At 64.5% G+C, this 57671-nt stretch carries 50 protein-coding genes (1 of these 50 running past the window's edge); 24 read left to right on the forward strand and 26 right to left on the reverse strand.

Annotated features, from left to right (window positions below; translation table 11 throughout):
- Positions 1-168: 168 nt before the first annotated feature.
- The 8 genes from ASG17_RS12625 to ASG17_RS12660 all read right to left on the reverse strand — a co-directional run bounded on the left by ASG17_RS12625 (position 169) and on the right by ASG17_RS12660 (position 7403).
- Complete coding sequence (locus ASG17_RS12625; RefSeq protein WP_056104436.1) at positions 169-930, reverse strand: winged helix-turn-helix domain-containing protein; 762 nt, start codon at positions 928-930, stop codon at positions 169-171.
- Complete coding sequence (locus tag ASG17_RS12630; RefSeq protein WP_056104439.1) at positions 927-2180, reverse strand: sugar MFS transporter; 1254 nt, start codon at positions 2178-2180, stop codon at positions 927-929. The genes ASG17_RS12625 and ASG17_RS12630 overlap by 4 nt, the downstream gene beginning before the upstream one ends.
- A gap of 56 nt (positions 2181-2236) precedes the next feature.
- Entirely contained in the window at positions 2237-3133 is an 897-nt protein-coding gene (locus tag ASG17_RS12635; RefSeq protein ID WP_056104441.1) for an amidohydrolase, read from the reverse strand.
- Positions 3134-3135: 2 nt separating this feature from the next.
- Positions 3136-4125, reverse strand: a complete 990-nt coding sequence (locus ASG17_RS12640; protein WP_082496277.1) for an alpha/beta hydrolase — start codon at positions 4123-4125, stop codon at positions 3136-3138.
- A gap of 3 nt (positions 4126-4128) precedes the next feature.
- Positions 4129-4878, reverse strand: coding sequence for an SDR family NAD(P)-dependent oxidoreductase (locus ASG17_RS12645; RefSeq protein ID WP_056104447.1), 750 nt, complete (start codon positions 4876-4878; stop codon positions 4129-4131).
- The gene (locus tag ASG17_RS12650) at positions 4875-5735 is read right to left on the reverse strand and encodes a fumarylacetoacetate hydrolase family protein (RefSeq protein ID WP_056104451.1); all 861 of its coding nucleotides are present in this window, start codon (positions 5733-5735) and stop codon (positions 4875-4877) included. Before ASG17_RS12650 ends, ASG17_RS12645 begins: the two co-directional genes overlap by 4 nt.
- A 9-nt stretch (positions 5736-5744) precedes the next feature.
- Positions 5745-6923 (reverse strand): L-rhamnonate dehydratase, encoded by a 1179-nt coding sequence (gene rhmD / locus ASG17_RS12655; RefSeq protein WP_056104454.1) that lies wholly within the window; start codon positions 6921-6923, stop codon positions 5745-5747.
- Between the two features lie 159 nt (positions 6924-7082).
- Positions 7083-7403 carry a hypothetical protein gene (locus tag ASG17_RS12660; RefSeq protein WP_056104458.1) on the reverse strand — a complete coding sequence of 107 codons (321 nt, stop codon included), beginning with the start codon at positions 7401-7403 and terminating at the stop codon, positions 7083-7085.
- A 159-nt stretch (positions 7404-7562) separates the two neighbouring features.
- On the opposite strand from ASG17_RS12660, the gene bglX reads away from it, so the two are divergent.
- Positions 7563-9872 (forward strand): beta-glucosidase BglX, encoded by a 2310-nt coding sequence (gene bglX / locus ASG17_RS12665; protein WP_082496278.1) that lies wholly within the window; start codon positions 7563-7565, stop codon positions 9870-9872.
- A gap of 33 nt (positions 9873-9905) precedes the next feature.
- Here the strand turns inward: bglX and ASG17_RS12670 are convergent, their stop codons facing one another.
- Together ASG17_RS12670 and ASG17_RS12675 are read right to left on the reverse strand one after the other, a co-directional pair.
- Positions 9906-12260: an alpha-L-rhamnosidase C-terminal domain-containing protein gene (locus tag ASG17_RS12670; RefSeq protein ID WP_156367862.1), complete on the reverse strand. Its 2355-nt coding sequence runs from the start codon at positions 12258-12260 to the stop codon at positions 9906-9908.
- Between the two features lie 59 nt (positions 12261-12319).
- On the reverse strand, positions 12320-14566 hold the full coding sequence (locus ASG17_RS12675; RefSeq protein ID WP_056104463.1) for a TonB-dependent receptor: 2247 nt from the start codon (positions 14564-14566) through the stop codon (positions 12320-12322).
- A 185-nt stretch (positions 14567-14751) separates the two neighbouring features.
- On the opposite strand from ASG17_RS12675, the gene ASG17_RS12680 reads away from it, so the two are divergent.
- From ASG17_RS12680 to ASG17_RS12700, 5 genes are all read left to right on the forward strand, one after another.
- Positions 14752-17892 (forward strand): alpha-L-rhamnosidase, encoded by a 3141-nt coding sequence (locus ASG17_RS12680; RefSeq protein ID WP_056104466.1) that lies wholly within the window; start codon positions 14752-14754, stop codon positions 17890-17892.
- A 66-nt stretch (positions 17893-17958) separates the two neighbouring features.
- Positions 17959-18792 carry an IclR family transcriptional regulator gene (locus ASG17_RS12685; RefSeq protein ID WP_056104469.1) on the forward strand — a complete coding sequence of 278 codons (834 nt, stop codon included), beginning with the start codon at positions 17959-17961 and terminating at the stop codon, positions 18790-18792.
- Positions 18792-19553 carry an SDR family NAD(P)-dependent oxidoreductase gene (locus ASG17_RS12690; RefSeq protein WP_156367863.1) on the forward strand — a complete coding sequence of 254 codons (762 nt, stop codon included), beginning with the start codon at positions 18792-18794 and terminating at the stop codon, positions 19551-19553. Before ASG17_RS12685 ends, ASG17_RS12690 begins: the two co-directional genes overlap by 1 nt.
- Before the next feature lie 8 nt (positions 19554-19561).
- On the forward strand, positions 19562-20719 hold the full coding sequence (gene lldD, locus ASG17_RS12695) for an FMN-dependent L-lactate dehydrogenase LldD (protein WP_056104473.1): 1158 nt from the start codon (positions 19562-19564) through the stop codon (positions 20717-20719).
- 90 nt (positions 20720-20809) lie between these two features.
- On the forward strand, positions 20810-21502 hold the full coding sequence (locus ASG17_RS12700; RefSeq protein ID WP_056104477.1) for an IS6 family transposase: 693 nt from the start codon (positions 20810-20812) through the stop codon (positions 21500-21502).
- 222 nt (positions 21503-21724) lie between these two features.
- On the opposite strand, the gene ASG17_RS12705 is transcribed toward ASG17_RS12700, so the two are convergent.
- Positions 21725-22651, reverse strand: a complete 927-nt coding sequence (locus ASG17_RS12705; protein ID WP_200935085.1) for an SDR family oxidoreductase — start codon at positions 22649-22651, stop codon at positions 21725-21727.
- Between the two features lie 4 nt (positions 22652-22655).
- On the opposite strand from ASG17_RS12705, the gene ASG17_RS12710 reads away from it, so the two are divergent.
- The 3 genes from ASG17_RS12710 to ASG17_RS12720 are packed head-to-tail and all read left to right on the forward strand — an operon-like array spanning position 22656 to position 25457.
- Positions 22656-23228, forward strand: coding sequence for an SRPBCC family protein (locus ASG17_RS12710; protein ID WP_056104482.1), 573 nt, complete (start codon positions 22656-22658; stop codon positions 23226-23228).
- Between the two features lie 40 nt (positions 23229-23268).
- Positions 23269-24447 carry a zinc-dependent alcohol dehydrogenase gene (locus ASG17_RS12715; RefSeq protein ID WP_056104485.1) on the forward strand — a complete coding sequence of 393 codons (1179 nt, stop codon included), beginning with the start codon at positions 23269-23271 and terminating at the stop codon, positions 24445-24447.
- 11 nt (positions 24448-24458) lie between these two features.
- On the forward strand, positions 24459-25457 hold the full coding sequence (locus ASG17_RS12720; RefSeq protein ID WP_056104489.1) for an ATP-dependent DNA ligase: 999 nt from the start codon (positions 24459-24461) through the stop codon (positions 25455-25457).
- Here ASG17_RS12720 and ASG17_RS12725 read toward each other — a convergent pair.
- From ASG17_RS12725 to ASG17_RS12740, 5 genes are all read right to left on the reverse strand, one after another.
- Positions 25454-26059, reverse strand: a complete 606-nt coding sequence (locus ASG17_RS12725) for a cysteine hydrolase family protein (RefSeq protein ID WP_056104490.1) — start codon at positions 26057-26059, stop codon at positions 25454-25456. The two genes, ASG17_RS12720 and ASG17_RS12725, sit on opposite strands and share 4 nt — an antisense overlap.
- A 6-nt stretch (positions 26060-26065) precedes the next feature.
- Positions 26066-26569, reverse strand: a complete 504-nt coding sequence (locus ASG17_RS12730; protein ID WP_056104493.1) for a ferritin-like domain-containing protein — start codon at positions 26567-26569, stop codon at positions 26066-26068.
- 89 nt (positions 26570-26658) lie between these two features.
- Positions 26659-26829 carry a hypothetical protein gene (locus ASG17_RS15515; protein ID WP_156367864.1) on the reverse strand — a complete coding sequence of 57 codons (171 nt, stop codon included), beginning with the start codon at positions 26827-26829 and terminating at the stop codon, positions 26659-26661.
- 48 nt (positions 26830-26877) lie between these two features.
- Positions 26878-28965 carry a glycoside hydrolase family 65 protein gene (locus ASG17_RS12735; protein WP_235560453.1) on the reverse strand — a complete coding sequence of 696 codons (2088 nt, stop codon included), beginning with the start codon at positions 28963-28965 and terminating at the stop codon, positions 26878-26880.
- 1 nt (position 28966) lies between these two features.
- A complete protein-coding gene (locus ASG17_RS12740; protein ID WP_056104499.1) occupies positions 28967-29368 on the reverse strand; it encodes a DUF6766 family protein in 402 nt (133 codons plus the stop codon).
- A gap of 121 nt (positions 29369-29489) precedes the next feature.
- Between ASG17_RS12740 and ASG17_RS12745 the strand changes: the two genes are divergently transcribed.
- On the forward strand, positions 29490-29672 hold the full coding sequence (locus ASG17_RS12745; protein WP_056104502.1) for a hypothetical protein: 183 nt from the start codon (positions 29490-29492) through the stop codon (positions 29670-29672).
- Positions 29669-29920: a hypothetical protein gene (locus tag ASG17_RS12750; protein ID WP_235560454.1), complete on the forward strand. Its 252-nt coding sequence runs from the start codon at positions 29669-29671 to the stop codon at positions 29918-29920. The genes ASG17_RS12745 and ASG17_RS12750 overlap by 4 nt, the downstream gene beginning before the upstream one ends.
- Positions 29921-31397: 1477 nt before the next feature.
- Here ASG17_RS12750 and ASG17_RS12760 read toward each other — a convergent pair.
- The 7 genes from ASG17_RS12760 to ASG17_RS12790 all read right to left on the reverse strand — a co-directional run bounded on the left by ASG17_RS12760 (position 31398) and on the right by ASG17_RS12790 (position 40435).
- Positions 31398-34010 carry a PAS domain-containing protein gene (locus ASG17_RS12760; RefSeq protein WP_056104507.1) on the reverse strand — a complete coding sequence of 871 codons (2613 nt, stop codon included), beginning with the start codon at positions 34008-34010 and terminating at the stop codon, positions 31398-31400.
- Between the two features lie 813 nt (positions 34011-34823).
- Entirely contained in the window at positions 34824-35627 is an 804-nt protein-coding gene (locus tag ASG17_RS12765; RefSeq protein ID WP_056104510.1) for a glycosyltransferase family 2 protein, read from the reverse strand.
- On the reverse strand, positions 35624-36421 hold the full coding sequence (locus tag ASG17_RS12770) for a hypothetical protein (RefSeq protein ID WP_056104513.1): 798 nt from the start codon (positions 36419-36421) through the stop codon (positions 35624-35626). Before ASG17_RS12770 ends, ASG17_RS12765 begins: the two co-directional genes overlap by 4 nt.
- 3 nt (positions 36422-36424) lie before the next feature.
- Positions 36425-36874, reverse strand: coding sequence for a dTDP-4-dehydrorhamnose 3,5-epimerase family protein (locus ASG17_RS12775; RefSeq protein ID WP_056104516.1), 450 nt, complete (start codon positions 36872-36874; stop codon positions 36425-36427).
- Positions 36871-37584 (reverse strand): class I SAM-dependent methyltransferase, encoded by a 714-nt coding sequence (locus ASG17_RS12780; protein WP_056104519.1) that lies wholly within the window; start codon positions 37582-37584, stop codon positions 36871-36873. The genes ASG17_RS12775 and ASG17_RS12780 overlap by 4 nt, the downstream gene beginning before the upstream one ends.
- A gap of 251 nt (positions 37585-37835) precedes the next feature.
- On the reverse strand, positions 37836-39671 hold the full coding sequence (locus ASG17_RS12785; protein ID WP_056104522.1) for a hypothetical protein: 1836 nt from the start codon (positions 39669-39671) through the stop codon (positions 37836-37838).
- Positions 39672-39937: 266 nt separating this feature from the next.
- Entirely contained in the window at positions 39938-40435 is a 498-nt protein-coding gene (locus ASG17_RS12790) for a MucR family transcriptional regulator (protein WP_056104525.1), read from the reverse strand.
- 102 nt (positions 40436-40537) lie between these two features.
- Between ASG17_RS12790 and ASG17_RS12795 the strand changes: the two genes are divergently transcribed.
- From ASG17_RS12795 to ASG17_RS12825, 8 genes are all read left to right on the forward strand, one after another.
- Positions 40538-41752, forward strand: coding sequence for a restriction endonuclease (locus ASG17_RS12795; protein ID WP_056104528.1), 1215 nt, complete (start codon positions 40538-40540; stop codon positions 41750-41752).
- Positions 41753-41946: 194 nt separating this feature from the next.
- Positions 41947-42291, forward strand: a complete 345-nt coding sequence (locus ASG17_RS12800) for a hypothetical protein (RefSeq protein ID WP_056104530.1) — start codon at positions 41947-41949, stop codon at positions 42289-42291.
- Positions 42292-42798: 507 nt separating this feature from the next.
- The gene (locus tag ASG17_RS12805) at positions 42799-43974 is read left to right on the forward strand and encodes a CHASE2 domain-containing protein (RefSeq protein ID WP_056104532.1); all 1176 of its coding nucleotides are present in this window, start codon (positions 42799-42801) and stop codon (positions 43972-43974) included.
- A complete protein-coding gene (locus tag ASG17_RS15525) occupies positions 43971-44759 on the forward strand; it encodes a hypothetical protein (protein ID WP_156367866.1) in 789 nt (262 codons plus the stop codon). Before ASG17_RS12805 ends, ASG17_RS15525 begins: the two co-directional genes overlap by 4 nt.
- Before the next feature lie 62 nt (positions 44760-44821).
- Positions 44822-47893: a CHAT domain-containing tetratricopeptide repeat protein gene (locus ASG17_RS12815; protein ID WP_162238798.1), complete on the forward strand. Its 3072-nt coding sequence runs from the start codon at positions 44822-44824 to the stop codon at positions 47891-47893.
- A gap of 346 nt (positions 47894-48239) precedes the next feature.
- A complete protein-coding gene (locus tag ASG17_RS12820; protein WP_056104541.1) occupies positions 48240-49211 on the forward strand; it encodes a toll/interleukin-1 receptor domain-containing protein in 972 nt (323 codons plus the stop codon).
- 279 nt (positions 49212-49490) lie between these two features.
- Positions 49491-49691: a hypothetical protein gene (locus ASG17_RS15530; protein ID WP_156367867.1), complete on the forward strand. Its 201-nt coding sequence runs from the start codon at positions 49491-49493 to the stop codon at positions 49689-49691.
- Positions 49692-49973: 282 nt separating this feature from the next.
- Complete coding sequence (locus tag ASG17_RS12825; RefSeq protein WP_056104543.1) at positions 49974-51800, forward strand: hypothetical protein; 1827 nt, start codon at positions 49974-49976, stop codon at positions 51798-51800.
- Positions 51801-51822: 22 nt separating this feature from the next.
- Here ASG17_RS12825 and ASG17_RS12830 read toward each other — a convergent pair whose 3' ends face one another.
- Entirely contained in the window at positions 51823-52365 is a 543-nt protein-coding gene (locus tag ASG17_RS12830) for a nuclear transport factor 2 family protein (protein ID WP_156367868.1), read from the reverse strand.
- A 78-nt stretch (positions 52366-52443) separates the two neighbouring features.
- Entirely contained in the window at positions 52444-52653 is a 210-nt protein-coding gene (locus ASG17_RS12835) for a helix-turn-helix domain-containing protein (protein ID WP_056104548.1), read from the reverse strand.
- 263 nt (positions 52654-52916) lie between these two features.
- On the opposite strand from ASG17_RS12835, the gene ASG17_RS12840 reads away from it, so the two are divergent.
- The 5 genes from ASG17_RS12840 (at position 52917) to ASG17_RS12860 (ending at position 56736) form a co-directional block, all read left to right on the forward strand.
- Positions 52917-53960, forward strand: coding sequence for a hypothetical protein (locus ASG17_RS12840; RefSeq protein WP_156367869.1), 1044 nt, complete (start codon positions 52917-52919; stop codon positions 53958-53960).
- Between the two features lie 76 nt (positions 53961-54036).
- Positions 54037-54261, forward strand: coding sequence for a hypothetical protein (locus ASG17_RS12845; protein ID WP_056104555.1), 225 nt, complete (start codon positions 54037-54039; stop codon positions 54259-54261).
- An 86-nt stretch (positions 54262-54347) separates the two neighbouring features.
- Positions 54348-54707, forward strand: coding sequence for a DUF3489 domain-containing protein (locus ASG17_RS15265; RefSeq protein ID WP_082496281.1), 360 nt, complete (start codon positions 54348-54350; stop codon positions 54705-54707).
- Complete coding sequence (locus tag ASG17_RS12855) at positions 54704-55132, forward strand: DUF2924 domain-containing protein (protein WP_056104558.1); 429 nt, start codon at positions 54704-54706, stop codon at positions 55130-55132. Before ASG17_RS15265 ends, ASG17_RS12855 begins: the two co-directional genes overlap by 4 nt.
- Positions 55129-56736, forward strand: a complete 1608-nt coding sequence (locus tag ASG17_RS12860) for a recombinase family protein (RefSeq protein ID WP_056104560.1) — start codon at positions 55129-55131, stop codon at positions 56734-56736. Before ASG17_RS12855 ends, ASG17_RS12860 begins: the two co-directional genes overlap by 4 nt.
- On the opposite strand, the gene terL is transcribed toward ASG17_RS12860, so the two are convergent.
- Positions 56733-57671: the 3' portion of a phage terminase large subunit gene (gene terL / locus ASG17_RS12865; protein WP_162238799.1), read on the reverse strand. 525 nt of this gene lie beyond the right edge of the window; only the last 939 of its 1464 coding nucleotides appear in the window; the start codon falls outside the window, past its right edge — the gene reads right to left on this strand; the stop codon is at positions 56733-56735. The genes ASG17_RS12860 and terL overlap by 4 nt on opposite strands.

The following is a 57671-nucleotide window of genomic DNA, read 5'->3' on the forward strand; positions in this document are numbered from 1 at the left end:
CCACGCGTTAGCCATCGGGATACGCGCATCTAGCTCCCTCCTCCATTGGTCGACAGTATTAGCGTCAAGCGGCACGCTACCGCGCTTAACTTCCGCTAACCACCCATTGCCGACGTTCAAGACGTCCGCCTCTTGGCTTGAGCCTCCTTGTTGCGCTCCAGCCGTCCTTCAGCCCGGCAGCTCGGGAAAGCGGACCCGAGCGCCCTCGACTAGCAGATAGGGCTCCGGTTGAGGCAGCGGTGTCTTAGAGAGCGGCGGGTGCCAGAAGAGGACGTAGCCTTGGCCGCGAACATGCTCGATCGCGATGTCGGTCTTCGCCGCGCGGAGCTTCGTGCGAAGTCGGCTGATATGCACCTCAAGCACATTGGTCGGGGCAGCGGGCTTCGTGCCAAAGATTTGAGCCTGGAGCACCGCCTTCGGGATGATCTCGCCGGCCGACCGCATAAGGGTGGAGGCGATGGCGCTCTGCACCTCAGTCAGGTCCAGAGGCGAACCCTCATACTCGAACAGGTCGGCCTTCAGGGTGATCTGAAAGCCGCCCCAATCCAGGCCCATCCCGGCCGGCATTAAGGCGTGACGGAGGTGCTGGTCGATGCGGGAGCGGCAGTCCGCCATGGCGAGCAAAAAGGGGCCAGATGCGCGCAGTCCGACCGCCGCCCGGCTCTTCCAAAGCGAAGGCCGGAATAGCGGGATGAGCGGACAACGTGCGTGACGGCGCAGCGCCGTGATGACGTCGTCGTCCTCGCTCGATGCGTCGACCTGGCCCACGATCACCAAGTCATGGCCCGCCGAAGCGACTGCGGTCGCGGCCCCGGCCTTGACGTCCACTGCCCACTCAGGCGTCGCCAGACTGGTTCGAGCGAACGTCGCGAGGTCCTGGTTACGCTCGACTAACAGCACGCGGCGGGGAGACCGCGCCGGATCGGTCATCGGCGGCCGAGCCCCGCGCCTTTCCAGCCATACCAGGCGACGACCACGAAGCAGGCCGCCGGCAGCAGGAAGGCGATGTTCGCGCCGTAGAGATCCGCGATCTTGCCCATCGGCCACGGCAGCAGCACGCCGCCGCCGATCGCCATGACCATCAGTGACGACGCCTTCTTGGTGCCCGCGCCCAGGCCGGTGGTGCCAAGGGCGAAGATGGTCGCGAACATGGTCGACATGAAGAAGAAGACGGCGATCAGGGCGACCGGCGAGACCTTCTCGATGCCTGCCGCGACGATGAGGGTCAGGACGACATTGATGAGGCCATAGGTCGTCAAAAGCGCACGCGGGCGAACACGCAGCAGCAGCGCAGTCGCCGCGAACCGGCCGACCAGATAGCCGATGGCGGCCAGGGACAGCATGAACGCCCCCTGCTGGCTCGTCAGACCCGTCCAGTTGTGCGTGACGAGATTGATGAAGTACGCGCCGATGCCGACCTGAGCGCCGATGTAGAGCGCCTGCGTCACCACGCCCGCGATGAAATGCGGCTGCCTGGAGAGCGAGCGTGCGGGCTGGCCGTCGACCGAGCTCTCGCCGTGATCGGCAAGACCGGTCTCCGGCAGACGGGCCTTCCAAACCGCCAGAGCGAACAGGATGACGGCGACCGCGATCAAGCCGTAGACCACCTGGATCGATCGCGTCGCTCCACCCAGAGCTTCGGTGGTGGTTGGGCTGAAGAAGACCGCGCCGCCGATGAGCGGACCGAAGAAGACGCCGAGCGCGTTAAACGACTGCGCCAGGTTCAGCCGCTGAGAGGCCTTGGCCGGATCGCCCAGCACATTGACGTAGGTGTCGGCCGACGTCTCAAGCACGCACAGGCCCGCAGCGAGGATGAACATCGAGCCGACAAAGGGCATGAACTGACCGACGCCGGCGGCCGGTATGAAGAGCAGCGCGCCGATTGCGGTCAGGATCAGGCCCGAGACGATGCCGAACTTGTAGCCCCGCGCGTGCAGCAGCATGCCAGCCGGAATGCTGATCAGCAGATAGGCCCCGAAGTAGGCGATCTGCAGCCAGGCGCTGTCCGCCTGACTGATCGAGAGCGTCTCCTGGAAGTGCTTGTTCAGGACGTCGAGCAGGCCATAGGCCAGCCCCCAGATCAGAAAGCAGGCGATCGCGAAGGCGAGCGGACCGCGCAGCGATCCGCCGGGCTTGTCGAGGCCGCCCGGCGTGTGGGCGGCGTCCGTTTCGATACTCATTCCCTGGGCTCCTCTTGGGCCTTGCCGGTCTGTGCACGGCTTTGGCGGATGGTTGGTCAGATGCGGTAGATCGCCTCGGCGTTCTCGGCGAACAGCTTGCGTCGTTCGCCCTCGCTGAAGTCGGCGGTGATGGCGTCGAAGGCCGCGTAGAAGGCTTCGAAAGACCCGTGCGCGCGCTCAACAGGGAAGTCCGAGGCGAACATGGCGCGATCGGTCCCGAACACGTCGATGCACTCAAGAACGATCGGGCGAATGGATTCGGCGGTCCAAGACCGGTCGGTGATGCCGAGCCCAGAAATCTTGATCGATACCTGAGGCTGGGTCGCCAGAAGGCGCAGTCCGTTGCGCCACGTCTGCATGCCGGCCGGGTTGCGATCTGTTGGCAGACCGGCGTGGTTGACGATCATCGCCACATTGGGATTGCGGGCGGCCACGATCGCCGCGCTCGCCATCTGCGATGGGTAAAGCTGCAGATCGAACGACAGACCATGCCGCGCTAGGAGGGACAGGCCGGCGGTCCACGCCGGGTTCTGCAAAGGGTCTTCCGGCCGGTACGTCTTCTTGGCATTGCTGTGCCAGCAGACGATCTCGCGTATGCCTCGAACGTTGGGCCGCCCGGCGTGGGCTTCCAGCAGAGCCTCAAGGACTGGATCGAGGAGGTTCGCGCCCGCGACGATGCCCTGCGGCGCGCCGCCGTCGTCGGCGAGCGCTTGAAGCCAGTCGGTCTCGGCCAGTTGCTCGCCGATCGGCAAGCCGCATTCGATATGGACGATCTTGTCGATCCGCCACCTTCCTGCGTCGGCGCTGTAGTCGCCGGGCAGGTAGTTGCGATGCGCGATGCCGCTCATGTCGCCGGCCGGGTTGTTCGGCAGGGGCTCGTCCTGCAGCCAGCTGTAGCGAGCGCGCGAGAGGTCCCAGAAATGGACGTGCGGATCGACGATGCGAAGGGTCATCGTCAGCGGCCCGCCGGCGGCTTGTCGAGATAGCCTCGCGCGCGCAGCCAGGCGTCCAGCGCCTGTGGCCAGAGCTGAAGGGCAGGATCCCCGCCCCCCAGTCCGGTGCCGTGAGCGCCGTGAGCGAAAAGGTGCATTTCGACGTCAACGCCCGCCTCATGCATTGCGGTGTAGAGATGAACGGAGCCCATCACCGGCACGAGACCATCGTCGGTGGTGTGATAAATGAAAGTCGCGGGAGCCTTGGTCGTCAGGGCCGGCAAGGGCGTGACGGCCGCGTAGTCCTCGGGCCGGCAGGACCATCGGGCGAACCCGGCGAAGCGGCAGTATTCCGAATGGCCCGCTACATCGACTGTCGTGGCCTCAAGCCACGGATAGCCGAGCACCAGGAAGTCTGGCCGGCTGGAGACGCGTTCGACTGGATCGCTCGAGGTCGGCGCGCCGTTATCGGACAGGGCGGTCGTCATGGCGGCGAGATGGCCGCCGGCGGAGAAGCCGATCATGCCGATCCGATCCGCATCGACGCCAAGGGCCGCAGCATTGGCCCTGACGAAGCGCACGGCGCGCTCGCCATCCTCGATCGGAACCGGCAGCGGGGCTGCACCACCGTGGCGGTAGCGGAGCACGAAGGCCGTGACACCCCGCGCGGCGAACCAGTCAGCGACTTGCCGGCCTTCGAGATTGGCCGCCAAACCGATGTACGCACCGCCGGGTGCGACGACGACAGCGGCGCGGCTGGCGTGACCGTTCTGAGGCGGGAAGACGGTGAGGGTCGCCGTAGCGGCTTGACCCGCTGGCGAGAGATCGTAGGTGCGCGTTTCAAGGAAGTCGTCGCGCGCAATCGGGGGCAGATCGGGCCGACCCTGCGACGGGCTTTGCGCCAGGCCTGCGCCCGGTGCGCTCAGAAGAAGACACGCGGACGCGGCCAGCGTCCGGCAAAGCATGGATGAGCCCGGTCTTGTGAGCGGCATGAGCTGGCCCTTCTCCGCCATCGGTCAGTAGGTCGTGCGACCGCCCGAGGTGTCGAAGACGGACGCGGTGGTGAAGCTGCACTCTTCGGACGCCATGAAACAGACCATGGCGGCGCTTTCCGAGACTTCGCCGAGACGTCCCATGGGGATCTTCGAGCGCATGTAATCAACCTGGCTCTGCGGGAGCTGCTCGAGGATGGGGCTTTCGAAGGTCGCGGGCGTCAGAGCATTGGCGATGACGCCCTGGCCGGCGAGCTCTTTGCCAAGCGACTTGGTCAGGCCGATCACGCCCGCTTTGGATGCTGAATAGGCGCTTGCGTTCGGATTACCTTCTTTGCCGGCGACCGAGGCGACGTTCACGATCCGCCCGTAGCCGTTAGCCAGCATGAAGGGCACCACCGCCCGGCAGCAGTAGAAGACGCCGTTCAGATTGATGTCGATCACTCGCCGCCAGCTGTCGGCCGGAAACTGGTGAACCGGCGATGTCGCACCGGTGATGCCGGCCGAAGCGATCAGGATGTCGGTCCGGCCAAGGACGGCGTTGGACTCGCGCGCCGCCTCTTCGACCGCCGATTGATCCGAGACGTCCAGCGCCACCGCATGATGCGCGCCGACGGCTTCAGCAGCCTGCGCCAACGCATCAGGATTCAGATCCCAGATGGCGACCCGGCCGCCTTCGGCCACGATCCGCGCGGCCGCCGCCCTACCGAGGCCCGACGCGCCACCGGTGACGATTGCGGTGCGGCCCTCGAAACGCTGACTGAATACGCTCACGCTACGCCATCCTGAGTCCAGGCGATGACGTCCTGGCGTTGCTGTCCGAGTTTTTGGATGCCGAGCGTCATGACGTCGCCGGGCTTGAGGAACACCTGCGGCGACTTGCCTTCGCCGACCCCCGGCGGCGTGCCGGTGGTCAGGATGTCGCCGGGCTCAAGGGTGATGAACTCGCTGACGTAGCTGATCAGCTGGCGCACGTTGAAGATCATGGTGCGCGTGTTGCCGGTCTGCATGCGCTGGCCATTCAGGTCCAACCACATGTCGAGGTCCTGCGGGTCGCCAACCTCATCGGCGGTCACCAGCCAGGGTCCAATCGGGCCGAAGGTGTCGCAGCCCTTGCCCTTGTCCCACTGGGTGCCCTTTTCCTTCTGGAAGGCGCGCTCGGAGACGTCGTTGACGAGCAGATAGCCGGCCACGTGGTCGAGCGCGGCCTCCTCGGTGACGTAGCGGGCGGTCTTGCCGATCACGACGCCGAGCTCGACCTCCCAGTCCGACTTCTGTGATCCGCGCGGGATCATCACCGGATCGTTCGGGCCGTTCAGGCAGGACGTCGCCTTAGTGAAGAGGATCGGCTCGCTCGGGATCGGCAGGTTCGATTCCGCTGCGTGATCGGCGTAGTTCAGTCCGATCGCCAGGAATTTGCGGATCCCGGAAAGGGGCGCGCCAAGCCGTACATCGCCGTCAACCAGCGGAAGGCTGGCCGGGTCGATGGCGGCGAGGCGCGCAAGGCTATCTCCGGGGAGGAGATTGGGCGTGATGTCGGGGACATGGGCGGACAGGTCGCGGACCTTGCCCTCGGCGTCCAGCAGTCCCGGCTTTTCCTGACCTTTGGGGCCGAAGCGGAGCAGTTTCATTAGAAGGACCTAGCGCGCGTATGGTCGAAGAAGGGCGATGTCGCGATTGAGCTCGACGCCGAAGCCGGGCGTGTCTGGCACCTTCAGCTTGCCGTTCACCGGCACGGGTTCGCCGATCAGCTGCGGATGGAACATCGGCACGACTTCATCCGCGCCCGGAGCCATCATCAGGAACTCAGCGAACGGGCTGTTATGGCGCGTGACGACGAAGTGGTAGCTGTAGACCGATGATCCGTGCGGGATCATCAGGACGCCCTTGGCGTCGGCCAGGTCCGAGATCTTGATCAGCTCGGTGACGCCGCCGCACCAGCCGACGTCGGGCTGGATGATGTCGCAGCATTCCATCTCCAGCAGCATACGGAAGCCCCAGCGGGTCGCTTCGTGCTCGCCGGTGGTGACTAGCATGCCTTTCGGCGCATTCTTCTTGAGCGCCTGGTAGCCCCAGTAGTCGTCAGGGCTGAGCGCCTCTTCTATCCACTTCAGACCATGCTCATGCGCCGCGTGCGCCAGTCGCGTGGCGTAGTTCAGGTCCAACGCCATCCAGCAGTCGAACATGAGCCAGAAGTCGTCACCGCAGGCGTTCCGCATGGCTTCCAGCTCGGCGAGGTTTTTCTTCAGACCTTCCTCGCCCTCAGCCGGGCCGTGGTGCAAAGGCATCTTGCCGCCGATGAAGCCGAGCTCCTTGGCCTTATCCGGCCGCGCACCGGTGGCGTAAAACTGAAGCTCGTTGCGGACCGCCCCGCCCAGCATGGCGAAGACGGGCTCTTGCCGAAGGCGGCCCAGCAGATCCCAGAGCGCCAGATCCACGCCGGAGATGGCGTTCACGACCAGCCCCTTGCGGCCATAGTACTGGGTGGAGAAGTACATCTGGTCCCAGATCTTCTCGACCTCGGACGGGTCCCGACCTTCGAGGAAGCGGGACAGATGATGCTCGACGATGAAGGCGGCAGGCTCGCCGCCGGTGGTCACCGCAAAGCCTACGACGCCGTTCTCGGCCTCGATCTCCACCACAAGCGTGCCCAGCACATTGATGCCGAAGCTACGGCGGCTTTGACGGTACTCGGGATACTTCGACATCGGCGTGGCGATGTGGTCGTCGATCCAATGGCCATCCGATTGGTCGTGATAGTCCGCGCCGCCGCCCCGAACGACGAACGCGCGAACCGCCTTGATCCTCTGAAAGCCCATGCCGTTTCCCCTGCGGTGGCGCGATTGGCTCGCGCTCAAATTCCACAATCTAGGACACGTGATACATTTGTGGGATTTAAGTGGTCAACCGCAAAGCGCGGCGCGCAACAAAAAAGGGGCGCTCTCGCGCCCCTTTTCAACAGTCGTCGCTGGGTTGGGTTAGTGGCCCATAGCCTTCAGGTCGGCGTCCAGCGCAGCCAGCTTGTCGTCGGTGAAGGTGTCGGCCGCATAGGCTTGAACATCGCGCAGCGTCATGGAGCCAGCCATGGCCAACTGGTCTTCCTGACCCTTCATGTCAGGGAAGTGGCGGTAGACAATCTCCATGGCCGCCGGGTTTTGCAGCAGTTCGTCGATCGGCGTGGTCTCAACCGAGACCGCCGCAGCCTGCGCGGCCGGGGCCGGAGCCGGCGTCTGGGCGAAGGCCGCGGATGCGCCGATCGTGGTCAGCGCGAGCGCGGCGAAGATGGGAGCGAATTTCATGGTCGGTTCCTGAACGCGTTTCCTGGGTTGTTCCCTGCCGCTCATTCCGCATGGTCCTGCGGTCAATTCAAGGCGAGATGCGTCGATCTGGCAGAAAAGTGAGATTGCATCCCACATAACGGACCATTAGCGTCCCGGCAAAACGTGGGAGGCATCTCTATGCGCACGCATCTCTTGGCTGGCGTCTGCGCCGCAATCTTGTTGGGAGCGGCGTCGGCGTCGGCGTCGGCGTCGACGGCCGCCTCGGCCGTGGCGGCTCCCCCCTCCGCTACAGCGATCTCGGAACAGGAGGCCGGTCGCCGCGCCGACGCCCTGATCGCCCAGATGACGATCGAGGAAAAGGCGGGCCAGCTGAGCCAGCAGTTCATGTTCGCGCCCAATGCGAACTTCGAGAACCAGATCCGCGGCGGCCAGATCGGCTCGCTGCTCTTCGTAACCGATCCGGCCGTCATCAACCGGATGCAGCGCATCGCGGTCGAAGAGACGCGGCTTAAGGTCCCGCTGCTGTTCGGCTACGACGTCATCCACGGCTTCCGCACAATCTTCCCCGTCCCGCTGGCGATGGCGGCGTCCTTCGACCCGGCCTCGGCCGAGCGCGCGCAAGCGGTCGCCGCGGCTGAAGCCCGTTCAGTCGGCATCCACTGGACGTTCGCGCCCATGCTCGACATCGCCCGGGATCCACGCTGGGGCCGGATCGTCGAAGGGGCGGGCGAAGACCCCTATCTCGGAGCGGCGATGGGCGCAGCCCAGGTGCGCGGCTTCCAGGGGAGCCACCTTGGTGCTGAGGGCCACATCATCGCGGGACCGAAGCATTTCCTCGGCTATGGCGCACCGGACGGCGGCCGCGACTACGACGGCGTCTACCTGTCCGACGCCGAGATCTACAACACCTACCTGCCGCCGTTCCGCGCGGCCATCCAGGCAGGCGCAGGCAATGTCATGAGTGCCTACATGGACCTCAACGACATCCCGGCCTCCGGCAATAGCTGGTTGCTCAACGACCTGCTGCGCGGCGAGCTGGGCTTCCAGGGATGGGTCGTCTCCGACGCTAACGCCGTGAAGAGCCAGGAGGTGCAGGACTTCGCCGCGAGCCGGTCTGACACGGCTGTTCGCGCCGTCAGCGCCGGCAACGACATGGAGATGTCGATCGGGCGCGGAGCCTTCGCCGAATTGGCCGCCGCCGTACGGGATGGACGCCTGTCCGAAGCGACGCTCAATCAATCTGTTCGGCGCATCCTCATCGCCAAGATCCGCATGGGACTGTTCGAGCGGCCCTACGTCGATGAAGCGGACGCAGCGCGGGTGTTGGCGTCGCCGCAGCATCGGCAAGAGGCCGAGCATGCGGCCGCCCAGTCCTTGGTTCTGCTCCGCAACGAAGGCGGCGTCCTGCCGCTGACCGCCGGAGCGCAGCAGCGGGTAGCGGTCATCGGCCCCTTGGCTGACGCCCCCAACGATACGCTCGGCCCTTGGGCCTTCAAGTTCGACCTAGAAGAGACGGTATCCGTCTTCGAAGGCGTCCGGGATCGGCTCGGATCACGCGCCACGGTCGAGACAGCGCCAGGCGTGGATCTCCAGCGTCGCTTTGCGTCGCCGTTCGCCGCCATTCGCCCCTCCGCCAAGCCTTGGGAGGCCGGCCGCGCCGAAGCCGAGTTCGATCGCGCTGTCGCTATGGCCCGGCAGGCGGATGTGGTCATCATGGCCTTGGGCGAGAGCCAGGAAATGAGCGGCGAGAAGGCGTCCCGGTCGGACCTGACGCTGCCGGGCGACCAGCGCCGTCTACTCGACGCCATCTTGCAAACGGGCAAGCCCGTCGTCCTCGTCCTCCAGAACGGCCGCCCCCTGGATCTGACCGGCATCGTCGACCGCGTCCCTGCCATTCTCGAGGCCTGGTATCCGGGCACGCGCGGTGGTGCGGCCGTGGCGGCCGCATTGTTTGGCGACGCCAATCCCGGCGGCAAGCTGCCGGTGACCTGGCCGCGCTCGGTCGGCCAAGTGCCCATCTATTACGGCCACAACACTACCCAGGCCCCGAACGATCAGGACGAGCGGTACTGGGATGAGCCCTCTACGCCGCTCTACGAGTTCGGCTACGGCCTGAGCTACACCTCATTCGACATCTCGGAGCCGACCGTTGCCGGCGAGGTCGGTCCGTCCTCGGCGGCGACGGTCAGCGTGACCGTCCGCAATACGGGCGAGCGCGCGGGCGACGAGGTGGTGCAGCTCTACGTCCACCAGCGCTCCGGTCGCGCCTCCCGGCCGGTGCGCGAACTCAAGGGCTTTGAGCGCGTGTCGCTGCGCCCCGGCGAGACCCGTACCGTGCGGTTCTCCCTGGACGAGGCCGCCGTCCGTTACTGGAACGCGGGCACCCGATCCTGGGTGATCGACCCGGGCGTCTTCGATGTCTGGGTCGGCTCGAGCTCGGCCGCGCAAGGCCATGCCGAGTTCACCGTGGCCGGTCAGCCGCGATAAGGCGGCAAGGCGCGCGGCCCAGCCGCGCGCCTCCTACTCCCTCAGGCGGATGCGGTTGCGTCCGGAGCGCAGCGGGCGTTCCTGACCCTTCCACTCGAACACGCCCGTCACGCCGCGCGGCAAGGTGATGTCCGCGCGCAGGCGGCGGCCGTCCCGCTCATAGCGCGTCTCAATCAGCCCCGCCGGGTGTGCGGTGGCGGCGTCGAGGTGTTTCAGCTCGCCAAGGTGCGGAGCGACCCTGACCCGCGCATAGCCGGGCGCGTCCGGGCGGACGCCCGCCACGATGCCCAAAAGGTCGCTCGTCGGATGGGCGCTCCAGGCGTGGCTGTCGGACCGGCTGGGATCGGGGTTCTCCGGCCACGTGGTGAAGTTCTGACGCAGCAGGTCGCGCCAGGTCTGGAGCACCGGCAGGTAGCGATCAGCGAGGCCCGCATGCTCAAGGGCGCGCACCAGATAGAACGAGAAATAGTAGGTGGTCCCCGTGATGCCGTCCGGCGCGTCGATGCCTGACGCGGTCATCACGCGATCCAGGATAGCCTGCTGCTCGGCCTGCGGCGCGACGTCATACAGCACCGCGAGCACATTGGCGTGCTGGCTGAAGGCCGTCTTGTCAGGCGTGTCAGCGTACAGCCCTCGGGCCGGATCCCAACATTGGGTTTGAATAGCCTGGCGCGTCGCCTCGGCCTTGGAGGCGTCGTCCTCCGCACGCGCGGCATCGCCAAGCGCATGCTCCAGTTCCGCGCTCTGCTTCAGAGCGCCGAGGTAAAGCAGGCTTATGATGCAGGAGTCTGGCTTGGGAGCATCGGTGCGCCGAGGCTGCTCGCTGAGACCCGGCCGCCAATCGATGAAGAGCCAGCCCGGCGTCTGCCGCACGAGGCCGGTCGAACCCACGTAAGGCGCGTACCAGTCAAGGACGGCGCGTGCCCCCGGAAGCGAATCTCGCACGACGCGGGTGTCAGCCTGCATCATCCAGTGATCGTGCAGCATGCCGACCCAGAGGAGGGCGAACGGCGGGATGGAGTTTGTCGTGCTGGAAGGCCACGCGGCCTGCGGCAAGCCGTCGACCACGCGGGACTGATCAAAAGCACGCAGAGCCTGGTCGGCCAGCCGGGCGTCGCCTGACACGTCGTAGGAGACCACCGCCTGGATGCGGGTGTCGCCGATATACTGGAGCTGCTCCCAGTAGGCGGTGTCCATGTAGGTTTCGTGCGCATCGAACTGGATGGTGTTCCAGCCGATGCGCCAAATCGTGTTCAGCTCGGGATCGTCGCTTTCGAAGCGCGCCTTCTGCTCGAACGGGAAGCCCGTCTCGAAGGCGTCGAAGCCATTCAGCGTGAGAGGCTCATCGGCCGTGTGGATTTTCAGCTCAATAAAGCGCCCCGCGCGCCACCACAGCGACCGGAAGATCTGCTGCTGACCGCCGGCGGGCAGGAAGGTGTCTGTGAGGCCAAGCGCCCGTCCATCGCCCACCGCAGCCCGGTCGTGAAGCCGCTTACGCTCGCTGTCATAGAGCGCCTCGGTATAAGTGGCTTCGATCTTCGCGCCTGCGCCATTCGATGTCGTGAGTTGCGGGTAGACGGCGGCGACGCGGCCGAGATCAAGCAGGAGGGACGCCGCTGTGTTGGCCGGTATCACCACCGGCCCTTCGAGGGTTTCCTCAGCCGTGACGCCCGTCGCGCGGACGATGCGTGCGGGCGGCAGCCGGTCATACCGCATTTGGGGCAGAGGGTCGGCCATCAAGGTCCAGGGAGCCGATTGGTCCGCCGCGACCGCTGGGGTCGCCGTCGTCCAGTCGCCGCTCTCCGCGCCCAGATTCCAGCCGGACAGCACCTTGGAGGCGTCGTGCGTTTCGGGAGCCCCAGACACGTAATAGGTGGGCCCGACGGCGCGAAGCAGTTGGCTCATGCCAGGCGCGGTCGAGCGGCTGGGATCGACACGCACCCGCCAAGCCGGTCCGGTGTCCAGCAGCGACGCCAGCGCGCGATCGACGGTTTCGAGCCGGAAACCAGTCCGGTCCGAGACCTGGGCCGCCGGCCGGTTCCGGCCGTCGTTCCAGACTTCCGCGGCGACGACGTTGCGGCCGACCCGCAGATAGGGCGCGAGGTCCAAGGTCTCGTAACGCCAGTGGCCCAGATCGCCGCGCGCGGGCCCTGCGCCGAGCCGCTGACCATTGACGTAGAGAATGAAGCGGTTGTCCGCCGTGACGTTGACCTGCAGCGATGCAGGAACGCGCGGCAGGTCAATCTCGCGACGGAACTGGAGCGTGACCGATTGGCGCGCCTGCGCGTCGGTCGGAGCCTGCGATTGGGTGATCCACTCCTGCGCCTGAACCTGACCGCTCAAGGCGAACAAGACGACACCGGCCAGCAGTCCAGCGATACGGGTCATGCGATCATCCACTCTGCACAAAGACACTGGGCCCGGCCTTTTGGCCGGGCCCAGACCGGTCAGCGACCGAAGGCGTAGCGCAAGGTCACGCCGATCTCGCGTGGCTGGCTGACGGTGCCGAAGCGATACGGCGAAGGCACGCCGAAGAGAGACGCCGAGCCCTCCTCGGTCAGCTGCTGCTGGTGGTCGAAGAGGTTCTTGGCGAAGGCCGTGACCTCCCAGCCGGCGTCCGGGTCGCGGAAGCCGATGAAGAGGTTGGCCAGGGTGTAGGCGTCCGCCGTGTAGCCGGTGTTGAGGGTCGTCACGTCGCCGCTGTAGTTGACCAGGCCGCGCACGAAGCCTTCGAAGCGGCCGATCGGCTGAGTGTATTCCGAGGCGATCGAGAAGGACCACTCCGGCAGAGCACCCAGCGAGCCGCTGGACCTGCAGGTGCTGACGTACTTGCCGCCCTGGACACGCTTCGGCCCGTCGATGTCCGGCGTGCCGTCCCCATTGAAGTCGTTGCAGGGGATTTCCGCGTCGTCGAAGTGGGCGTCCGTGTAAGCGGCGTTGAACGTCGCGGTCCAGTAATCGGTGATGCGGCCGCGCGCTTCGAGCTCCACGCCGCGGCTGATGCCGTCACCGTTGAAGGTGAAGTTGGCGTTGCAATCGATGCCGTTGGCGGTGCCGTCGGCCGTGGCGTAACCGAGGCCCCCGGGGGCGCTCGTGCCCGGCGCGCCGGTGCATGCGATGCCGTTCAGCCGGCCGATGAAGTTCTTGAAGGTCTGATTATAGACCGTCGCGTTTAGCGTCAGGCGGCGGTCGAACAGCTGGCTCTTCAAGCCGACCTCAATCGAGTCAGACTCTTCCGCGTCATAGAGCTTCAGCTCTTCGGGCAGATAGGGCGCGGTGGCGTCCTCTGCGCGACCACCGGGACGGTAGCCGCGGCCGTAGGACACGTAGCCCATCAGATCTTCGCTGAAGTCGTGCTGGTAGCTCGCGCTGCCAGTCACCGCGTCATACTGGCTTTCGGCATTGGAGATGCCCGCCAGGCTGCTGTTGGTCTCGCTCTCGCTCTTCGTCTCTGAATACCGAAGGCCCACCTGCACCAGATCGTTTTCGGTCAGCTGGAAGGCGTGGTTTGTGAAGATGCCGAAGTTGCGCCCCTGAATGTCACTCGTCTGGACAAGCGCAGCGATCGGGATGTCGACCAAGACGTCCGTGTCGCTCGTCGAATAGTAGGCCCCGACCATATAGGTCCAGAAGTGCGGTCCGCTGCGTTGGAAGCGCAGCTCGTGCGACCAGTTCTGATTCCCGATCCGGATGTCCTGATTGTACTGGAAGAACGGGATGGCGTTGCCGATGTCCAGGTCGCGCAGGGTATCGAACTGGGTGTCCTGGAAGCCGCCGATGTAGTTCAGGCTGAAGTCCGAACCCAGGTCATAGGACGACGTCAGGGTGGCGATGTCCGAGGCGTTGTAGAAGGTCGTCGGACCGTCCTGGAAGTTCACGCGATCGAAGATGTCGTAGTCGCCGTAAGCGCCATTGCCGTAAACAGCGAAGTAGGCGTCGGTATCGCTTTCCATCTTTTGGTACACGAGATCGACATCCAGAGCGTCGGTCGGACGCCAGGCGACGCTGCCGCGCGCGCTCCAGGTCTCATGGCCGGCCTCGCGGCCATTGGTGAGGCCGCGCACGCCAGTGTCGTCGCCTTCATCGTAAAGGGCGGCCAAACGGAAGGCCAAGGTGTCGCTGACGGGAGCACCGATGGCGGCTTGATAGTTCTGCACGCCATTGTCTGTGGCCGTGGCGCTGACAAAGCCATCCAGGCCCGAGAAGCTGGGACGGCGCGTGGTGATCAAGATCGCGCCCGACGGCGAGGCCCGGCCGCGCAGCGTGCCTTGCGGGCCCCGAACCACTTCGATCTGGCCAATGTCGTAGATCGACTGGAAGGCCGTGGCGGCGTCCAGAACGGTCTCGTTGAAGTAGATGTCGACGGTCGACGTCGAGCCAGCGTCGAGGTCTGCGGCCACGCCGCGGACCGAGGCCTGCTGTTGCCGGCCGTCGCGGTTCGTCAGCGACAGACCGGGCGTCAGGGTCGCGACGTCTTCGAATTTCAAGATGACCTGCTCTTCAAGCTGCTCGCCTTGGACGACGTTGACGGTGACCGGCACGTCCTGGACGTTTGAGGCCTGCTTGGTGGCGGTGACGATGATGTCGTCCACCGTCGTCGTATCATCAGCGGTTTGCGCCCAGCTGGCCGAGGCCACGCACAGGATCGCGCCGGCGCTGACGGTCGCGAGCACACTGCTCTTGAAACGGTTCATAGAGTTTCCCCTCCGACCCTTAAGGGCCATTGTCCTGAGGCCCGCGGCCGCTTCTACGCGGTGGGCTGTGGTTGGCGTTTCCGAAGGCGGCTTAACGTCGCTCTTGGCGTTGTCCCGATTGTTAGACTACATTGCCACATATTGGAAGTGGGGACACAACACCCGCTCACGGGACAGGAAAAGCCATGGATCGCCGTACCCTAATCAAGCTGTCGGGCCTCGGCGTCGGCGCAGCCGCCGTGTCAGGATCGCCAGCGACTGCCGCCGCTCGGCCCAGCGTCGTCGATCTGAAAGTGTGCGGGCTGGTCGGCCCGCTCTCCCTGGCGCGGCAACCGCGCTTCTCATGGAAGTACGCGGGCCCTGGCCAGGACGCGCAGGCGGCTTACCGGATCACCGTCGCGGCGTCAGAACGGGACCTGCGCCGATCACGCGATCTGATGTGGGACAGTGGGCGTATTGCCTCAAATGCGAGCTTCGATGTCCCGTATGAAGGCCCGGAGGCTTCCGCCGGCCAAAGAGTGTGGTGGCGTGTCGAATGCTGGACCAACGCCGGCGGGCACGCCGTCAGCGCCGCGTCCTTCTGGGAGAAAGCGCCCGAGCCATCGTCGTGGCAGGCGCAGTGGCTCGCGAGCGAACACCCGGTGGCCAAGGCCGATCGCCTGGCGGGACTCAACTGGATGGTCGGCGCGCAGGCCCAACCCATCGGCGCGGTTCGGGCCTATCGGCTGGAGCTGGACGCGGACCAGGCAACGGTGGCGACGCTGCTCATCGCCGGCGGCAAGCTGGAAGGCGTGTGGTTGAACGGACAGGCCCTGACGCATGAGGGCGAGGAGCCGGTCAGCTCAACGACCATGGCGGAGTTCAAGCTGCCGCTCAGGCAGGGGCGCAACGTCCTCTCGGCGGCGATGAAGCGCGAAGCCGGCTTCGGCGGCGCGCCCGCTTTGACGACTTTGATCCGGCTGCCGAAAGCGGACGGGTCTGTGGAGCGCCTGCCTGCCGGCCCCTCTTGGAAGACGGCCCTCACCCCTGCGGAAGGCTGGCAAGCCGAGACTTTCGACGCGTCGGACTGGCCCGCGGCTACAGCTCCGGCCCGGCCGCCAGCCGGAAACCCCTGGCCCCCCGCGCCGGCCATGCACCACCGCCGCGCTTTCACAGCGTCTCGGCGCATAGCCAGTGCGCGCCTCTATGCAACGGCGCTCGGCGCTTACGAGGCCTGGATCAACGGTCAGCGCGTCGGCGACCAGATGCTCGCTCCGGAGATGACCGATCCCAGTCAGCGACTGCTCTTCCAGGCGCACGACGTGACTGAGCTTGTGAAGCGCGGCGACAACGTCCTCGGCCTGTGGGTTGGCGACGGGTGGTACGCCAGCGAGTTCAGCTCCAGCAGCCGCTTCATCTTCGGCCCGCCGCCGTGTCGCGCCTTGGCGCAGCTGGTCGTCACCTATGACGACGGCTCCAAGGACATCATCGGCACCGGCGACGATTGGAAGAGCGCGCCGTCGTCGGTGCTCTCCTCTGAGATCTACGACGGCGAAGTCTACGACGCTCGGCTGGAGCACAAGGGCTGGTCGTCGTCTGGCTTCGACGACAGTGCGTGGCTGGACGGCGAGACCATCGAGCCGCCAAAGGCCGCCATCGAGCCGCAGGAAGCGCAGCCCGTCCGCGTGACTCAGACGCTGCGCGCCATGGCCATCACCGAGCCGAAGCCCGGCGTCTACGTCTTTGACTTCGGTCAGAACTTCGCCGGCTGGCCACGTCTGCGCGTTCGCGGCCAAGCGGGTGATGTTGTCACTATGCGCTTCGCCGAAGTCCTGGCCGCCGATGGCGAGGTCGATCAGGCCAATCTGCGCAGCGCCTTCGCCCGCGACACCTACATCCTGAAGGGCGAAGGCGAAGAGGTCTGGAGCCCGCGCTTCACCTACCATGGCTTCCGCTATGTTCAGGTCACCGGCCTGAGGCAACGGCCAAGTGAGCGCACGCTGGAAGGCCTCGCCGGCCACAACGATCTGCCGATCACCGGCGTCTTCCGCGTCGGCGACCCGGTGATCGAGAAGTTCTGGCGTAACGCCGTCTGGAGCCAGCGCTCCAACTTCTTCGGCCTACCCACCGACTGTCCGCAGCGGGACGAACGGCTGGGCTGGATGGGCGACGCCGAAGTCTTCTGGCCCGCGGCGGCCTACAACATGGACGTCGGCGCTTACAGCGCCCGGGTCATGGGCGACATCGTGCACGGGCAGTCCGCGCGCGGCGGTTTTCCGGATGTCATTCCGCCCTTCTTCGCCGGACTGGAACTGACGTCGCCCGGCTGGTCGGACGCAGGCCTTGTCCTGCCCTTCATCGCCTGGACGCGGAATGGCGACACCGGGATCATCCGCGAGAACTGGGAGGCCATGGACCGCTATATGGCGTTCATCCTCTCGCAGAACCCCACCCACATCTGGGCCAAGGCGCGCGGCGCGGACTATGGCGACTGGCTGGCGGTGGATGCTGTCGAGCCAGGCGACCCTACGACCCCGAAGGATTTGGTCGGCACGGCCTATTGGGCCCGCAGCGCCGACATGATGGCGCAGATGGCCGAAGCGATCGGGCGGTCGGAGGACCAGCAGCGCTACCGCGCGCTATTCGACGCCATCAAGGCCGCCTTCCAGTCGAGCTTCGTGAAGGCCGACGGTGAGATCGGCAACGCCAGCCAGACCAGCTACATCCTGCCGATTCGCTTCGGCTTGCTTGATGACGCTCAGACCGCAGAGGCCGGGCGTCGCCTGGTGGAGGACATCCGCCGCCGTGGTGACAAGCTCTCCACCGGCTTCCTCGGCACGCCGCATATTCTGGATGCGCTGGCCCAATCAGGGCAGGCGGAGACCGCCGTCACCCTGCTCCTCCAGCGGCAGTTCCCGTCTTGGGGTTACATGGTCGAGAAGGGCGCGACCACCATGTGGGAGCGCTGGAACGGCGACGCGGGCGACGTGTCGATGAACAGCTTCAACCACTACGCTTTTGGTGCGATCGCCGACTTCCTGTTCCGCCGCATCGCCGGCGTCGCCGCAGTGGAACCCGGCTTCCGCACGGTGCGGGTCGAGCCGATTGTCGATCGTCGCCTGGGATTTGCGGGTGCTGACTATGAGTCGGTGGTCGGCCGGATCAAGACGGACTGGCGGGCCGACGGCAGCGCCTTCTCCATGCAGGTCACCTTGCCGCCCAACACCACCGGAGAGCTGCGCCTGCCAGCCGTCGTGACCGACGCGTCGATCAACGGCGAGCGCATCCCATCAGGCGCGCCCGTCCCTCTTCCGCCCGGCCTCCATCGCATCAGCGGACACGTCTGAGATGGCTATCCCATATTGCGGGACTAGCCTACAATGACGGTCTTCGCTCAGCATAGGAGAGTCGATATGGCGCGAGCGGCCGCAGCGCGTTCCATTCATGTAGACGTGGACGACGCCGATGAGGGCTCCGGCCGCGCCGCGACGGGCAGTCAGACGCTGCTTCGTGGTCTGGACGTCATCGACGCCCTGATCGAGGGCCCGCTAGCCCTGGCGGAACTCTCTGAGCATCTGGATCTCACGCGCAGCACCACACACCGCCTCGCCTCTGCGCTGGTGGAGCGGCGGCTGCTCTCGTTCCGCCCGCGCGAAGGCTACTCGCTCGGCCCCAAGCTTCTCGAGCTTGGTTACGCCGCGCGCGAACAGATGCATCTGCCGCGGATCGCCCGGCCGCACCTAGAGCGCCTGTCATCCGAAACCGAGGACACCGTCCATCTCGGCGTGCTGGACGGTACGACCGCCTTCTATCTCGACAAGGTGCCGGGCACCCGGCGCGTCTCCATCGGCTCGCGTGTGGGCGAACGCCATCCGATCGCCGCCACGGGCCTCGGCAAAGCGCTGATCCTCGATATGGACGAGGAACAATGGGCTTCGTTCTTTGACGTCGGCGATCCCGACCAAACTCGGCCCGGCCGCGCCGTGTGGCTGGAGCGCATGCGCTCGTACGCCGCTCAAGGTTACGCCTTCGACCTTGAAGAGAATGAAGACCGCATCCGCTGCGTCGCCGCGCCGATCCGCGGCGTGGATGGCCAGATCGTAGCCGCGCTCAGCGTCTCGAGCGCCGCCCAGTACATGAAGGACACGCGCATGCAGTCGCTGACCAAGGTGGTCACGTCGGCTGCGCAAGCGATCAGCGAAGACCTCGGCTGGAACCCCAAGAAGACTGCGAAGAAGACTGGATAATGCTGCTCAAGGACAAGGTCGTCGCGGTGACGGGTGCATCACGAGGGATCGGTCGGGCTTGCGCGATCGAAGCGGCCCGCCAAGGCGCTGACGTTGTCATCAACAGCTATCGCGACAGCGAGGCGGCGGAGAGCTGCGCCGCTGAGGTAGAGTCGCTGGGCCGGCGAGTGGTGGTGGTGGACGGCGATGTCGCCGATCCGACGAGCGCCGTGGCGCTGGTGAGGGCCGCCGTCGTTGGCTTTGGGAAGCTGGACGTGTTCGTGTCCAACGCCGGCATTTGCCCCTTCCACGCCTTCCTTGACATGCCGGTCGAGACGCTGCGCCGGACCATGGAGGTGAACCTTCACGGTGCGTACTTCATGACCCAGGCGGCGGCCAATCAGATGGTTCACCAGGGCCAAGGCGGCGCGATCGTCGCCATCAGCTCGATTTCCGCCCTCGTCGGCGGCGAAATGCAGACCCACTACACCCCAACCAAAGCCGGCGTTCACAGCCTCATGCAGTCCTGCGCTGTGGCGCTCGGGCGTCACGGCATCCGCTGCAACTCGGTGCTTCCAGGCACGATCGCAACCGACATCAATAAGGACGATCTCGCCGACCCCAAAAAGCGCGAATACATGGAAGGGCGCATTCCGCTTGGTCGCCTAGGCCGCCCCGAAGACATCGCGTCGGTGGTGGCGTTCCTCGCGTCCGACATGGCCAGCTACATGTCCGGAGCCGCCCTATTGGTAGACGGCGGCGCGTTCGCGAACTTCCAGTAGCCGCCGCCGTGATCATTTCCTCGCCCGACGACTACCGCGAAGCCGCGCGCCGCAAGCTGCCGCCGTTCCTGTTCCACTACATTGACGGCGGAGCCTATGCGGAGGAGACGCTGCGCCGGAATGTCTCCGATTTCCGAGACGTCGCCCTGCGCCAGCGCGTTCTGAAGGACGCCTCCAGCCTCAGCCTCGAAACCAAGCTGTTCGACGAAACCCTGGCCATGCCGGTGGTGCTGGCCCCCGTCGGCCTGACGGGAATGTACGCCCGGCGCGGCGAGGTTCAGGCCGCTAAGGCCGCGGCCTCGCGCAACATCCCCTTCACCCTCTCGACCGTCTCGGTGTGCGCGATTGAGGAGGTGGCTCCCGTCATCGACCGGCCCATGTGGTTCCAGCTCTATGTGCTCCGTGATCGCGGCTTCATGAAGCACTCCCTTGAGCGCGCCAAGGCCGCGGGCGTGAAGACGCTCGTGTTCACCGTGGACATGCCGGTCCCGGGCGCGCGCTATCGTGACGCCCACTCGGGCATGAGCGGCCCTAACGCGGGGCTGCGCCGGATTTGGCAGGCGGCGACACACCCCACCTGGGCGTGGCATGTGGGTCTGCACGGCCGGCCCCATGATCTCGGCAATGTGTCACGCTTCCTCGGCAAGGCGACCGGCCTGGCCGACTACATCGGCTGGCTGGGCCAGAACTTCGATCCGTCGATTTCGTGGAACGATCTCCGGTGGATCCGCGATTTCTGGGACGGCCCAATGATCATCAAAGGTATCCTTGACCCAGATGATGCCCGTGACGCAGTGGCCTTTGGTGCCGACGGCATCGTGGTGTCCAACCACGGCGGGCGTCAGCTAGATGGCGTTCTGTCCAGCTCGCGCGCTTTGCCGGCGGTGGCCGAGGCGGTCCAGGGGCGGCTGAAGATCTTGGCCGACAGCGGCATCCGCAATGGTCTCGACGTGGTTCGGGCGCTGTCCCTTGGAGCCGACGCCGTGATGTTGGGCCGGCCTTTCATCTATGCGCTCGCAGCACATGGCCAATCGGGCGTTGCCAACCTGCTCGACCTGCTCGCGAAGGAGATGCGGGTGGCCATGACCCTAACCGGCGTCAAGACCACGGCCGAAATCGGCACCCAGTGCCTCGTTGAAACCTCTATTCGACCGTCGCAGGCTTAATCGAACCGCTGCTTAAAATGGGTGCTGTCAGTCTAACGCTAACTTGTCTCCACTGAGGGCGCGGAAATGCCCTGATGGGGCAAGGGTTTCATGAAGCCGCTCTCGTTCAAGAGGCACCGCTTCCCAGCTGAGATCATCCGGCATGCCGTGTGGCTCTACTTCCGCTTCAGCCTGAGCTTCCGGGACGTAGAGGAGCTCCTCGCTCAGCGCGGGATCGACGTGTCGTACGAGACCATCCGCTGCTGGACGATCAAGTTCGGCCCCCACATCGCGAGGCGACTGAAAAGGCTGAGGCCAGCCCCCTCCCCTCGTTGGCACCTTGATGAGGTCGTCTGCTCGATCGGCGGCAAGCGAATGTATCTCTGGCGCGCCGTTGACGACGAAGGGGAAGTGCTCGACCTCGTCGTTCAGCGCGAGCGGGACACCGGCGCTGCGCTGAAGCTTCTACGGCGCCTGCTGCGCAATCAGGCGGTGGAGCCGCAGCTGATCACCACGGACGGGCTGCGGTCTTACGGCGCGGCGCTGCAGGAGCTCGGGCTGGCCAGCCTCCATCGCCCTGGCCGATTACGGGAGAACAATCGGGCTGAGAACTCTCACCTGCCGATCCGACGACGAGAGCGACAGCAGCAGCTCTTCAAGAGCCAGGCTTCCGCACAGCGCTTCCTCACCACTCACGCAGCGATCTACAACACCTTCTACACCCAGCGACATCTGATCAGCCGACCCACCCTTCGCCGCTTCCGCGCCGATGCTGAGGCCGCGTGGGCGGCCGCCACGGCCTAAGGAAAGCCGGGTAGGCGCTCTTGGACCGGTAGTGATTAAGCTGTCAGCGCTGGTCGTCGGCAACGGTCACCTGCGCTATGGCATGGAGGTCCTAACCAGCCGTTCGTCATGACGGAACTGGTGACCAAGGTTACCAAGATCCTAAAGCGCTAGTGGCAGGCAAGGCTGGCGGGGGTCGGCTCTGCGAGTCCCTTTGCTGAGCCGCAATCCTCGACGGTCGATCTATCCGTTCGGATCCTTGGGCTCAGTCTGTTTGCGATGCATTTCCGCCAGGGCCGACTGCGGCGTCACCGCCGCGATCGCGGCTTGGACCTTGTTGCCGAGCCCGGCGACGACATCGCCGTCACCGCGCTTCATTGCGTGATAGCCGATCTCGGCGACCTTGGCGGGATCCATCTTCGACTTCGACTGACCCACTGCGGTGTCGTCGAGACCGGCGCGATGGAAGAACTCCGTATCCGTCGGTCCGGGCATCAGGACGGTGACGCTTACGCCGCTGTCTTTCAGTTCGTTTCGCAGGGCGAACGAGAAGCTGTCCACGTAGGCTTTCGAGGCGTTGTAGACGGCGGCGAACGATCCCGGCATGAGCCCAGCAATGGAGCCGGTCAGCAGGATCTGGCCCCGCCCCCGGGCGCGCATGTCGCGACCGATGAGATGCAACAGCCGCGTGGTGCCGGTGATGTTGGTGTTGATGACATGCAGGATATCGTCGAACGCCTGGTCCAGAAACCCCTGCCCAAGTCCATGGCCGGCATTGGCGGCCAGGACGTCGACCGGGCGGCCTCCGACCAGGTCGTAGAGCGATTGCACGCCGTCCTCAGTGGCGAGATCGGCCTGCAGAGTTTCGACTTGGGCGCCGAGGGCGTCAAACGCCTGCTTCGGCTCAGCCAAGGGCGTGTCGGCGGCGACGATAAGGTCGAACCCGTCCTTGGCCAGAAGCTTAGCGAGCTCGTAGCCGATTCCGCTGGAGGCGCCGGTCACCACGGCGAGCGGACGGACGCTTTGAGCGGTCGTAAGTTGGTCATCGGACATGGGAGTCTCCGGGGTTGTCTTCGTCGGCACAAAGCCGTGTGCTCTTCCGTGGTTCCGTATTGCGACGCTGGAACGCAGCCGCGTCGGACGGATTGGATAGCCCACCAGACGGAGCATCCCCATGTCCTCATCCGATCCGATCTCAACCGACGCCGAGCTCGCTTCTCCCGCCTTCATCGACAAGGGCAATGTCGAGGGCGACCATGCCGCTTCGAGCATCCGCGCGGCCATGATCAACCGACCGCGCCAGGAGCTCTATGCGTTCTGGCGCGACTTCACGAACCTGCCTTCCTTCACCGAGAACGTGAAGGAGGTCGAGATCCTGGATGATGCCCGGTCCCAGTGGGTTATCGCCGGGCCGGCGGGCGCCGACATCGATCTGGTCTCCGAGATCACCGAAGACATCCCCGGCGAGAGGATCGCCTGGCGCTCCAGCGAGGGATCCGACGTCGACCACGAGGGCTGGATCGAATTCAAGGACAACGCCTTCGGTCGCGGCACCGAGGTCCGCATCTTCATCAGCTATGACCCGCCTGCCGGCGCCGTCGGCAAGGTGGTCGCCAAGGTTATGCAACGCGAGCCGCGTGTTCAGGCGCGTCGAGAACTGCGGCGGTTCAAGCAGCTGATGGAGACCGGCGAGGTCTCGACGTCGAAAGCGCCCGACGCCGCGCCCCGCGCCGGCCGTCACTTCTGATCCCGGCCACGCCGACCACCATTCAAACAGCGAGAGTCCCATGCGCGCACTCACATGGCACGGCAAACACAACGTCCAGGTCGATACCGTGCCCGACCCCCAGATCGTCAATCCGCGCGATGCGATCATCAGGATCACCGCCACCGCCATCTGCGGCTCCGACCTCCACCTCTACGACAGCATGATCCCGGGCATGTCCAACGGCGACATTCTGGGTCATGAGTTCATGGGCGTCGTCGAGGAAGTCGGACCCGCCAATACGACGCTGAAGCGCGGCGACCGGGTCGTGGTCCCCTTCGTCATCGCCTGCGGCAAATGCTTCTTCTGCGATCACAAGATGCCGGCCGCCTGCGATAACTCGAATCCGGCCGAGAAGGCCGATGCGTCGGAGATCGCCTACGGCTATTCCATGCCCGGGGCCTTCGGCTATTCGCATCTGACCGGCGGCTACGCGGGCGGCCAGGCCGAATACGCCCGGGTGCCCTATTCCGACTACGGTCCGATCAAGATCCCCGACGGGATCGAGGACGAGCGGGTTCTGTTCCTGTCCGACATCTTCCCGACAGGCTGGATGGCGGCCGAGAACTGCCAGATCCAGCCGGGCGACACGGTCGCCATCTGGGGCTGCGGTCCGGTCGGCCTCTTCGCGATCAAGAGCGCCCTACTGCAGGGCGCCGGCCGGGTCATCGCCATCGATCATCACCCGCGCCGGCTCGAACTGGCGAAGCAGAACGGCGCCGAGGTCCTCAACTACCACGAGGTCAAGGTGCGCGAGGCCCTGATGGAGATGACCGCCGGCATCGGCCCCGACAGCTGCATCGACGCCGTCGGCATGGAGGCCCACGGCTTCTCGCCCGACAACATCGTCGACGCCATCAAGCAGGAGACGAAAATCCTGGGCACCGATCGGCCCCACGTGCTGCGGGAAACCATCATGGCGGTGCGCAAGGGCGGCACGGTCTCGGTGCCCGGCGTCTACGGCGGTTTCGCCGACAAATGGCCGATCGGCGCCTTCATGGAGAAGGGTCTGACGCTGAAGACGGGCCAGACCCATGTGCAGAACTACCTGCCGCAGCTGCTGCAGCTGATCCTCGACGGCAAGATCGATACGACCGATCTGATCTCCCATCGCCTGCCGCTCGAGCAGGCCGCGGAGGGCTACAAGAACTTCAAGGAAAACCAGAACGAGTGGACCAAGGTCGTGCTGAAGCCGGGTTGAGGCTGAGCCCGATGCGCACCGACCTCGACGCCCGGCCCATGGAGGCCCGGTCTCGGCCGGACCTGCCCGAGGGCGCGGGCTGGGTCTACGAGCCCAAATGGGACGGGTTTCGCTGTCTGGCCTTCAAGCGCAACGGTCAGGTGCAGCTCATCGCCAAATCTGGAAAATCGCTGAACCGCTTCTTTCCCGAGGTGGTCGATCGTCTCGCCGCCCTTCCGGAAGCCCGCTTCGGTCTCGACGGCGAACTGCTGGCGCGCGACGGCGACGCCTTCTCCTTCGAGGTGCTGCAGGCCCGCCTGCATCCGGCGGAGAGCCGCATCCAGCGTCTCTCGCGTGAGACCCCGGCGAGCTACGCCCTCTTCGACATGCTCGTCGATGTCGACGGGTCCGATCTCAGGGACCGGTCCTGGTCCGAGCGACATGGGCGACTGGAGGCCATTCTCCAGTCCCATCAGTCGGCCGATCTCACCCTCACGCCCGGTACGACCGACCAGGCCCTCGCGCAGACCTGGCTCGATGAGGGCAGGCTGGAAGGCGTGGTGGCCAAGACCGAGGGCGGCCCCTACCTCGAAGGGGAGCGAGCCATGATCAAGGTTAAGCGCGCTCGCACGGCGGACTGCGTCATCGGCGGCTTTCGCTATGCGTCAGACGCGCCCGTCGTCGGTTCCCTTCTGCTCGGGCTCTACGATGGCGAGGGGAAGCTCAACCACGTCGGCCATACGTCGGGGTTCGCGGGCGTGGACAAGGTGGCGCTGACCCGCGACCTGGAAGCGCTGCGCGGTGGTAAAGGCTTCAGCGGCCGCGCGCCCGGCGGGCCGAGCCGCTGGTCCACCGAACGGTCTGCGGCCTGGGAGCCCTTGCGGCCCGAGCGGGTGGTCGAAGTCGGCTTCGACCAGGTGTCCGATGACCGCTTCCGCCACGGGACGAAGCTGTTGCGCTTCCGTCCCGACAAGGCGCCCGCCCAGTGCCGCATGGAGCAGCTGGAGAGCCAGGCGGCGTCCACCGCCTAGCTCCAGGAGGCGAGCACCTCCGCGCTCTCCGCCGTCTCGACCTGCTGTCCATAGCGATTGCGGTATAGGTCCAGCAGAGCGTCATGGCTCTCGTCGGAGGAACTGCACAGCGCGTCGGTCACGACGATCACCCGATAACCGAGATCGACCGCCCCAAGCACGGCGGCCAGGACGCAGACGTCGGTCTCCGCCCCGGTGACGACCAGCGTATCGACGCCGCCCGCGCGCAGCGCTTCGTCGAGCCCCGTGCCCGGCCAGGGCGAATAGATGCGCTTGTCCAGCACGCGGGCCGGCGGCGTAAAGGTCGCCAGCTCCGGAATCAGATCGACCTTATCGGCACCCAGCCGCTCGATCGTCATGTCCGGCCAGCGTTCCCAGTAGCCGCGCCAGGTGCCCCAGCCTTCGCCGACCGTGGCGGCGGGAATGAAGCGGGTGAACCAGGTCCGGTCGACCTTGTGTTCGCACAGGCCGACCACGATCGGCAGCACCCGCTCCATCCACGGTGTCCGCCAGGGCGTGTCCTCGGCGAACATCCGCTGCATATCGATGCAGAGATGGACCGCGTTCCCCGGGATCGCGCCGCGGAATAATCCGTCGGCCATGACGGATCAGGCCGCCGCGGCGCCCTGGGCCCTGGCGTTGGCGGCGGCGTCGGCCAAGGCCGTCAGGCTCTCGTCCGTCGCGGATTCCTGCTGCAGAGTCTCATCGAGCAGCGCGGCCGCGTCCTCGAAGCCAAGCAGGGTCGCCCAGCGCTTGAGCGTGCCGTAACGGGTGATTTCATAGTGTTCGACCGCCTGGGCCGCCGCGATCAGGCCGGCGTCCAGCGCATCGGTTCCCGCATATTCCTCGAGGATTTCGTCGCCTTCGGCGAGAATGCCTTCGATGGCGTCACAGGTCTTGCCCATGGCGCGCTTGCCGATGATCTCGAACACCTGCTGCAGGCGCTCGATCTGGCCCTCGGTTTCTTCGCGGTGTTTTTCGAAGGCGGCCTTGAGCTCAGACGAGTTCGCGCCGCGCGCCATCTTGGGCAGCGACTTCACGATCTTCCGCTCGGCGTAATAGATGTCCTTGAGCGTGTCGTAGAACAGGTTGTCGAGGGTTTTCTCAGCCATCTGGGCTCTCCACGTTGAAGGTGAGCCTGTAAAAAACGTTCATCGCGACCGCGTTCCAATGTCCGATGCCGGACGCGATCCAAGCCCGGTTAGCCCCCGTCACCGCGCACGATCTGGCCGACCTCAGCCTGTCTGCGGGCGTCGCGCTCGGTCTTCAAATCCAGGCGGTGCGCTTCCTCCGGCGACAAGGGCATTGGCGCTGTTTCGGTCGCCTTGCCTTTTGCGGGCGGGGTTTCCGCCGGTGCTTTGGTCTGGGTCATCTGGCTCTCCTGATTGGGAAAACAGACCGTCGCCGAGCGGGTTCCGGATCAGGCCGCCGGCGTCAGTTCGGCCCTGTCCGCGCCGTGACGAGCCACGAGGCGCATCGGACGCCCCCTCACCCAGACCCGGCCGATCTCGATCGCGGTCCAGCCCCTGGGCAGGACGACGGGACGGCGCGGCCAGGTCCCGGGATCGCCATCATCGACGACGACCCCCGTCAGGCCGAGCATCAGACCCAACAGCATGCCGCCGAGATTGGCGAAGAAGGGGCCGGCCTTCACCTGACTGTCGGGATGATCGGGGCGATACTCCAGGCACTGGTGAAAGCGCGCCTGATCATAGGCGGCGTAACCCTCCTCGAAGAGCTTCAGGGCCAGATCGCGGTCCCCGGCCATCGCCGCCCAAGTCGTGTACAGCGCCGGGAACATCGGCGCGCCCACGTACTCGGCCCAGTGCTTGAGATAGAAATCGAGGGTGTTGCGTCGCTCCCGCTCCGACGCGGGGTGATCGTAGGGAAACAGTCCCGCCAAGGGGGACGGCGTCGCCCCCTTCGGCTCGGACACCCGGAAGCCGTCATGGGCGGCGATCACCCCGTCGGCCCGAACCGGCAGATAAAGGTCTTCAGCGGCTATCGCCCATTCCGGCGGAACCGCCCGCCCCGTCTGTTCGGCCGCCCGGATGGCGCGACGAAGAACCTGGATGGCCGCCATGATTGTGAAGGCGTCATTGTCGGGCGGCTCAGGGACCTCGGCCGGCCCTGTGGCGCGCAGAATCTCCAGCCCGCGCTTCGTCCGCGTCGTGCGACTGACGATCCAGTCCGCGACACCCGACAGCACCGGCCAGGCGTCTTCTCTCAGGAAAGCCTCGTCGCCGGTGACGTCGGCGTAGAGTCCGAAGGCGCGCGCCGTGTGAAGGGAGCCGTGATCCTCGTGGGCCGCGCCGTCGCCGCCTCCGGGCGAGGCCTCCTGCCCCGACAGAGGCGCAGCCTCCCACGGAAACTGAACTCCGTCGCGCCCGGACAGCCGGGCGATCGACCGGGCCGCGGGCAGCCCCCGGGTGCGAAAGTCGAGGATGGCGCGCGCCGCATCAGATTGGAAGAAGAGCAGCGGGGGGACACAGAAGGCGTCCACGTCCCACATCACATGGCCAAAATAGTAGTTGTAGTCATGCCAGGTCGCGAGACCGAAGATCGAAGTCGCCGACGGCGACGCCTTATGGGTCGAGCAGTTCAGGTAGAAGACCGCCGCGTCGATCATCGCCTGGTGTTCGGGCTCCGCCCCATGCACGACGATCCGGCCCTTCCAGATTTCGGCCCACGCCTCGCGATTACGCCGGCGCAGCGTTTCGAACCCGCTTGCCTTGGCGCGGGCTACGCGACGGACGGCTTCTTCGTCGGGCCTGTCGTGCAGAACCGACGGCAGGATGGCGACCAGCTGGCGGAGCTTCACCGTGCGGTCGGCTCGAGCGCGGAGCCTGTACTCCGTGCGCAGCGGTCCTGAGACGTCCCAGGTCTGCACCGAGCGTTCCGCCTCCTCGCCCGTCAGTTCCGTCGCCAGGGCGGAGCCGCAGGTGCTTAGCCCGCCCTCCGACTCCCAGAGGATCGAGCCGTCACAGACCGGCTCCGGCTCTCCGGGGGTGTCGGTCCGGCGCCGGATCACTCGTCCTCGCAAACCGCCCATCTCGACCACGGCGCGCAGGGCGAGCTCACAGGGTTGATCAACGCGTACGCTGGTCTCCTGCAACACGATTGAGGGGGCCGATCGACTGGCGAAGGTCAGGACCTCGACCTCGGCGATAACGCCCCCCGCCTCGTACCGGAAAGCGCTGGTCAACTCCCCGGTGGCGAAGTCATAGGCTTGCACCAGGTTCGACACCACCGACGGCTGGTCGCTGAGCCAGACATTGTTGAGGGCGAGATCACCGGCCAGAGGATACGGCGCCGGAGCGGCCGCTTCGATCCGGCGTTCCGGATGCTCTCCTGCGAAGCCGCTGACGATCATCATGCCGGCCTGCAGCGGCTGTTCGCGCACGCGCAGCCCGATCAGTCCGTTGCCGACGTACGCGGGCAGATCGCCGTTGCGAGGGCCCCGCGCGGGAGGCGGATTGATCGGCGTCGTCGCCTCGGAAGCCGACACCCTAAGCATTGAACGGCGGGTCCACATGGATCTTGGCGTGCCCGCCGCGCCGCTCGTGTGTCTCGTCGATCTCGCGGATGATGGCCTCCCCTCTCTCCTTGCCGACCAGTTGCAGAAGGGCGTCCAGCTTGGCCTCGGTGCGGTCGTCGTTCTCCTTGGACGCGGGCGAGCCGACGTAGAGGAAGTAGGCCAGGCCGACGACCTGCCACAGCAGCTGCAGGAACTCGGACTGCCAGTTCTCGAAGGTGTCCCGGCCCATCATCATCAGATAGGGCGTCAGTTCGACGGCCTGGCCGTGCTCGCGAGCGTCATCGACGAAGGTGAACCAGCCGAACAGCCAGTGTCCGATCATGGAGATGGCGAAGAAGCCTAAGGTGATCCAGGCGTAGGCATAGCGTTTCATCGATCCCTCCGTGGTCCTTGCCCTCAATGCTCAAGGTCCGTCGTGGTTTCTTCGTCTGCTCGCCAACACTGGAACCCGCATCGGTTCGCCGGCTTTCTTTCAGGAGCAGAGGAGAGTCGCCATGACCGACACCAATACGCCCCGGCCCGACGAGAACGGACCGGACGACGACACCGGGGCCGGCGTTCGTCGCCCTAATCAGGGCGGCGCGGATCAACCCGGCCAGACGCCCCAACGCCCCGCCACCGGCGGCGAAGGCGCAGCCGGTGCGGGCGGTGCCGATGGCTTCGGGACCGGCACATGAGCCTGCGGCTTTACAGGGTCGGGCTGGGGCAGGACGGCGGTTCGGCTCGCCAGGTCCACGTGATGTCGGAAACCGACGTCCAGGCCGGGGACGCCGCGGCGCCCTTGATGGCAGCCGGCGAGTCCATTTTGTCGATCAAGCAGATCGAGGATGACGGGTCTGTTGTGGTCGACGCACCGCTCGCCAAGTCTCAGGCGGCGGAACTGGCTCCGGTGACGCCAGGAGCCGCAGCGGTCCAGACCGGCTGAGACCCAGCTGTGCGATGAGGTCCGCGTCTATGGCGTGGAGATTTGATCGCGGGCCGAGCCTCTGCGGCCGCAAGGTTTGCGGCTGGGGGCATCGGCCGACTCTGTGAACCGCGCCTATTGCCGATTGTCGCGTTCGTGGCGCTTTTCTTCGCTGGTCGCCTGACGGGCGCCTTTCGCCTGCGGGGATCGGCCTTGGTGAATATCCCTCTCGCCGCCTGAGGAGACCTCACTCCTTGGCGAGAGATGATCGGGGACGTCCGCATCCTTGACGAAGGGATCCGGCCTCGGTTTCGAACGGTCTTCGCGGCTCGCTCCCGGGCAGCCCCATCGTTCAGTGTTGTCATTCTTCCGGGGCATGCTGGTTTCCTCACGGCTCGGCCCCGTGCTCCCAAAATCGACAGCTGGAGCATGGCGTCCGATACGGCGAAGATCGCGGCTCGAACGGCGACGGGCCGGCGGTGACCGGGTGACCCTCACTCAAACGGTCGTCACCTAGGGAAAAGATCCCTCTGCGGTGCATCGCGATCGACGTTCCCTGCGGCGTGAACGCTCGTCGGGACTGCAAATGGTTAGAAACCGATGCTGCGGAACATGCGGCTAGTGGCGAGTGTCCTGGCGAGCCGTCGGACGGCGTATCGTCAAAAGTCGCTCCTCCTCTTTGAAGACGTGCGCCGCGTAACCGCTTGCGTGTGCGTAAAGAAGCCGCTCGGCTTCACTCTTCGCTTCATCCACGGACTCGGCTTCAAGAGGCTCCATATGGGGGACCGTCAAGATGTCGGACTCGATATAACAGAAGAAGGTCATGACGATGGCCTGTCACGATTGCCTGATATCGACATCCAAATCCCTGTGAACCGCGTTTGCAAGCTGAGCAGTATTTGCTCGCCATGCCATTCGCGAAGCTAGGACCTCTGCAAGCGCCGACTGGCCCGTTTGCATCCCCCGACTGCTACAGCCGTCGTTTGAGCGTGGAGCGCCAGATGATCATGCCGCCTCCGACAGTGGAGGTCGCAAGCCGGCCAAGCCTGCTCAGCGCAACTGGAGCCCGTTAGTCGTCGACCGTCTCGCCGTTGCAATCGACGGCAAACAGCGGAGTGTTCACCATGGAGACGCGGATACGATGGCAGTCCGAGTGACGCTCCCGCAGTTCCTTGATCAGCCTTAGAACATCCACCGCGCGGGCGGCATGAGCCGTTTCAGTCGGCGCAGGCTCGCCCCTGCGAAAAACCGAAAGCGTGTATGGACCCATCCGCTGCATCCGGGCCCGTTGGAGAGGCCATGTGGGTCGTTATCGCATCACCTCGCGTCCGGTTCCGGACATTTCTCTCGAACAACGGCTATTTCCCATCGGCTGGAAAGATTTGCGGGCGACGTCGCAGCCATATCGCGCACGGACTTGGGTCTCGTGGTCACCCCTGAGCTACCGGCCCGCCCCGTCGCGACGTCCTGGATGCCCGGACGCCAAGCCAACAGCAGGCTAGGAGCCGCCGCCGAGAATGGACGCGACACGCCTCGCCAGAGCCTTGAGCTCGAACGGCTTGGTCATGATGTACATGCCCTCTTCGAGATCGCCCCCGGTCAACACCGCGCTTTCGGCGTAGCCGGTGATGAACAGCACCTTGAGGTCCGGTCTCGCGGCTCGGGCGGCGTCGGCCAGCTGCCTGCCGTTCATCCCGCCAGGCAGTCCGACGTCCGTGATCAGCAACTCTGCTGAAGGCGTGGCTTTGAGCAGCGCAAGCCCTGAGCGTCCGTCCTCCGCCGCGACAAAGTCGTAGCCGGCCTCGGCCAAGGCTTCGGCTGCCAGCATTCGGATGGGAGCCTCGTCGTCGACGATGACCACCATGGCCCGACGGGCCTGCTGCTGAGGTTGCTCATCGGCCTCCAACTCGGTCTCGGTCGCGACAACGCCACGGTGCCGGGGAAGGTGAATACAGACGCTCGTGCCCTCGCCAAGTCGGGAGGTGATGCTGACCTGCCCGCCCGACTGCCTCACGAAGCCGTAGATCATCGAAAGCCCGAGCCCGGTCCCCTGCCCGAGCGGCTTAGTTGTGAAGAAGGGATCGAATGCGCGGGCGATCGTCTCCTCCGACATCCCGACGCCCTTGTCGCTGACGCAGAGCCGAACGTAATCGCCAAGCTCACATTCCGGGCCCAGCACCGTTTCGTCGGCGATGGCGACGTTGCTGATCGAGAGCGTCAGGTCTCCGCCGTCGGGCATGGCGTCTCTGGCGTTGATGCAGAGATTCAGCAGGGCGTTCTCAAGCTGACTAGGATCAATGAGCACGGGCCAAGGCCGATCGGCCGCGATCGTTTCCAGCCTGATGGCGGGTCCGACCGTTCTCTGGATCAGGTCTTCCATCCCTTGCGACAGCGCCCGGACATCCGTCGCCTTCGGCTCGAGGGTCTGACGCCGTGAGAAGGCCAGGAGACGATGGGTCAGGGCCGTGGCTCGCTCGGTCGCCGTCTGGGCGACGTCGACGAATCTCTTGGTTTCTTCGACGCGGCCGTCGGCAATCCGCTTCACCACCATCTCCAGGCTTCCGGAAATGGCGGTCAGCAGATTGTTGAAGTCATGGGCAAGGCCTCCAGTGAGTTGCCCGACCGCCTCCATCTTCTGGGCTTGGCGAAGCGCGGCCTCGCTCGCCATTAGCTCAGCCGTCCTTTGCTCGACGGTGCGCTCCAGAGACTCGGCGAGCTTTGCGAGATGCCGCTCGGCGCGTCGACGCTCACGCGCGGCCAGGGTGCGCTCACCGACGTCACGCATGAACTGGAGTTCGTCATCGAGCCAGACCCGCGGGGCAGCGTTGTTGGCATAGAAGAGCGCGACGGTCTCGCCTTGGTCGCGCAGCGGCATATTGACCACCGCCAAAGCAGAAATTGCCTCCAGCGCCGTTGCCGTCTCGCGAGTCCGCGGATCGAGACGAGCATCCTCGAACACGACGGTTTCACCGCGCTTCAGGTCCTCGATGTAGCTGCCGTAATCACGAAAATTTAGCACACCGGCTAGGCTCTTGGTTCCAGGCGAATTCCAGTCTCTTTGAATGGTGATGGTTTCGGTCAACCGATCGACAGAGCCAACACCCACACGATCGACCTCGAGAGTCCTGCCCGCAATTTCGCAGGCGGCGTGGGTAAGCTCGTCCGGATCAGCGATGTCGCGAAGCGCGTCGGCCAGTTCCATCAGCGCTGATCGCAGACGCTCGGCGCGAACCCTGTTGGTGATATCCGTCGTCACACCCGCGATGCGAAGGGGTTTTCCCTCCGCGTCATGGATCAGAATCCCGCGGGCCTCCATCCAGCGGGTCGATCCGGTTGGGGTGATGACCCGGTGGTTGATATGGTAGTCTGCGCCCCGGCTGATCGTCGCGTCGCTCTGGGCCCGAACAGCCTCGCGATCGTCCGGATGAATGAGCTTCTGCCGGTCCTCGTAGGTGAAGACCTGATCGATCGGCCAGCCCATCAAGGTTTTGTAGGCTTCTGACGCCACTAAAGTCCGGCTGCGGACATCGACGCTCCAGGCCCCCAAGCCGCCCGCCCGCATGGCGAGGTCCAGTTCCCGCTCACGTTCGCGATCGACATGGGACCGTGCGGTCAGCTCTGCGGCCAAAGCCACGTTGTCGGACTGCAGATCTTCGAGTCGCTCGCGTTCAAGGGTGACATCGACCTGACTTGCGAAAAAGTATGCCAGCCTGCCGTCGGCGTCGAACACCGGCGCGAGAAGCAGGCGGTTCCAGAACGGTTCGCCGTCCTTGCGATGATTGCGAATATCGATCTCGATCGGTTCAACCGCCGCGACCGCGTCGTGAATTCGCTGGATGGTCTCCGGGTCGGTCTCAGGCCCCTGTAGGAAGCGGCAGTTCCGACCAAGGATTTCGGAGCGCTCGTAGCCTGTGAGGCGACAGAAGGAGTCGTTGGCGAACACGACCGGGTTATCGTCTTGCCGCGGATCGGTGATGATCATCGGCATTCGAGTCGCCCTTACGGCGGCGACGAAAGGATCGTTTGAGCTTTCCAATCCCAAGACTTCGCCCGCGATGCGTTCGGCATCTCTTTCTGCTTTGGGTGATCCGTCTGCGGAGGAGGAACTCATATGGCTTTCGGCTGCACTTCGTCTGACTGGGCTGCCATCAAACTCTTATCAAGCTCTACGGTTCAAACGATCAAACCTAGTTCCAGGGGGAGTTGCCGGGCAGCAGCGCGGCGTCTGACGACGCATGCCGGCCAAGTTGGCTAAGCCCCTGAGAGCAGACGCTCTGAAGGTCTGCTGAGAGCCGATACTGTTGAAAAAGTCCGGTGACCGCTAAAACGGCGCAAAACGCGTGCTGGTCGCGAAATCCCGCCCCAACGAAATCAATAGCTTATTTTTTCGCAGCGGTGCCAGATCGGGCCAGAAAGGCCGATCACAGCAGGCTCGCGGACTTTTTCAACAGTATAGCCCATTGCGGACGTTCAGCAGGCCCGCTTCCGGAAATGCCGCTTAGGCGCGAAGGGGTCAGGGACGTCTGCTTCGCGCCACGAGCAGACATAAGACCGCCGCCGAAAGCCGGAAATTCCGGTCAGACGTATGGGTTCATATCAAAAGAACCACGCCGGCGACCGGCGTTCATTGTGACTTGGGCGAATAGCGGGCAAACCCCCGAACAGGCCCATGTCGACCGACCTCGCGATTAAGGAAATTCGCCGCTTCCTCCAGCGAGACGGCGGAGGTGCTGTGCATCAAGGGGAAGTGGGGCGTCGGCAAGACGTATGCGTGCGCCGCTACCTGGGCAGGGCGGGCGCAAAAGTCGCTGAAGGCCAAGAGCTACAGCTACGCCTCGCTGTTCGGCCTGAACTCGCTCGACGATCTCCGCCGACCGGCCGTGGACCAGCTGGCATCCTCGTCAACGTGGCCCAGCTTTGAACCTCATCCGGTGCCCTTGGTTGGCCAAGTGCGCTCACGCCACCAGCGCGGTTCATTATACTCCGACGCGTGCTCGACCGTTAAGACGTCGACGGCCCCGCGTCGGAACTTGGCGAAGTCGTCGCTGAGGGCGGCTGCGTCCCATCCGTACTTGTGCCCCCAACCACGCTCCCGATCGATGTCACCGAGGCGCTCGCCTTGCGCTCGGTGGCGCGCATGTGTCTCGGCTTCGCCCATATACTTGTAGTGTAGGTTGATCACGTCGTCGGCCGCGGGAAGAACGACGTGCCCGGTGAAATCCGCGCGATGACGACCCTGCTTGAAATTTGTCTCCTCGATTTCCGCTGGGTTGAAAATCGCCAGGCGCCCCATGTTGCGCCAAGGGCATCCCATCCGGTGATCGCGGCTAAGAAGGCTCTGCAGATTTGGCTTGCTATCGCAGATCATCTGATAGCCGAGCGCGGGAATCGCCGTGACCCCGTTTTGGCTGGCGCGCGCCAGGTATGCACGCATGTCCGGGTGATAGAGATGCTCGTCGATGTTGGTGATCACGACCCAGTCAGCCAAGCCTCGGCTGGCTTTCCAGCAACTATTATAAATCTGGCGGGCTGAATCCACCCAGGAGTCGGGGTTGGCCTTAACCAGCGTCTTCACCTCGACGTCGTCCCGGCTCTCTAGATACTCCCGGCTGCCGTCGGTCGAGCTATCGTCGAGGATGAAGAACCGATCCACCCAGTCGTAGTGCCGGAAAAAATGCTCCAGCATCTCGCGCTCGTTCCAGCAAACGGTGTGGAGATGAACGATCATGTGGTCGGGAAGCCTACGCTCTGAGCCAACTGCACGGTTGCAGTCTGAATATCAGCGGCTGAGGCGCCAGCCCAGTGCGCGAGCCGTTGCCGCATGCGCGCAATTTCGTCGTTGAAACTTTGGGCGGACATTTCCCGTGAGAAAAAGGAGCGCGCCAAAAGAGCGCCGGACGATCCCAGACGCGCGTGTTGAGCATAAACGAGGTCGCTGGGCGTGGGCAGGTCATCGTCGTCCACGCGCCCCAGCCCTCCCACGCCGATCTTAAGGCCGGCCGTCATCGCGGCATCACACACCCGGTGCATGAGCGGGTCGAGCAGCACCGCCAGACGGTTTCGATATCCAAGATCGATCGACAGGTCGTTCAGGCCGACGTGCACGTCGCGTATGCCGAGGCTTGCAAGTTCCGGGATCACCGCCGCAGCCGCCCTGCGTTCAATGAGCGGCGTCAACACTGCTCGGCCGCCGATGGCTTCGAGGCAGGCCTCGACTTCGGCGGCAGTCGTGAAATTTGGAAGCATCAATGCCTTCACGCCCTGCGCCAACAAGGTCTCGATCTCACTAGCCAGCACCGGGTGAAACGGGTTGCAGCGTGCAAACAGCTCGGCTCGCGTTACGTGGGGTCGGATCTTATCGAAGTCTTGGACTACGTGGGGCGATAGCCAAGTCGGCAGGCCCCGCTGCCGGTCGGCTTTGCCTAGCGTCTCGAGGTCCAGGCCAATGCGGTCGATACCTGCTGCGTCGGCCCAGGCCGCCTTGTCTGGCTCATTGGTCCAGAGTGTCAGAGTAAAAGACACCGATCACCAACGATAGGGAACATAAGGATCGTCGGCGGGCCGCCGCTCCTCGTCGGGTTCTGCGGCCGAAAAGGGACGATCGTTGAGGTGGAGAAGGAAGGCAGAGTGATCGCCTATGGCTTGGAAGCCATGCCAGACCATTGGGGGTATCTGGACCAGCCGGGGAGACGCCTCCCCCATTAAAATCTCATCGATAAGACCCTCAGAGAGGCTGCCCCGGCGATCGTCGAACAGCACCAGTTTGACAAGGCCTGTGACCACGCAGAGCTGATCGACTTGGGATCTGTGCCGGTACCAAGCCTTTACGACCCCCGCTAAGCTCTGCGTGACATAAGCCTGTCCGAAGCCAGGGAAGTTTGGATCGTCAGCGCGCTGCACTTCCATGAGGTGACCGCGTTCGTTCGACACCAGCTTGAGCGGCGTATCGACGACGTCAGCAATCCGGACCGTCATGACGATCCCCAAATCTCGCGGTGGTGGAAAATCTCCCGCTGAAGCGGCTCCGCCGGCTTGCGCAGCGCAATGCAGGAACCCTCGACACCCAGGGCGATATCGAAAGGATCGCGTGCCCTCTTCTCCGGGAGGGTCGCCTCGATGGTGTAGCCGAGATTGGTAATCGCGTAGCGGATCACCGGCCGGATCGAGGGCCAGTCCGCATCATCGAAGATGACTACGCCGCCGCCGCGCAAAAGCTTGTCGACGTAGAAGAAGTCGACCATCACAAAGTCCATCGTGTGCCAGCCGTCGATAAAGGCGAGATCGACGACCAGGCCCGCCTGCTCCAACCTGGGGAGCGCGCGGTAGGACACATCTTCCACGAGCTCGATGATGTCGCCGAAGCCTGCCTGTCGGAGGTGTTCGATGCCCTTGCCCTTCCAGTAGGTTGACTGGTGGGGGTCGATGATCACGTGTCTGCGATCTTTACCGCTGGCGGAGGCTTCGCAGATAGCCATTGCCGAAAAGCCGTACCCGAGGCCAATTTCCAGTGAAACGACCGGCGAGACCGCCCGCGTCACGCGATCGACCAGAGCCGCCTCGTCTTCATGGATGCCGCCAGTAATGCGATCGACTTTGTCCGCCACATCGCCGGTCAGGTTTAGCACCTCGCGAACATAGTCGGGTTCGAGGCGCGGGCAGTCCTCATAGAGAGCTTTTAGGTCCACGCTCTATCTCCGCATCAAGCAATCCCACTCGGAGATATTCGTGTCTCGCGTCGACCGCAAAAGGATTCCCGAAAATTGGCGCTATCCCCGCGCAGTGAGTCGTGGTCGCGGAGTCCGACCAACCCTTCGACGATTCCAGTTGTCCGCTTCTGACGCTGCAGATGTTTTGCGCAGCTTGGAGACGAACCGGACCGGTGAGTCATGTTGTTCGTCTAGCGCGAGCCGGATCCGCGGACGCTCACGGCCTATGATCACCCCCCGGACAGCGAGAGCCTGGCGCTCGACGTCTGGGTCCGCGAGGTCAGCGCTTCCAACCGTTCAAGCATTTTGACAGCAGTGAATGACACCGTGCGATTCAGCCACGTATGCGCGGCAGCGACTGCAGCTTGGTTCCGCCGTACCTGCGGTTGGTCCAACGCCTCGCGAAGTGACTTCGGCCAATCTCCGACAAGGGCCGAACGGAATACCGGATCGGCTTGGTAGGCGGGGCAGTCAGACACCAAAGAGCCCAGTCCTAGGGCCGAATAATCTAAAAGTTTGATGTCCGATTTGGCGTTGTTGAAAGCGGTGTTGGCCAGCGGCGCGAGGCCTATGTCGAAGGGTCCTTGCTCACGCAGCCACGCCACAAATTTTGGGTAAGCTCGACTTTCCGGCGGTGGCTGGATGTGGGTTAGCCAGGGCGCAGGCTCAATCTCGGTGGCAACTCCGATCACGGTCACGTCGAACTGCCCTTCGCGCTCCAGCCACAGCCCCTCCAGGTGTGGTCGGATCACTGCGAAGTCCTCTGCGTGGGTGCCGGTGCCCATGTAGAGGAAGCTGGTCCGGGTGTGCGCGTCTGGCGTCGAGTGGCGCCTCCAGTCACGCCATAGCCGGGGATCGATTGTGTTGGGCAGGACCAACGCGCGATCATCCACCGACGGTCGTGTAGCGGCCAAGGTATGGCTCGAGAACCATACTTCTCGAGATGCGGCGAGCAGCAAATCGAGAGCGGCCAGACGATCGGAATAACCGCCCGCCTCAACCTGCCCAGAACTCATTGCGTTGAAGTCATCGTCGAGGTCGACCACCAAAGGCACGTCTCGCCGCTCAAGCGTTGCCAAGAGGGCCCCCGCCGCATTCTCATCCGGTAGCGCCGCGCGCTGAACGATGCAGACGTCGCAATCAGGTAAGCTGCCGGTCCAGCCGTCGACTGACAATCGTACCCGGCTCTCCGCCTCCGGATCGGTCAGAGGTTGCACCAGCCGGATATAAGCAGAAGACTGGGGACCTGCAGGGCTCAGTGGGACAATCGCGTGTACGCCGAGCGAGCCATCGCCTGCCCTGTCATCCGACTTCCAGCCCGCTCGAGCCTTGGCAAGCAGTCGGCGCATTTCCGAGTGTACGGTATCGCCGTCCAGCCACGGCTTTTCCTCGAACCGATCGTACGCTCGCGACAGCTCGCGCCTGGCTTCGAAATCATCCTCAGCCGTCAAGGCGCTCAGCCCTCTCCAAACACGGTCAACCGTGTTGTGCAGAGGCCCACGAGTGGCATCGGCTATCGTCGTGTGATGACGTAGCTGCGGCTTCAGGAAAGCATCGATCGACTTCTGCTGGCTGTCGTCTGGCGACCACGCTACGCCGATGATGTCCGACAACGCCGGGATAGCGCTCCGCCAATCTTCGATCAGGTTGTCATAGTCGACGGCAATACGCGGTAAACCGCGGCTTGCTTGTTCGGCTGCAATCATGTGACGCAGCCAAAGTAATCTGCCGTAGTCGGCGCCCATCCCCTCTCTCGCTTGCAGCGATGCGATGACGCTCTGAGGCGAACGCAGGGCGAGAACGACTTTTGTCTCGATCTCCAGCCCATTGAGCGTCTCGACGAAGAAGGGTGCGAAGCGACAAATGCGCGGATCCTTGATCACCAAGAGTGACGCTTCGCCCCAAGCGCTTTGGATGATCTCGCCGGTCTTCGTTTTAGTTTCCGCCAGCTCCCCTGGCCTCAGGCGGGAGACATCCAGCACCCGAGCGTCGGACCACGACGAGCGAGCTTTGCGAAGAAAGCGATTGTGCTCTGCGACGAGTGCAGTGCTCTCCCAGAACCCCATGGGATTATCCCGCTGCGGCGGGAGTGGGTCATTTGGTAAGGCAGCGCCGACTTGTCCAAGCAGCCAGGTCAGAGGCGAAGTGCCCGACCTATGCATGCCAAGAACAAGGATAGCGGTGCGTTTCGAACTCATCTTCGCAATCTTTGGAGAGAGGTTCCCCTGGCTCTAGCGTATGGCGCCCAGCAGAGGCGCGCGATTACCGCGGTTTCCGTTAGGTTCCTCCGGCCGCGTTGGAGCGGTGAAAAAGCCCCGCCCCAGTTGAGCCTTCAGGACGCCGGAGCATCCTTTTTGGCCCGAGCCTTCTTCGTCGGCGCGGCGGCGGCCGGCTGACCTCCCCTCCCCTTCGACCCCAAGCCGATCGAACGAGCGAGCTCTGAGCGCTTGGCGCTGTAGGTCGGGTGAACCATCGGATAGTCCGCTGGCAGACCCCACTTGGCGCGATAGTCCTCAGGCGTCAGCCCCCTCGTTCCCAGATGCCGCTTCAGGCTCTTGTAGGGCCGGTTGTCTTCAAAGCTGATGAGCGCATCGGCGCCGATCGACTTGCGGATCTCGGCCTTTGACTTCGGCTCGGCGCTTGAGGCCTCAGGGGTCTCCGATTCGCGCGTATCCACCTCGAGGGTCGATAGCGTAGCGAACGTATCGCGTATCAGGCTTTGAAGTTCTTCGGCGCTGATACGGGTGTTGCTGTTCGACACATAGGCGCTGACAAGTTCAATCGTCCCGTCGCGGGCGTCGGCAGTGGCGTCGTTTAGTTCGTCGGTCATGGATTTTCCTCAAGAGCTCCCCAGCAAATACGCGTGTCGATTTCGCAGGGCAATCGAGGAGCCGCTGTGGCGCGTGCTTTGGCGACCGCTTAGGCTGACGCGATGAAGCGATATTCGTTCTCTGAGCTGGCGACAGCGGACCTCGTCATCGACGCGACCTATGAGGCGGATCGCGCCCTCAAGAACGTCGCTGGCGAACCGCTTTCGAAGCTCACCGGCACGGGCAACCAAGGCGGCTTCCGCTTCTGCGGTCCGAACGCCGCGCCGAAGCTGGTGGTGCTCTACAGCACGCTCACCGAGGCCGACTGGCCCGACGCGCTGGACGAAGAGACTGGGCTGTTCACCTACTACGGGGACAACCGCAAACCAGGCTACGAGCTTCACGACCGCAAGTCGGGCCGCGGCGGCAATCAGATCCTGCGCCGCGCCTTTGAGCTCGCTCATGGCGGAGAGGCTGAGCGCCGGCAGGTCGCGCCATTCTTGGTGTTCGCCAAAGGGGACGGGAGAGACGCAGTCTTCAAAGGATTGGCTGTGCCCGGCGCCGCGCACCTGGATGCGTCAAGCGACCTCGTGGCGATCTGGAAGTCTGTTGAAGGCCAGCGTTTCCAAAACTACCGGGCGACCTTCACCATCCTGGCGCTCAACCTTGTCCCGCGGGCCTGGCTGGCTGAACTGCTGCAGGGCGTCACCGACGGGCCGGCTTGCCCAGCGGTGTGGCGTCAATGGGTGAAGACCGGCAAGCCCAAGCCACTTCAGGCTGAGAAGGTCAGCCGAACACGGTCAAAGGCGCAGCAGCTGGGTGATGCACGCCAGCGCGAGATCGCTGAAGCGGTGCACGCCCACTTCAAGGTCGATCCCCACGCGTTCGAGCATTTCGCGGCTTACGTCGTGCGTCTGATGGAGCCGAACGTCGTCAGGATTGACGTAAGCCGGCCGAGCCGCGATGGCGGCCGTGACGCCGTCGGCCAATATCGGATCGGACAAGCCAGCAACCGCGTGCTGGTCGATTTCGCCGTGGAGGCCAAGTGCTACAAGCCCACATCAGGCCTGGGCGTTGAGGTGATGTCGCGACTGATCTCGCGCCTGCGCCACCGCCAGTTCGGCATCCTCGTCACGACCAGCTACCTCGGCGATCAGCCCTACAAAGAGATTGTGGAAGACGAACACCCGATTGTGGTCTGCGCTGGTGGAGACGTGGCGACCCTGCTCATTGAGAAGGAGGGTCTCTGCTCGGGGGCAGATGTCAGCGCGTGGCTTGCGAAGGCCTACCCGGTGGCTGAGAAGGCGCAGGCCGCTGCGGGCCCCGGCGGGGTCTGAGGCGCGGCTATGCAAGAGCGGCGACGCCCGGGATTGTTCGACTGGTTGCTGCTCGTCGTCATGGTGGTGACGACCTGCGCCTCAGCCTATTTCGCCATTCGCTCGATCGGGGAGTTGGCTGCGGCAGCTCTTCACAGTGGCTGATCTGCCTACAACTGGCTGCGCGTCGCGGCGCGTGTGCTAGCGTGTCGAGTATGAACGTTGCCGAACTCATTCAGGTATTGCGCGCCCTGCCCCGGGATATGCCTGTCGTCGCTTATGACGACGGCATGTTCAGCCAGTGTCCGCACGTCGAGGTGTGCGACCTACCGGTCGACAACATGAGCTACGATCCCCAGCAGTCGACGGCCTTCATCCGCGGTCTCGGCTCAGCTCGAATGACCTGCGCCGACTTTGAAGCCCGGCTGTCAGAGCTCGACGGGAGCCTGCCCGTGCGGATCAAAGATGATGTGGCCTATTACGAGCCAGAGCCTGAAGTCGTATCCGCGGGCGGGGACTACCGAGGCACGCCGTTTGACCGAGACACGCTGATTATCTGAGCGGCGCGAACCGCGACTGTGCGTGCGGCGCCGCATACGACTGGCGCGTGAGCGCGGCGGCCGCTTCGCGCCAAAGGCGGACATTGGATCACTGCCTGAAAGCGGTCATTCTCGTCTGGGCGAGTCAATATCTAGGCCCAACTAAATCGGTCGGCCAGCTCATGATAGCTAGTGATTGAAAAGGTCGTTCTGTGCGATTCCGCAGATCGCGAACTGATCTGCAGCGCGCTCAGTTCGATAGATCATCCGGTTCCAGTGGCCCCACGAGGCTCTGGCTGAACGGCGTCTCCCTGCCAAGGTTCTGAAAGCGCCGCCAAGGCCCGCCCCTTGGCGTCGAAGACAGCCCGACACAACGAAGAAATCCTTTGGAGATCGCAGTTACGCCGGTCCAATCTCGCGCGGGGTTAAAAGGCGTTTGGAAGCGAGAGCGGGAATGGAGATCACTGTGAAGGGGGTGCCCTTTCGCCGCGCGACGCCCGTCGCTATTCCTGATCGGACGTCACCTAAGTGAGGCGGCTCGCGAAGGTCTCAAAATCACACCTTCTGACCCTCGGCCTCGGTCTGGTGGGCGGGGTCCTGACGCTGAGCCTCCTTTACCTCACGCCGCAGTTCGTCAATGTTGAGCCTTGGATTTCGGACTGGCGCACAGCTCTGTTCTCGGAGCGCGCAACGATCGACGACGAGAGAGTGGTCGTTGTGGAAATCGACGAGGCCTCTCTGAGCGGCCTTCCCTACCTGTCACCCATCGACCGGGCCTATATGGCCGAGCTCGTGAGCCGGATCTCAAGTTTCCGGCCGGCCGTCATCGGCATCGACGTTCTGTTTGATCGTCCGACCGAACCGGCCAAGGACGCGCGCTTTCTTACTACCGTTCGAGAGCTCGCCTCACCCGTGGTTCTCGGCTTCCAACACGGCGCGCCCTCCCAGGATCGATCGCCCGACTTTGGCGCAACGGCGCTGCAGCGAACCCATCGTCCGTCCGGCTATTTGAACCTCGGCGATCCAGTGGACGGCGTCATCCGCCACCTGCCTCCCTCCCTTGGGGGCCGATGCAGCTTCGCCGAGATGGTGGCCGCCGCAGACCAAACTCCAACGCTTCACGATTCGCCGCATTGCCAACGCACCCGACCGCTGCGGATCGACTGGCTCTTACCGGTCAGCAAGGCCGAACCAACGTTTCAGCCGCTCAAGGCCAGCGAGCTCATGAACGACGTCACCGGACGCCTTGGGCCCTCCCTCCAAGGCCACGTCGTCTTGATTGGAGGCGTGTTCGACGAGGTCGATCGCCATAAGACGCCCTTGTCAGAGTTGGAGGGCGGCGGAGACTCTACGCCGGGGGTGTTTATTCACGGTCAGGCCGTTGAGCAGCTTCTCGATGGGCGTCGCCGTTTCGAACTGGGGCCGGTCGGCGAGGCCATCCTATTGACGTTGGCCGCCTTGGCCGGATCGATCTTGGCGGTCGCGCCGGCGACCCGAGACAGAAGCGGGCGGGTGATGTTCGTTTTGACGTGGGCGCTGATCGGAATCGATATTCTGGCCTTCAAACTCACCCGCTTCATCGTTCCCGGCGACGCGGTCGCCTTCGCGGTTCTTGTTGGCTTTGTCTTGAACAGTGGACGTGTGACCTGGGAACGCCGGGGACTTGTCCACGCCGCGCGGCATGTCGGAGGCCTCATCTCATGATCTCAGTCCTCGCCTTTGCGACGACGCTCGCGCTGGTTCCAACGGCCGCATCCCCTGCCCCTGCTCCTCGAGCGCAAACGGGAGCAGCCGAGCCCACCTACATCCAGGCGGTCCTCAATCCGGAGGGCCCAAACCCGATCGTATGGCGGATCCCACAGGCTGACGGACAGGTTCAGGTTCGCCGCGGCGAGACTCTGTTGGCGATCTACCCCGATCGGCGCCGCGTTCGCATCGAAGGACCCTACGCGGGGCCGTTATCGGCTGCACGCAGTCGCCAGGTTTTGGAGGCCAGCTTCCTAGGACGTCTTGCGGCGATGTTCGATCGTAGCCGTATGCGGTACGACGCCATCGGCGGGGTGCGCGGCGACGACGCGCCGCCGCCACCGCCGGTCCCAGTGCTGCGGTCGCTTGACGCCCTTCCGCCGATCGATGTCGAGGCACGCGGCCCGCAATGCGTTGCGGCGAGCGGATCCGCGATCTTGTGGCGCGCCAACGCCCACCGCCGACAGACCTTTACCTTGGCCGTTCTGGGAGGTTCCGCCACGACGGTCGCCTTTGCGGTTGACGCCCAAGAGGTGCCATGGCCAGGCCGGCTGCTGCCAGAGCCCACCACGACCGATGTGGTGGTCGCCGAGGCGGGATCCGGATTTCGGACCACGAGCTTCCGCTTCGTAACAGTCCCCACAACGACGGGCCCCGCGATGTTGTCGGCCCTCATCAATGCAGGGTGCTTACAACAGGCTGAAGCCGTAGCGGCCTATCTGGATCAGAGCGCCGCACAGTGATGCAGGAGGCCCCTAGCGTCGTGAAAGGCCAAAGGACGTCTCATCGTCGATGGTCTTCGTGGTTGCGCGCCGGGCTTGGCGTTGTCGCGTCGCTGACCATCAGCGCGCAAGCCAGCCTCGCAGTCGCACGACAAGCAAACGGAACAACAGCCCCGGCCGCGACATCGCAGGAATTCGGAGCCTATTTCATTTCGCGAGCCGCGGAATTCGCAGCCGCAGGAAACTGGACCGGCCTGGAGCAATATGGTCGGAGGGTGCTGGGCCATCTAGAGACGCTTCTCGGTCCCCATGACACCGACTTTGCGCCCCTACTGGCGGTCGTCGCCTATGCCCTGGCCCAGCAAGGTCGCATGAGTGACGCTCAGATCTACGTAGAGCGCGTTCGTAGCGCCACCGCGCCTGGCCAGACCTTAGGGATCGACTTTGCCGGGAAGCTCGTCGAAGTGAGGGCTCGGCTGGCCGCGCTCGATGCGGCCGGGCGATGGGGCGAGGCCGAGCCGTTGGCACGCGCCGCATACGAAACTCTGGAGGCGATGGCCGGACCGAGACATCCCTTGACCGGCCTAAGCGCTGGTCAACTCGCTTCAACTCTGCGGTCCCTCGGCCGCTTCTCAGAAGCCGAGCCGCTCGCTCGACTGCAGCTGGAGAACCTGGAAGCAGCGCCGGCACGCAATGACGCGGATATTCGGGTCTCGAAAATCGCCCTTGCCAACATCCTGGCGGACCAAGGGAAATGTGCCGAGGCTGACAGCCTTCTGCGCGAACTCGTGCAGTCCCGGCCGGCCGGCCCCATCTCGCAGTGGGATGCGATCCTCCTCAACAACTTCGCTCAGAACCTCAACTGCTTGGGGCTCGGGGGCGAGATGGTGGACTTGCAACGCCGCGCGCTCGCCACGATCGAGGGTAGTGCGTTTGAGACGCCAGAGCTCCGATTTCGGACCTTGACCAATCTCGGCGGAGCCCTGGAGATCCAAGGATTCTACGTCGAAGCAGAGGGGCTGCACCGGCGGGCCCTAGAGATATCAGAAAGCACCTGGGGCCCCGACCATCCCTCGGTCGCCATAGCGTTGCGCTTTCTTGCTAACAATCTGGACCTACAAGACCGCTTGGCGGAGGCAAACTCTCTTCATGCGCGCGCCTTGGCGATCAATGAAGCGACCTTCGGCATCGACAATCTTCTAACCGCGGATAGCATGGCGCGATTGGGGGTTAACTGGGTCAGGCAAGGCCGGCTGTCTGGGCTAGAGCCCCTATTCACCAGATCCTTGCAGATCCGCCGCCAGTTCCTTGGCGACGCCCACCCCGAGACAGCCGAAAGCGCTCAAATGCTTTCGATGCTGTATCTTGTCGATGGCTCTCCAAACCTCGCGCTCGCGCCGGCGCGGATCGCTCTGGACGGCAGCCGCGAACTGGGCTGGCGAGAAAGTCGGTCGATGGGGCAAAGGGCGCAGCTTCAACGCGGGCGATGGACCGCACTTTCGGCCTCGCTCTTCTCTAAAGCCGCTTTCAAGGTCAACCAAGCGGCCCCAGACGAGGCCTTGGCCGGTGAGGCTTTCTCAGCGCTTCAAGATGCCTCAACGTCGATCACAGGGCGCGCGCTCGCGAACTCCACGGCGCGCGCAAGTCTTGACCCAGCAGGCCAGGCGCTTGCCCGCGCCTGGCAAGGGGCCATTGAGGAACGCGCAGGGATTGACCGCCGGCGATCCGAAGCCCTCGCCAGCATACAAGCGCCAGTCACAGTCTTCGATGGCGACGATCGGCGCGCCGCCTTGAGCCGCCTGATCGAGGACACGCAGAGAGAACTGATCCAGACCCAACCTAGGTATATGGAGCTGATCGCGCCTCAGCCCGTGCCGCTCCAGGCCGTGGCCACGGGTTCATCGGATGAGCCCGCGCTTTTGGGTGATGATGAGGCTCTCATCCTCCTCGCCCCGCTCGACGAGCGAATGGCACAGGTGGCTCAGAAGGGGTTGGTTTTCGCAGTCACCCGGCAAGGGTATGCTTGGGCGGAGATTTCTCTCGAGCGTGCAGCCCTGCACTCCGCCGTTCAAGCCCTGCGGTCGAGCCTTGATTCTGAAGGCGCGACGCCAGCTTCAGGCGTGGACCTTGCAGCTTCGTCCACCCTCTACGCTGCGCTGTTCGGCGATCCGGCGGTCGCCGCCTTGATCGCCGACAAGCCCGAATGGATCCTGGTTCCACAAGGCGAGCTTGTCTCTCTTCCTTTTGCCGCCCTCTCGACCGCGAAGGTATCGTCACCAGCGGTCTCAGGCAGGCCTCAAGCGTGGCTGGGGCTGCAACGCGCCCTGTCCATCGTTCCTGAGGTCGCGACCCTTCGCACTCTGCGCACCTTGAAGCGTCCGACGGCCCAGACTTCGACGCCGTTTATTGGGTTTGGCGCCCCCGACTTTGGTGGTTCAGCCCAACCTGGGCAGGCGGCGGCCTATTTTCGGGGGTCGCAGGCCGACGTTGACGCGGTGCGAAAGCTGGCCCCGCTGCCCGGAACAGCCGAAGAGCTTCACCGCCTGGCTGCAGCCTTCGGAGTCGACGACGTGGACAGTGGTGCCCTCTGGCTCGGCGCTGACGCCACAGAGTTCCAGCTCATGCGGCTCAACGCGGCCGGCGACCTCGGCCGGGCCCGCGTTATCGCCTTCGCCACTCATGGCCTCCTTACAGGCGACCTTGCCGGAACCTTGGCGGAGCCGGCATTGGCCCTGAGTCCGCCCGTGGCGAAGACGTCCTCAGAAGCGTTTGCCGATGACGGCTTGCTCACCGCCTCCGAAGCCTCTGGTCTCAGCCTGCGTGCCGATTGGGTGATTCTCTCCGCCTGCAACACGGCTGCGGGCGGCGGCGAGGTGGGAGAGGGGCTGACGGGCTTGGCGCGGGCCTTCTTCTATGCCGGGGCCGATACATTGCTTGTCTCCCATTGGAGGGTCGATGACGAGGCCGCGGCGCGCCTAACCACTCGTGCGGTTCAAATTTCTAATACGGACCCCAACGGGTCTAGGGCTCAGGCTTTGCGCGCATCGATGATCGAACTGAGCCAGACGCCCGGTTTTGAAAGCCCGACTTATTGGGCGCCGCTAACACTTGTCGGCGTGGATCGCCTTGAAGGCCGATCGACGGCTAGGCCATGACTCGTGCACATGTCTTCGTGCTCAAATGACAAAGATCATCGGCCATGAGCGGACCTTTCGAGCCTCCGCTTTGAGCCCATAGCGGACATCGACCGACGCGCGCGCCTAACGTCTGCAATGGGCTCTGAGCTGACTTCGAGAATGTCTGCTGTCGGGCTGAGACCTCGCCTTGATCCAAAACTCCCCACTCATTGCAGTTGGGCTAGTCAGTTACATGGCAACCAAGGCGTTATTCAGGAAGAAGAACGAGCGCCCGCCTGTGGATAGCGGCTATTGCCGGGATGACCGGGCCTTGCCTGCGGAAAAAAGCGCATCAGATTAAGCGCATAACCATAGAGGTGTTTGGGTGCCGACTGTCTTTTTCTCATACTCGCACGCTGACGAAGCGCTTCGGGACCAGCTGGAAAAGCAGCTCGCCATGCTCAAACGTCAGAACGTCATCGACACTTGGCATGACAGACGCATTGGTGCCGGCGAAAACGTCCATCAGGTGATCGACGATCATATCAATACGGCGGACATTATATTGCTGCTGGTGAGCGCCGATTTTCTCGCCTCCGATTACTGCTACGATGTCGAGATGAAGCGGGCCTTGGACCGGCATGCTTCCGGCGAAGCGATCGTCATTCCCGTCATCCTCCGCGCCTGTGACTGGCAGCACTCGCCGTTCGGCGCGCTTAGGGCAACGCCTCGCGACGGCAAGCCGATCTCGCAATGGCCTGACATCGATGAGGCGTTCTTGCAGGTGGCTCAGGCGGTGCGCGAGGCCGCCGGGCGCGCTAGTGGCAGCCAAGCGGCACCTCCGCAGGCGGCGATACCAAGCCCACACCCCTACGTTCCGACCCCGGCCCCTAGCGGGCCACGGTCGAGTAATCTGCGCGTCGCCAAGACGTTCACACAGCGGGACAAGGACCAGTTTCAGATCGAGACGTTCGAGTATCTGGCGAAGTTCTTTGAAAACTCGCTGGCCGAGCTCGCTGCCCGCAATCCCGGATTGGAAGGGGCGTTTCGCAGGGTTGATGCGAACCGCTTCTTCGCAACGGTGTACAAGGACGGAAAAGACGTTGCCCGCGCCACCGTCTACATCGGCGGCAGTAGCTTCGGCCACAGCGGCATCGCGTATGTTGCCGGCCAGACCACCCAGAGCAGTTCGATGAACGAGTCCCTGACCGTTCATGCCGACGATCAGGCCTTGTATCTGACGAGTATGGGCATGGCGATGATAGGGCGACAGACCGACCAGAAGCTCAGCCAGGAGGGCGCGGCCGAACTTTACTGGTCTATGTTGATCGAACCATTACAGCGAGCCCGCTACTAGATGCTCACGCCCAGTCAGTTCGCCGTCGGCACCCTCGCTCACGCCAAGCCGCTATCACTGTTGCTGCCGCGCGGACCTCATGAGAAGCCGTTCATTATAGGCACGATTGAAAGCCAATCATTTGCGGTCTGAATCGCCATCGATGATGCTCATGCCTTTGCTTTCTTTAGCGCGGAACACGCGCACCACTGGCGAGGCCTGATTGTTCAGGACGTCTTGGTGGAGGTTGACGAAACGAGCGTATAGGACACCGGCTACAATGATGTTCGGCTGGGATCGATGATCCGATCCGGAAGCAGGCTAAGCATCGCTGCAAAGGCCGAAGGATGGCGCGGAGGCGTCTCGCTGGTGACGCTTGCTGACACCTTGCCTCAGGTTGGCGAAGAATCAGCGGGCTTCACGCGCTGGCAGATCATCATTGGCTCAGGCATCGACAAGCAGGTACTCAAAACGATCTCGGTCGATCCGTCATCTAAATAACCGGAGATTTTCGTTCGCCTGATTTCAGCCGCGCATGTGAGACGGCGACGTAGGAGCGGACCTGCTCAATATCCGGTCTTCGGCGCTCGGCCAATGCCTGCTAATGGCGCGAAGCGGGCGCACTCGTCCTGGAGGGCGCGAGGTGCTGTCCATTTGACCGCTTCCTCCAGATAGGCGAGCGTTCCGACGGGGGCTATCGCTATGAAATCTGAACCAAACGCGCCGCGTCGTCAGCGTAGGTCCTCATCGGGCCCCTCCACCTATGATGCGGTCGAGTTGGCGATGGAGGCCGAGGCCGGCGATGCGTCGCCCGACTCGCCCGCCCAGGCGGTGCTGAAGAAGCAGGTACATCTGGCGGACGCGCAGTTGCGGCTGCTGCGCTTCCAGATTTTCAATGAACAGGCGGGCGGCGCCCTACGCGTTCTGACGGGCGTCGCCGGCGTCACGGTCGCAGCGATCCTGGCGGCCATGGCCTGGAGCGCCGCGCACGATCGGACGGTGGTGTTCGACGCCTTCGCCGTACCGCCCGAGTTGGTCGAGCGCGGGGTGACCGGCGAGGTCGTCGCCAGCCGTTTCCTGGACCACATCAAGGCCATCCACCTGGCCAGCCAAGGGCAGAGGCCGGACCAGACATTTCGCAACAACTGGACTAGCGAGCCAACGGTGGCGATCCCAGGCGCGGGGGTATCGATTGGGGACGTCCGCAGCGTTCTTCGATCCTGGCTAGGGCATGAAGTCCATTTCGGCGGCGAGGTGATCCGAACCGATCAGGGGTATCTCGTCACCGCCCGCACCGAAGCCGCCGCCGCGCGCACCGTGGAAGGGCCTGCCCAGAACCTGGACCAGTCGCTGAAGTCTGTCGCCGAGGCGCTGTACAGCCAGGCGGAGCCCTATCGATATGGCAGCTATCTTTATCAGCAGGGCCGCGTCGATGAAGCGGCCGTCGTCCTTGAGCCGCTTGCCCGGCGTGGTCCGGCCGAGGAAAGGCCTTGGGCATGGTCTGCCCTGGCGGTGATTTACAGCCTGCAAGGCGATCAGCGGAAATCCCTGGCGGCGGCGCAGTCGGCGCTTCGCGAAGACCCCGGCTTCGTTCTCGGTCACGCATTTACGGCCAACACGGCCTACTACATGGGGCTTAGCGAACTCGAGCTGAGTTCATATCGAGCCGCCGCAAAGGCAGGTCGATCTGCGGGAATGACTGCGGAGGCGTTCCGGCAAAGACGGCGCAGTACGGAAAAATCGGTCGCTGAATTGACCGGTGACTATTCGACGGCCCTGGCTCGGATTGAGGCCGGCCTGAAGGAAGACGGCGACAGCGCGTTCAGGGCGTCATCCGCTGCGGTTACTGCCGCCGAATTGCACGATATCGGAGCCGCCCGCGCGTGGGCTGGCCGAAGCGGTGAGGCCGACGACGCCGCGCGGCTGGGTCACGCGATGAACGGGGATGTGCACGCGGTCGATTACGAGATCGCGGCGGCGCTGGACGACTGGGAGGGCGCGCGAGCGTCTGTCCAGGCGACGATCGATGCTTCTGAGCCGGGCGGGTTCTGGGACGATGTGCGCGACATTCATCTTCGACCCCGGCTGGCTGTGGCGATGGCCCATACAGGCGATATCGAGGGTGCGAGAGCGCAGCTCGCGGCCTCCCCAGCGGATTGCTATCCCTGCCTGATCGCCAGTGGCGAGGTGGAAGCGCTCGCGGGAGACCACGCGCAGGCCGATGCATGGTTCCGAAAAGCGATCGCTCAGGCGCCTTCCATACCGCGTGCCTACTTCGTGTGGGGCCGGGCCAAGCTGCGGCGCGGCGATCACAACGGCGCCATTGCGCTCTTCGAGCAGGCGCATCGCGCCGGCCCGCGCTGGGCGGATCCGCTCAAGGTCTGGGGCGACGCGCTGGCCCAAAAAGGCGATCTGCGCGGCGCGGCCGGACGTTACAGTGCGGCGGTCGACAGGGCGCCGCGATGGGGCGCTCTTCGCCTGGCGCGGGGTCGAACACTCGCTGCTTTGCGGCGCGATGATCAGGCCCGCGCCGAGTACGAGACCGCGGCCCGCCTCGGGCTCTCGGCCGTGGACGCTCCTAAGCTCAGGCGATTTCTGAATGGCGCCTAGCCGCTATTCGCAGTCAGACTAACTAAGTCGGAGTCCCGGCAGTGTCGTGAGCAGCGACGACCCGCCACTGACCATTCCGGCGGATCCAGATGTCGGTCCAGATGGACTTGATGCGCCGAAGCTCCGGCGGCGGGCCCACCATGGCGTCCGAACCCGTCGCGATGGCGATGTCGCCGAAAAAGCGGACCTGCGTGACCGTCGTCTCGGTCGAAGTCACGTTTGGACCGGCGCGGACCCACTCGAGCATAGTCGCCTTGTCGTAAAGGGCGCCGTCCTTGGCCGTCCCGACGAAGTCGTCTGCGAGCAGCCTGTCGACCAAGTCTACGTCGCCTCGAGTGAACGCATTGGCCCAAGCCGCCGCACCGTTACGGATGACCGCTTCGTCCGCAGACCTGTTCTCGCTCGAGAGGGCAGCGCCCCTCGCGCCAGGGCTATCGGGAGGAGATTGTGCAGAGAGTAGAGCGGCAAGTGCCACGCCGATCAGCATCTCTGCCCTCGCCAATGCAACAGCCACCTGGAACATGGCGCTGACCGCCATTGGCGGCCGAAGGTCGATGTCTGTCAATCAGCCCTGCTAGCGCCAATATGGGCGTTGTCTGCTCTCCGGCGCCAGCTCAATGTCTCCTATTGGCGCGAAGCAGACCTACCGCTTCCGAGTCAGGTCCTCGACGTCTGCGTCCAGCGCCGCGGCAATCCGCGCCAGCACCATGACCGAGGGGTTTCGCCTCCCTCGCTCCACGCCGGAGAGATAGGTCTGATGGACGTTAGACCGATGCGCGAGCTCCTCCTGCGAGAGCTTCTTCGTTCGTCGCAGGGCCTGTAGGTTCAGTCCGACTCGTTGACGCACGTCCATGGTGCATGGCGCGTCCGGACTTGACTTCGGCCCATAGACTATTGGTCATAAACGCACTGCCGAGGTGGTCGAGGGGAGTGCGGATGCGGACCGGCGCTGCGCCAATGATGGTCGACGGGATGGGAACGGCCTCTCAGGCGTGTGTGGCGCTAGAGGGGCTAGCGCTGAAGCGAGGAGCGGGATCTCTCTACGATGAAGCGTGGCTCCAGAGGCTGATACAGGACCATCCCTCCCTCCTGCCTATCGACCAGATCGAGCCCGCTTTGACCGGGCCCGTCCCGATCTGCCTCGAATTGGCTCTGCCAAGCGGGTTCGTCGACAACCTAATGATCACGCCGGCCGGCGGCCTAGTGGTCGTGGAAACGAAGCTGTGGCGGAACCCGCAGGCGCGGCGGGAAGTCGTCGGCCAGATCCTTGACTACGCAAAAGACCTGTCGCGGCTGAGCTATGACGATCTGGAGCGTGCGGCGCAGATCGCTCGCAAGGACAAGGCGAGCCTCTTCAGCCTGGTCCACGGGGATGCCGCGCCTGAGGCGGAGGCGACGTTCATCGATGCCGTTTCCCGCAACCTCCGCCTAGGGCGAATGCTGCTGATCATCGCCGGCGACGGCATCCAGGAAAGCGCCGAGCAGCTCACCGACTTCCTGCAGCGTCACCTTGGCCTGCACTTCACCCTCGCCATGGTCGAGATGACGCTGTGGCGCGATCCGATCGGCGACCGGGTGTTGGTGCAGCCGCGCGTCCTCACCAAGACTGTCCAGATCGAGCGGGCTGTGGTCAGGATCGAACAGGGCATGTCGGTAACGCCCGCCTGGGTCGAGCCGCTGGCCACCACGACAGGTGCGGCGCGGACGAGTTCCCTGACCTCTGAGGCCTATTACGAGGCCTTGGCTGCAAGCAACCCGAGCCTCCCCGGACGCCTCAAGGCGCTACTGGAGGCGCTCGAGTCCCTCGGGGTGCAGGCGGATATTCGCCGGGTGCTCATGCTGCGATGGTTCGCGCCGACCGGGGCTGAGTTCAAGCTGGGGGCGATCGACCAGGACGGGCGATTCTCGAGCGACTACGCGAACTGGTCGGCCGATGTCGTCGGCCGGGTTGACCTTGCCCACGCATATCAGTCCGCCCTGGCGGCCCTGCTGCCCGGCGCTCAAGTAAAGCAGACCCCTAGCCCAACGGGCTGGCGTGTGGTCGACGCCGCGGGCCGCAATCCCGAACTCGCCGTGCTGCTCGACCACCGAGAGGACTGGATCGGGGCGATCACCGCCTACATCGAGGCGCTCCAATCCGCTGTCGAGGCAAGGGGCTAGCGCCGGTCGTGGTTCCGAGTGGACTTCGGTCGAGAACGACGCCTGGTGTCCGGGTGTGACGCCGACCTCCTCAATCATGACCGTGATCGCCGCCCTCCAGCTCGAGGTCGCCAACCTCATGGAGGAAATGGAGGATGTTGTGGTCACGCCGCTGCAAGGAGCCGGCATCGCTCGCGAGACGGCGAGGTTGGCCGGCTTGGGCAAGGACATCGCGACCTTGTCGGCGGCCTGCGAAGTTCTCGTCAGACGCTCGGCGAAAGCAGCCGAACCGACTGGACTTCGCCTCCCACCGAAGCGGTAGTCATCGAGCCCAAGGCGCGGAGCCAGGGCCGGCCCGCACGGGCCTTCGGTCAGTGAGACGCTAACGTCCCGGATCGGAAGGCCACCATGACCAAGACCAACACCAAGCCCCCCGTCGCCAAGGCGTCGGCCATCAAGCGCTCGACGAAACGGGAGCGGACTCAATCACCAGCGGGACAGGCTACGGAATGGCCGAGCCCGAATCCTCCAAGTCTCGCTGAGGGCGAGGCAGTACGACAGCCCACCAAGATCGACCAGGTCGTCGCGATGCTGAAGCGCGAGGGCGGCGCGACCTCGGCTGACCTAATGGCGGCCACGGGCTGGCAGGCCCACTCCGTCCGGGGAGCCATAGCGGGGACGGTCAAGAAGAAGCTTGGCCTCGTCGTCGTGTCGGCCCCGAGCGACCTCGGCCGCGTCTACAGCATCGCTGGCGAGCAGCCCGCATGACGCCGCTGGACCTCGAGGCACAGCTCGCGCGGTTGCAGACGATGGGAATCGACGCCCTTCGCGCGGTTTGGCGTGAGCGATATGGAACCCGGCCGACGGTTCGATCGCCCGATGTGCTCCGTCGCCTGCTGGCCGACCGTCTTCAAACGGAGTTATGGGGACGCGACATCGAGCTGGAGCGGGATCTCGAGCGCCTAGCCAGGACCTACGCTCGCGGCGGCGCGGTGTCGCGCGCCGCGCCGCGCTTCAGGCCCGGTTCGGTGCTGGTCCGCGAACACGCCGGGGAGATGCACCGCGTCGAGGTTCTCGACGACGGCTTCCGATGGAACGACCAGCGATGGCGCACCCTGTCCCAGATCGCCCGCGAGATCACCGGGGTCCGCTGGAACGGTCCCCGCTTCTTCGGGTTGCGGGAGGCGGCGTGACCGAGGCCAAGCGCTGCGCGATCTACACCCGTAAGTCGTCGGAGGAGGGTCTGAACCAGGAGTTCAACAGCCTCGACGCCCAGCGAGAGGCCTGCGCCGCCTACATTCAGTCTCAGGCCGGCGAGGGGTGGGCCGCCCTCCCCGCTATCTACGACGACGGCGGCTTCTCCGGGGGCAACATGGAGCGCCCGGGCCTCAAGGCACTGATGGCCCAGATTGCCCTCGGACGCGTGGATATCGTGGTGGTCTACAAAGTGGACCGACTAACGCGATCGCTCGGCGACTTCGGAAAGATCGTCGAGATGTTCGACGCCAAGGGCGTCAGCTTCGTCTCGGTCACCCAGGCCTTCAACACGACCACGTCGATGGGCCGTCTGACCCTGAACATGCTGCTGTCGTTCGCGCAGTTCGAGCGGGAGGTCACCGGCGAGCGCATCCGCGACAAGATCGCGGCCTCGAAGGCCAAGGGCATGTGGATGGGCGGGCCCTTGCCTCTCGGTTACGCGGCGGACGGGCGCACCTTGAAGATCGTGCCCGAGGAGGCCGAGACGGTACGGGGTATCTATCGCCGCTACCTCGAGCTGGGGTCGGTCCATCGGCTCCGCGACGAGCTCGAGGCGACCGGGGTGGTCTCCAAGCGGCACGTCTCTGGGACCGGACGCGTCTGGGGCGGCCGGCCGCTCAATCGCGGCGCGCTGGCGCACATCCTGTCTAACCGCACATACTTGGGCCAGATCCCGCACAAGGGCGCTCACCACCCCGGACTTCATCAAGCGATCATCGATTTCGATGTGTTCGACGCCGCGCAGGCTAAGCTAGCCGCGACGGGCCCTAGGCGGCGAGCCAGGGCCGGCCTTCCAGCGCTCCTGCCACCAGCGCCGCTGACAGGCCTGATCCGGGATGATCGAGGCCACCCGATGACCCCGCTGGCCGCCCGGGGCAAGTCGGGCCAGCTCTACCGGTACTACGTGTCGTCGGTGCTGCAATTGGGCCGTCGCCATGAGGCCGGTTCGCTCGCCCGTATCCCGGCTTCGGCCATCGAGGAGGTCGTGCTTCAGGCGCTGACCGGCGGGCGCGACTCCGGCGGCGGCGACGCCTGGGGGCCTGTTCGGGACCTCGTTTTAGGCGTGGAGGTGTCGCGGCGCTGGGTCAGGATCACCTGCCTGAGCCGAGGCCTTGAAAGCGGCGACCTAGCGGCCTCTACACCCGACCGCGAAATCGCAGCGGATGGCGACAGGACGATCTTGACGATCCGTGGCGCAATAAAGCTTCGCGGTGGGTCGCGGTCGATATCAGGGCCGGACGGTCGGCCGGCTATCGTTAAATCCACGCAGGACGCGGTGCTCGTGAAGGCCCTAAAGCGCGCTGAAGGCTATCGGACGAGACTGACCTCCGAATGGGCCCCGACGGTCGAGGAGTTGTCCTCGTCGGAGGGGCTGACCGACAGCTACGTCCGGCGACTGGTCCGGCTCGCTTTCCTGGCGCCAGACCTGAAGCGGGCGATCTTGGACGGCCGACAATCCAGTCGCCTCACCATTGAACGAGTCGTTCGGGAAGGCGTGCCCCTGTCTTGGAGCCAGCAGCGCCAGGCGTATGCCGACTAGTAAACCGTGACCTTCACCTGCGGCGTGTTCGGCTTGTAGGCTTTCAGCGGGACCGTGTACGGAAAGCCCATGTCCAGCTGGCGGAACAGCTGGCTCATGCTGTCCACGTAGTCATCATTGGCTCCGTGCGGGAAGACGACGATCTCCTTCTCGAACTCCGGCAACCACGGGGCCGCATGAGGAAGATGGATCCGACCCTTTTCCATGGCGAATGCGGCGGCTTCCGCCCTCACGTACTTGTCCAACTTCGGCGTGAAGCCCATCAGGTTATTTGGCTCGGGAGCCGCCTCGTTCAGCCCTTCGCTCAGCACGATGCCACTATGGGATCTCTCGATGAGGACGCAGTGGCACTGAGATCGGTAGGCCTGAACCTTCTTGACCTGCTGGGCGTGCGTCCAGTTCCCACGCTCGGCGTGGAGTAGATAAACGTTTAGGCCGCGCACGCCCCAGATCGTCATGGCGGTCGGATCGCCGCTCGGCGCGGACGACACGCCCGGGTCGATCGACATGAGGATGGCCTCGTACTGAGACTTCTTGTTGTTGGACGACAGATTGAACCGTTGGAACTGCTCAAGCCGGAATAGGCGTCCTCCAGGCGGCGCCGGCGCCTGGAGATACTGCGCATTGAAGGCCCGCTCACCTATCTCATCGCGCCGCTCTTTGAGGATGGCTTGGGTGAACCGCGCGGAAAACAGCAATTCGCCAGGCTTGAAGTCTTTGAATTGGTCCGGACCGATCTGCACCCTGGCCGGCAGGGCGAACTGGGCCGGCAGCTCTAGGAGGTCCCAGCTCCCTTTGTCCTTCAGGCGGCCGATGGGGTCGTCGGCATGCAGTCGCTGCATCGGCAGGATGATCTGACCCTTGCCCAGGGTTATCCGGGACGGGGCATTTTCCACCCACTCCCAAGCAGCGTCCCGCGCGGCCTGGGAACCGGC

It is taken from the genome of Brevundimonas sp. Leaf363 (assembly GCF_001424025.1).
Classification (GTDB): Bacteria; Pseudomonadota; Alphaproteobacteria; order Caulobacterales; family Caulobacteraceae; genus Brevundimonas.

What these genes read in the sequence shown, in the direction of transcription:
- ASG17_RS12625 (WP_056104436.1), bottom strand. Translation starts at nt 930, where the DNA reads ATGACCGATCCGGCGCGGTCTCCCCGCCGCGTGCTGTTAGTCGAGCGT.
- ASG17_RS12630 (WP_056104439.1), bottom strand. Translation starts at nt 2,180, where the DNA reads ATGAGTATCGAAACGGACGCCGCCCACACGCCGGGCGGCCTCGACAAG.
- ASG17_RS12635 (WP_056104441.1), bottom strand. Translation starts at nt 3,133, where the DNA reads ATGACCCTTCGCATCGTCGATCCGCACGTCCATTTCTGGGACCTCTCG.
- ASG17_RS12640 (WP_082496277.1), bottom strand. Translation starts at nt 4,125, where the DNA reads ATGGCGGAGAAGGGCCAGCTCATGCCGCTCACAAGACCGGGCTCATCC.
- ASG17_RS12650 (WP_056104451.1), bottom strand. Translation starts at nt 5,735, where the DNA reads ATGAAACTGCTCCGCTTCGGCCCCAAAGGTCAGGAAAAGCCGGGACTG.
- rhmD (WP_056104454.1), bottom strand. Translation starts at nt 6,923, where the DNA reads ATGGGCTTTCAGAGGATCAAGGCGGTTCGCGCGTTCGTCGTTCGGGGC.
- ASG17_RS12660 (WP_056104458.1), bottom strand. Translation starts at nt 7,403, where the DNA reads ATGAAATTCGCTCCCATCTTCGCCGCGCTCGCGCTGACCACGATCGGC.
- bglX (WP_082496278.1), top strand. Translation starts at nt 7,563, where the DNA reads ATGCGCACGCATCTCTTGGCTGGCGTCTGCGCCGCAATCTTGTTGGGA.
- ASG17_RS12670 (WP_156367862.1), bottom strand. Translation starts at nt 12,260, where the DNA reads ATGACCCGTATCGCTGGACTGCTGGCCGGTGTCGTCTTGTTCGCCTTG.
- ASG17_RS12675 (WP_056104463.1), bottom strand. Translation starts at nt 14,566, where the DNA reads ATGAACCGTTTCAAGAGCAGTGTGCTCGCGACCGTCAGCGCCGGCGCG.
- ASG17_RS12680 (WP_056104466.1), top strand. Translation starts at nt 14,752, where the DNA reads ATGGATCGCCGTACCCTAATCAAGCTGTCGGGCCTCGGCGTCGGCGCA.
- ASG17_RS12685 (WP_056104469.1), top strand. Translation starts at nt 17,959, where the DNA reads ATGGCGCGAGCGGCCGCAGCGCGTTCCATTCATGTAGACGTGGACGAC.
- ASG17_RS12690 (WP_156367863.1), top strand. Translation starts at nt 18,792, where the DNA reads ATGCTGCTCAAGGACAAGGTCGTCGCGGTGACGGGTGCATCACGAGGG.
- ASG17_RS12700 (WP_056104477.1), top strand. Translation starts at nt 20,810, where the DNA reads ATGAAGCCGCTCTCGTTCAAGAGGCACCGCTTCCCAGCTGAGATCATC.
- ASG17_RS12705 (WP_200935085.1), bottom strand. Translation starts at nt 22,651, where the DNA reads ATGCTCCGTCTGGTGGGCTATCCAATCCGTCCGACGCGGCTGCGTTCC.
- ASG17_RS12710 (WP_056104482.1), top strand. Translation starts at nt 22,656, where the DNA reads ATGTCCTCATCCGATCCGATCTCAACCGACGCCGAGCTCGCTTCTCCC.
- ASG17_RS12715 (WP_056104485.1), top strand. Translation starts at nt 23,269, where the DNA reads ATGCGCGCACTCACATGGCACGGCAAACACAACGTCCAGGTCGATACC.
- ASG17_RS12720 (WP_056104489.1), top strand. Translation starts at nt 24,459, where the DNA reads ATGCGCACCGACCTCGACGCCCGGCCCATGGAGGCCCGGTCTCGGCCG.
- ASG17_RS12725 (WP_056104490.1), bottom strand. Translation starts at nt 26,059, where the DNA reads ATGGCCGACGGATTATTCCGCGGCGCGATCCCGGGGAACGCGGTCCAT.
- ASG17_RS12730 (WP_056104493.1), bottom strand. Translation starts at nt 26,569, where the DNA reads ATGGCTGAGAAAACCCTCGACAACCTGTTCTACGACACGCTCAAGGAC.
- ASG17_RS15515 (WP_156367864.1), bottom strand. Translation starts at nt 26,829, where the DNA reads ATGACCCAGACCAAAGCACCGGCGGAAACCCCGCCCGCAAAAGGCAAG.
- ASG17_RS12740 (WP_056104499.1), bottom strand. Translation starts at nt 29,368, where the DNA reads ATGAAACGCTATGCCTACGCCTGGATCACCTTAGGCTTCTTCGCCATC.
- ASG17_RS12745 (WP_056104502.1), top strand. Translation starts at nt 29,490, where the DNA reads ATGACCGACACCAATACGCCCCGGCCCGACGAGAACGGACCGGACGAC.
- ASG17_RS12750 (WP_235560454.1), top strand. Translation starts at nt 29,669, where the DNA reads ATGAGCCTGCGGCTTTACAGGGTCGGGCTGGGGCAGGACGGCGGTTCG.
- ASG17_RS12760 (WP_056104507.1), bottom strand. Translation starts at nt 34,010, where the DNA reads ATGAGTTCCTCCTCCGCAGACGGATCACCCAAAGCAGAAAGAGATGCC.
- ASG17_RS12765 (WP_056104510.1), bottom strand. Translation starts at nt 35,627, where the DNA reads ATGATCGTTCATCTCCACACCGTTTGCTGGAACGAGCGCGAGATGCTG.
- ASG17_RS12775 (WP_056104516.1), bottom strand. Translation starts at nt 36,874, where the DNA reads ATGACGGTCCGGATTGCTGACGTCGTCGATACGCCGCTCAAGCTGGTG.
- ASG17_RS12785 (WP_056104522.1), bottom strand. Translation starts at nt 39,671, where the DNA reads ATGGGGTTCTGGGAGAGCACTGCACTCGTCGCAGAGCACAATCGCTTT.
- ASG17_RS12790 (WP_056104525.1), bottom strand. Translation starts at nt 40,435, where the DNA reads ATGACCGACGAACTAAACGACGCCACTGCCGACGCCCGCGACGGGACG.
- ASG17_RS12795 (WP_056104528.1), top strand. Translation starts at nt 40,538, where the DNA reads ATGAAGCGATATTCGTTCTCTGAGCTGGCGACAGCGGACCTCGTCATC.
- ASG17_RS12800 (WP_056104530.1), top strand. Translation starts at nt 41,947, where the DNA reads ATGAACGTTGCCGAACTCATTCAGGTATTGCGCGCCCTGCCCCGGGAT.
- ASG17_RS15525 (WP_156367866.1), top strand. Translation starts at nt 43,971, where the DNA reads ATGATCTCAGTCCTCGCCTTTGCGACGACGCTCGCGCTGGTTCCAACG.
- ASG17_RS15530 (WP_156367867.1), top strand. Translation starts at nt 49,491, where the DNA reads ATGATCCGATCCGGAAGCAGGCTAAGCATCGCTGCAAAGGCCGAAGGA.
- ASG17_RS12825 (WP_056104543.1), top strand. Translation starts at nt 49,974, where the DNA reads ATGGAGGCCGAGGCCGGCGATGCGTCGCCCGACTCGCCCGCCCAGGCG.
- ASG17_RS12835 (WP_056104548.1), bottom strand. Translation starts at nt 52,653, where the DNA reads ATGGACGTGCGTCAACGAGTCGGACTGAACCTACAGGCCCTGCGACGA.
- ASG17_RS12845 (WP_056104555.1), top strand. Translation starts at nt 54,037, where the DNA reads ATGACCGTGATCGCCGCCCTCCAGCTCGAGGTCGCCAACCTCATGGAG.
- ASG17_RS15265 (WP_082496281.1), top strand. Translation starts at nt 54,348, where the DNA reads ATGACCAAGACCAACACCAAGCCCCCCGTCGCCAAGGCGTCGGCCATC.
- ASG17_RS12855 (WP_056104558.1), top strand. Translation starts at nt 54,704, where the DNA reads ATGACGCCGCTGGACCTCGAGGCACAGCTCGCGCGGTTGCAGACGATG.